Source organism: Winogradskyella sp., assembly GCF_965228925.1.
Taxonomy (GTDB): domain Bacteria; phylum Bacteroidota; class Bacteroidia; order Flavobacteriales; family Flavobacteriaceae; genus Winogradskyella.
On record NZ_OZ245845.1, the window covers coordinates 2,422,200 to 2,479,870 of the forward strand.

Below are 57,671 nucleotides of genomic sequence, written 5' to 3' on the forward strand. Positions count from 1 at the left end.
CCTGTTCTTGGACAGAAATACGTTTATCAATAAAAAGGTGCGGAAAATCTCAAATATAGACATTGATTTTTCGGATCAGGTTCAGCACTTATTAAAGCAGTTCGAAGATTTACACAAGCTGGCCGAGCAAACGGATAAATCATTTTTAGGGGCCGTAAAAGCACAGGAAGTCAAGCAACTGAAGGGCATAAAGCATCTCGAAAAACGATTGCTCAAGGCGCAAAAGCGGAAATTAAAAGATCATATAGAACGTTGTACCGACTTACAAGAACAATTGTTTCCCAATCAAAGTTTGCAAGAGCGAAATACGAATTTCTCCGAATTATATCTGCAGTATGGCGACGAACTAATCTCAGAATTAATGCATGTCTTAAATCCGCTTAATGGTCAGTTTGCCATTATAACGATTTAAAGCGTTAATATAAGTTCCTGTAAGGAGTCCTCGGTAGACAGATTTAATTTTTTACGTAAACGATACCTCGCTTTTTTAACACCTTCTATAGAAATGTTGAGAATATTGGCAATTTCCTTGCTCGATAGGTTCATTTTTAAAAGTGACATTAATCGCAAGTCGTTATTACTCACACTCGGATAACTATGAATCACTTTGTGGTTAAACCCTTTGTGGACATCTTCAAAATAGGTTTTAAATTGTTCCCAGTTATTATCGTTATTAATATCGAGATTGATGGTATTGATCACTTTCTGATAGTTTCTAGAATCGTTACCGTTCACTTTAAGCTCTTTTAATTGGGATTTTAAATCGAGTAACACTTCGTTTTTGTGTGCTAAGTGCAGCGCATGCGTGGTTAACTCTTTTTCTTTAAATGCTAGATCATTATCTAGTTTTTCACGTTCTATTTTGTTGCGCTTCATTTTTTGACGCAAACCGTAAACGATGGCAAAAGCTAATGCCAAGGCTCCAATAAGAGAGATTAACAAGAACAGTTTTTCATTTTCCGCTTTTTGTTTGCGTTCTTCCAGGAGCTTGATTTCGTTCTTCTTTATAATGAGTTCTTTTTCTTTTTTCTCGGTTTGGTATTTCACCTCAAGCTCATTCATACGCTCAATATTTTCCCTGCCAAGGATTTCATCATGGAGCTTGCGGTAGTCTACATGGTACTCATAGGCTTTTTTATAGCGCCCCAAACCCGCATAGGCCTTAGAAATTTCTAGGAGATCACCAATCATCTTTTTTCGTGTACCAGTCTCCTCGGCAATTTGCAAGGCGTCCTTCATGTAATTGAGTGCTTTTCTATATTTTCCTTTCTTATTATATAGTTCCCCAAGATGTCTGTAATTTAATCCGACTAATGAAGTCTCGCCATATACTTTACTAATTTCCAAAGATTTATTGTAGTAATCTTCTGCGAGTTCTAAACTATCTTGCTGGGCATAAATCCAACCGATGTTATCATAGGCACCCGCAAGGTCGTTGTTGTAGTTACTGGTTTCAAAATAAGAAATGGCTTCAAAGAGCAGAGCTTTTGCTTCCTCATATTGTTTTTGTCCTTTGAGATTGAGGGCCAGATTAGTGTTAATAAGTGCCAAATCGTCCTTTAGATCCAGTTTCTCATAAATGACTTTTGCTTTGTTGTAATAGTCATTTGAGATATCGTAATTTTCTATATCGCCTTGTATGTTACCGATATTCCAGTAGCTCGCTGCAATACTCTCTTCCGTATCTCCAATCTTTTCTTTAAGTTGTAAGCTTTGCATATGGACTTCCAAACATTCGTTATAGCGCCCTAAACTTCTTAAAGAATTCGCTTTGTTATTCATAGCAGCGGATACTTGTGTCATATCTCCAAGTTCGGTATACATCTCAATAACCTGATCATAGATGGGGATAGAAGCTTCGTATTGTGAGGTCATGTTGTGATAAACGCCCAGATAATTGGTAGTCCGAGCAATGTATTCTTTATTGCCTAAGCGCTTTGCCAAAACTATGGTACTATCTAAGTAAGGTTTTGAAGCCAAAGGATCGACAAAAAGATATTCCGCCCAAATTTCGGCATAGGTCATAATCTGTGTAGTGTCGCTTTGTTTTACGGCCATAGTTAATAAACTATCCACGCGTTTTTGATTTTGGCTATGACTTTTAAAGCTCCCCAAGACCAGAACCAAGACAAAAAGTGAAAGCCATTTGTCCACCTTAATAAGTTTATAAGTGGACAGATTCGAAAAAGGGACATTAAAGGATGTTCTAAAGCTATACATGGTTTTTAGTTGTTAGGTTATCTAAGATAATGCTATTTACAGATTTTATTTAAAACCTTGAATATCAAATAATTAAATATTTATATTTTGATATTGTCTACCAATATTAAATATCATCAATAATTTAAAATAGCCATTTTTTTTATGGTGGACAAAAGGTGGACATCCCCTTATTTACTGAAAATCAGTCTTTATTTTCTCTAATATTGTTTCAACAAAACTGGTTTCATGTCCAAAAAAAATATAGTACTAACCATTGCTTTACTCGTAAGCTTGTCATGTTTTTGTCAGCAACTTTATTTTGAGTTTGGGACGACGGTTTCATCTTTTGATTATGAAAATTCAGAAGGTCGTCCTCTCGATAACTTATTATCAAAATCAAAAACTTACTATGGTATGGGTTATCGGCAAAACATAAATGCTTCAAAAACTTTGTTTTTATCACTTGGCGCCTCTTACAATAATTATGGTGCCATCGGTAGTGAGGCAAGTGTCGATAATTATTTTGAATGGGACGTCAGCTATTTAGGAATAAAGGCTGGATTAGGAATTAAGTTATTTGAGTTAAGAGACCTTACATTTTTAGCAAATGCCTCAGTGGCATCAGAGTTTTTAATTAGAGGTACTCAAACGATCAATAACGATGTCTTTAATCTGGTAGGTGAAGAAGAATTCAATAACAACATACTGTTTTTTAGAGGTGGTGTAGAAATGCAATATCCTATCTCTAGAAGTACTGCCATATTTGTCGCTTACAACTTTGGACGATCCGTACTGATTAGCAGTGGTGAGAATGCCGAAAAACTCAATTTAAATACGCATCAATTTGGTTTGGGATTTATCATAAATCTTCCAAAATGTTACTGCAGTTATTAGAGAATTTAAATCATAGTGGACAAAAGGTGGACACTAAAATCATTTTTAGAAAATATAAGGAACAACCTATAAATTTTGACTTATTTGAGAATCAAATAAGTTTTGAAACAACAAAAACAACAGCTTATCAGATGAGATTTTTATACACCATAGTATTGTTTTGGCTTGCGCAAATGACCTATGCACAGAACCATTCACAGTATCGCATTATAAGTTCAAATTTAGGAAGTAGTGGCTCATCCCAAACAGTACAAACGAATAAGGGTACCTACAAAGTAAGTCAGAGTATTGGACAATCTAGTGTTATTGGCACATATCAAAACAATGGCTACTATCTAAGACAAGGGTACCAACAGCCATTAACTGAGGGGAAGATAACTCAGGATTATGACTTTGATTTACTGGCTAAGGTATTTCCCAATCCATTTGAGAATGCCATCATTATAACGTTTAGTGGCCCCATACTCAATAATGTATCGGTTCTTATTTTCGACATCAATTCTAAAATAGTCTATGCTCAAGAATTTCTACCAGCACAGCGCTTGGGTGTACAGATAAAGGACGTCGCGTCTGGAACTTATTTTCTGAGAGTATCCTCAGGCAAAAAACGATTCAATACCAAGCTCATTAAGATTTAAAAAACAAAACCTCCAATTATGAAAAAACTACTTACCCTAGCATTTTTTGTTTGTTCTCTATTTTACGGCATAGCACAGACAGATGGCATTACCTATCAAGCCGTAATTATTGGTCCGGACGACCTAGAATTACCTGGTGTAGATTCTGAAGGCAACTATTTACCCAATACGACTATAGCCATAAGGTTTACCATTTTTGACAGTGGCAATCAAATTGAATTTCAGGAAGTTCAAATTACCGAAACAGATGATTTTGGTAGGATTAACCTCTTAATCGGCGATGCCGAGCATGACTATTTTAAAGAGATTAGTTGGGATGGAACACCGAAAGACTTAAAAGTGGAGATTGATTTTGAAGCCGGAAGCAATTTCCAGGAAATGAGTCGAGAACGATTAACGTTTTTACCATATGCTTATCACCGAAATATAACAGCGACTGGAACCCTAACCGTTGATGATAGAACATTTTTAAATGGCGAATTACAGGTAGAAGGACCAACAAATTTAAATAGCTCCTTAGACGTCAATAACGGAAATGCGACTAACCTTTCAGGGACTTTAGATGTGGATGGCGAAACCAATATCAATAATGCTTTTACAGTTAACAATGCAAGTCCCTCTACCTTAACAGGAGATTTAGCCGTACACGGCAACACCAATTTAGATGGAACCCTGGACGTTATTGGATTGACAACACTTAACGATTTAGTAGTTAATGGAGAAGCTAGTTTTGGTGATTTAACGGCTGAATTTTTACAGGTAACGGACTCCACAAGTCTAGATGGAGGATTGAGCATTAGGTCCGATTCTCAGGTGAAGATTACATCAACTCTAGAAGGTTCAGAACGGGAGATAGAGAATTACCCTTTACTGGTTGAAGGTGGAAATCAAGGTATTGCTATTAAGGTTAATGCAGTTGGCGCTCAAAATGAAAATAACTTTATATCGTTTTGGGATGAAACACCGCTTAATTCGGTTCAACCTTATGAGATAGGGGGTATTAGTGGTGCTGTAGCAGATATTTTTGATATTTTGGGTGTTGATGATACCGGAATTTTTGATGCCCTTAGTAATAATATAGAATCTGGAGCCAATACGGTTTCAGGTATTGCTTTACCCAATCCCGATGGCCCGATGCTATGGGGCCGAATTGAAGGGGAAACAAATGAAGATGAATTCTCTAATAATGCAGATTATAACTTAGGTAAATTAGGGACGATCTATGATGTACTTGATGGTAGCTTGGACTTGGTATGGCTGGGTTTGGATGCCTTGTCAGAAACAGGTGACTTTACGGCTGCATTAACCAGTACTACTGTTTGTGTAGGATTTGGAACCTGTGTAACTACTCCGATATTTTCCTTCATTGTTAATGAGGGAGGTGATGCCATAATTATGACCATCAAGTTATTGGCTGGTGTGGCCAACGAATTATTTGCCGTGTATACCTTAGAAGCATTTGATAATAACAAAAGTAAGTTTAAAGGGGTTTCCTATGCCTCTGGCGCTGGGGATTATGCCGAGTACTTAGAACGACTAGATGTCAATGAAATGATGAGCTATGGTGATATCGTTGGAATTAATGGCGGTAAAATTTCTAAGAATACTTCAAACGCACAGCGCATGATGGTAATATCCTATAAACCTGCTGTTTTAGGTGCTTTGCCACAACCCAATCAGGAACAGTATTTCGAAAAAGTGGCCTTTATGGGGCAGGTGCCTGTTAAGGTATTTGGAAAGGTTAATATTGGCGATTACATCATCCCAAGTGGCAATAATGATGGACTGGGAATAGCTTTATCACCCGATAAACTCACAACAAAGGATATTAAAAATATAGTAGGCGTGGCATGGGAGTCATCAGCCAACCACTTGGGCTTTAAGTATATCAATGTTGCTGTAGGAATAAACAATAACGACAATAGTCCAATTGTTGAGAAACTGGAGAAGCAAGTATCAGAACAAAAGAATGAAATAGATGCACTTAAAAATTTATTGACAACTACAATAGAACGTCTCGATGCCATTGAATCGGGAGGTACGGTTGCAACAAACAGTACCTCTGAGGATGAAACCCTAACTGATGGTGAGCATGTGGCCCATGATGGTCGTAAATATACAGTAGAAGGTGATGTTCTTTATTTTGAAATTACAGATGAGGACCTAGAGAAGTCTTTAAAGTTGGTAGAGAAAATGATGCAAGATCCAAGTGTCAGTAAAACTGAAAAGTATATTTGGAATAAGGTTAAGGAAGATCCCGATTTTAAGCGTAAGTTATTTGATAGAGTAAAAAAACAACTAGAGCGACAGTTCCATTACCACAAGGAAATTTTAGAAGAATCCAAGCATTAATTTGAATTAATCAACCCATTAAGTATTATGAAAAACAATACGCTGATTCTTTTTTGTTTGGCTGTTTTGTTACCGTTTTTTTCCACAGCGCAGACCACCGCAATACCAGATATGATTTTTGAAGATTATCTGGAGACCCATAGTGCTGATGGGTCCGAGGTAGCACTAGGTGATGCAAACAGTATGGGTGACGGTGTGATGAATGGATTGGTTGAAACAGGCAGAATTAATGGAGTGACATTACTTGATGTTGGAAATCTTGGTATATCAAACCTTATGGGGATTCAAGATTTTACGGCTTTAGAAACCTTAATCTGTAGTGAGAACAATTTAACGGATTTAGATGTTTCCAATAATGCTGCCCTTGTTTCATTGCTTTGTGGCTCTAATAGCATATTAAATTTAGAACTTGATAGCAATCCCAATTTAGAAACACTCAACTGCTCGGATAATCAGATTCAAATTCTGGATGTAACAAATAACATAGCTTTAACAAGTCTCATAGCGTCAGGGAATCAACTCCAGAATATTAACCTGGTTAACAACACAGATTTAAATCGACTAAGTGTTTCCGATAATAGAATTACAGGTGAATTTATAGTGAGTAATAATACCAGTTTGGAAAGTTTATTCTGTGCGTCAAATCAAATTACAATTCTAGACCTTACGGTAAATACGCTATTAAAAAATCTTGATGCTTCAGATAATGCTTTGACCAGCTTAGATTTAAGCTTTATGAATTCCGTTGAGTGTCCAGAGCCACAAACAGATCCAGTAACAGCTTGTCAGGATGTGTCGTCAATTAATGTATCGAGAAATCAATTGAATTCGTTAACCGTTGCCAACGGTTTTAATGAGTTAATCGCAGTATTTGATGCTTCGGATAATCCCGATTTGTTTTGTATTCAGATAGACAACGGATTTACACCAAACGGTTGGATTAAAGACGACTGGACCTACTACAGTGATGGTGTATGTGTAGATATATTTACTTATGTGCCAGATGATAATTTTGAGCAAGCGCTTATCGATTTGGGATACGATGACAATTTAGACAACCTTGTGCTAACCGGTAACATTGATACCATTGTCAATTTAGACATTTCGAATGCATCCATATTGAGTTTAATAGGTATTGAAGATTTTACGGCTTTAGAAGTTTTGAGCTGCGGTAACAATGTAATAGAGAGTGTTGATCTTTCAAATAATACCGTATTGCAAGAAATTAACCTCTCTGATAATGACCTCGAAGCTCTGAACTTAAATGCGAATCCGGCCCTTGTAACCCTTGATTGTTCAGGGAATTCAATTTCAGCCTTAGACCTAAGTTCAAATGCAGCTCTAACTGCATTAAATTGCTCAAATAATGCCTTGACCTACATGGATGTCAGCAATAATCTGCAATTAAGTGTTTTAGACTGTTCGGCCAATCAGATAGAACGCATAGACGTAATATCGAATACTGCTTTAGTGAGTTTGTTCTGCAATGACAACAATCTATTTGCCCTTAATATCAATAATGGAAATAATAACCTCATTACCGATTTTGATGCGACTAACAATCCCAATTTATTCTGTATCGCTGTTGATGATGTGGCTTTTGCCGATGGAGCGCCGGGATGGCAAAAGGATGTCATGGCTTCCTATGCGTTAAACTGTGGTACCTATGTGCCCGATGATAATTTTGAACAAGCCTTAATTGATCAGGGCATAGATTCGGACGGTACACTCAATAATTTTGTACCTACTGGAGATATCAATACCATTACAATTTTGGATGTTTCGAGCCTAGCCATAGAAGACTTAACAGGTATAGAAGATTTTGTGGCATTACAGGATTTAAATTGCTCAAATAATAGCCTGTCGGCATTAGATTTAAGCAATAATACGGCATTGGGGATTTTAGATTGTTCTATAAATCAAATAGAAGATTTGGATCTCACTGCTAACGTAGCCTTGACGTCTTTGCTTTGTAGTAATAATGCACTTGAAACTTTGAATATAGAAAATGGGAATAATGCTGCTCTTGTAGTCTTTAATTCCATAGACAACCCTAACCTTTTCTGTATCAATGTAGATGATGCCATTGTCGCAAATATTCCTGCAAGTTGGCAAAAAGACGATTTTACGGTATATGATGGCGACTGTATTAATAACCGAATTACGCTGATTCCTGATGCACTTTTTGAGCAAGCGCTGATTGATTTGGGTTTAGATGATGTTATTAACGGACAAGTACTTACTGCTAACATTGAGCATTTACAAACTTTGGATGTTAGCGATGATGGCATTTCTAACCTTACAGGTATTCTGGACTTTAAGTCTTTAGTGGAACTGGATTGTAGTGGCAATTTTTTGGACGAATTAGATGTCAGTAACATGCTATTTTTAGAACGTTTAAATTGCAGTTCCAATTATCTTTTGACTAACGATGTCAATGCCGTTGAAGGTGTATTTAATACTACAGGAACGGTCAGTTTAGTAGAGCTGTATTGTGCAGGAAATAGCCTCGGCGATTTAGACACATCGCAAAACACAGACTTAGAGATTTTGGATTGTGCCGATAATGATTTGGATACGCTCAATATCTCTGGAAATACAGCACTGCGAGAACTCAACTGTTCTAATAATGATCTTACGGATTTAGATATTAGTAGTAATCTGATTTTAGAAGGTGTCAATTGTGACAGTAATGCGTTAAATAACTTGGTCACTTCTAATGTAAATAATACAACATTGACCAACATAAGCTGTGCAAATAACAATCTTGCCAATCTTTTAGTCAACAATTATGAAGGTTTGGTGCGTTTAAACGCTAGCTCCAATGAGCTAACTCAGATTGATATTACAAATAATATGGTTTTAGAGTTTTTGTCCATTACAGGGAATCAAGTTTCGGATCTTAATTTGGTCAATAATACAAATCTGGTAGAAGCCCTTTTGTCTCAGAATAATTTAACGGCGCTAGATGTTAGTACTAATACACTACTTGAGTTCTTGAACTGTGAGTTTAATGACATAACAGCGCTAGATCTATCTGTAAACACACTTTTAAAATCTCTAAAATGTTCCAGTAACCAGTTAACAGAACTCAACCTAGCTGACAATTCCGCTTTAATAGAAGTCGATGCAAGTTCAAATATGCTCACGACTATTAACTTAAGTAATGATTTAAGTACCTTAAAGACGTTAAATCTAAGCAATAATCAATTAGAAGATGGTTTAGATTTAACAACCCTTGCTGTCGCGGCTTGTACGTTTCAGGCCAACCAGACTGAATTTTGCCCAGAAACTATTTCTGTAAATCTATCAAATAATCTATTCAGTTTTGTCAATGTCCAAAATGGCATAAATCAAGATATCGCGAACTTTAATGCTTCAGCGAACCCCAATCTAGGTTGTATTCAAGTTGATGATGCAAATAACGTTCCTTCCAATTGGATAAAAGACGAAGCTACAACCTATAATGAGGACTGTAACTTTGGGGAAACCTTTGTGCCCGATGATAATTTTGAACAAACACTCATAGACCTAGGCTTAGATGTTGGCCCTTTAAATGATTATGTCTTAACAGCAAATATAGAAGGACTTGTTAGCTTGGATATCGGTGGCAATGCTATTGCAGACTTAACTGGAATTGAAGATTTTTTAGCATTAGAAAGTTTCAATTGTTCCGATAATGCCATATTGGAAGTTGACCTGAGTTCGAATATCAACCTACTTAGTATTAATTGTTCAAACAATCAATTAATGAATTTGGATGTTTCAAGCAATACGGCATTAATAGCCTTAAACTGTTCCGATAATTTAATAAGTAGCTTGGACTTAAGTGCAAACGGAAATCTTACAGACTTAAACATTGCCTCAAATAATTTCACAGTGTTTTCGCCCAGTGACTTGCTGTCCTTGCAGAATTTAAATTGTCAGGATAATGCCATTGTTGAACTCGATTTTCAACAGAATCAGAGTTTAACAAGCATAGATTGTCAATCAAATCTTTTAGAGTTACTAAATATTAAAAACGGACAGAATGCTTTGTTATCCACCCTAAATGCGCAGAATAATCCTGAATTGACCTGTATTGAAACAGATACAGGTACAGTTCCTGCCGGCGCCACTTGGACTATTGACGCGACTGCCCAATTTGCTATAGAGTGTTTCTTTGGAGAAACCTTTGTACCCGACGATAATTTTGAACAAGCTTTAATTGACTTGGGATATGATTCAGGGCCTTTAGACGATTATGTTTTTACGGAAAATATAGAGGCTATCGGTTTTCTTAACCTAAGCTCAAGAGACATATCAGATCTTACGGGTATTGAGGATTTTATTAGCCTCGCTAATTTGGATATTGAAGGCAATAGCATTGAGAACTTAGATTTAAGTAGTAACACTTTAATATCAAACTTAGATGCTTCAGATAATTTAATAACGACCATTGATATTTCGGTTTTACCTAACCTTACGACCTTAGATCTTTCAAATAATACGATATCCCAACTGCTGCTGAACACGAATACCGATCTCATTAACTTGAATGTCTCAAATAACTCAATTACAAGTTTAGAGGTTTCAACATTATTTAATCTCGAGGATTTCAATTGTGCATTTAATGAATTGAGCAGTTTGGATCTTACACAAAACCCAAATTTGGTTATCCTATTCTGTCAATCCAATATGTTAGTTGGTGATCAGCTCAATATTCAAAACGGAAATAATGAAAATCTTCAAATATTTAATGCTACGAACAATCCGGGGCTAGGCTGCATACTGGTAGATGACCCTATTGCTGTTATTAATAATGAGGACGGTACTTATGATAATTGGGTTAAGGACAACTCTGCCAGCTATCAGATCATCTGTGAAGACGCTGATAATGATGGTGTGCCGAATAGTGAAGATCTTTGCCCTGGAACAGAATTTGGCGCCACTGTAGATCTATTTGGTTGTGCCGTTATAGATTTACCATCGGATAATTTTATGATCACCATAACAGGTGAAACCTGTCTGAATAGTAATAATGGTAAAATTAGAATTGTGGCTGAAGAATTATATAATTATACCGTCTCACTCTTTAGTGAGGATTTTATTGAACCTACAGGTGAGGACTTTTATCAAGAATACGATTTTACAAACGATGTAGATATTTTTAACCTTTTAGCTGGCGAATACGACATGTGTATTACCATTGAGGAATGGCCCGATTATGAGAGCTGCTATACTATCGTCATAACAGAACCCAATCCCTTGGAGGTTTTTGCCAGTAGAATAGTTGCTACCAATCAAGTCTCCGTAGATATGTCTGGGAGTACCTTATACCATGTGGAGTTTAATGGTGAATTGTTCACTACCCATAATTCTTCGATTCAATTCGATTTAAAAGAAGGTGAGAATACTATAAAAGTAAGCACGGATTTAGAGTGTCAAGGCGTTTTCGAAAAACGGCTGTTTTATGGGGGTCAATTTTTGGTTTATCCTAATCCTTTTAACAATGCATTTTATGTCTATAACGGTATAGAAAATGATGATATTGTTTTAGAGCTATATTCGTCTTTTGGGCAGCTAGTTTCCACTAAAAAACTTGAAAATAGGGGCTTAAAAATGCCCGTGGATACCAGCGATTTACCAACAGGTATATACCTACTTAAAGTAAAAACGAAGACCAATGCCTCAATCCATAAAATTATAAAGCGATGAAAAAAATAGTTTACACCCTGTTTGCATTAATGCTATTGGTCGCCTGCAAGGATACGACAGATGATGGGCCAATAGTCAATGAAGATGCAGGCCAGGATCCAATTGAAGGTGTACGATTAGTATTTCCTTTTGAAGATACTTTATGCAATGAAGGGATAAATCCTACACCGACCGAAAGCACCGTCTTTTTTGAGTGGGACCCCAATAATAATGCACAGGTTTACACACTTACGATAGAAAATTTAGCCTCGGGTAATACGGTACAATACGAAACCGAAGATTTTATATTTCCAGTAACCATTGAAAGAGCAGTGGCCTTTAGATGGTTTGTGACTTATAATTTTCAAGGGGAAACCAAAGAGAGTGCGGTTTGGAATTTTTACAATGCCGGCCCTGGTATTCAAAGCTATCCGCCATTTTCAGCGGAATTGATAGCACCGAGTATGGCACAGATTATACCTACAACAACGTCTGTAGTGCTGGAGTGGGTGGGTAGTGATGTCGATGGTGATATTGTAAGTTATGATTTGCACTTTGGTACCGATAATCCACCCGAATTAGTGACTACTGATATCACTGCAACACAAATTGCAGTCACCGTAGTTCCGGGGACGATTTATTATTGGCAGATAGTTACCAAAGATGCAGAAGGAAATTCTTCAGAATCAGGTGTATTCCAATTTAGGGTTTTGGATTAATCTTAGCCCGATAATTGTTAAAAAATTATCTAAAAAAAATTATATCGTAAATCCCCTTTGTGAGTGCAATTGTTATTTTTGCACATGCAACATAACAAAGTCCTAATTTTAGATTTCGGATCGCAATATACACAGCTCATTGCGAGGCGTGTGAGAGAATTGAACATCTATTGCGAGATTCATCCATTTAATAAGATACCTTCAGATTCTGACAGTTTTAGAGCTGTTATTTTATCCGGTAGCCCTAATTCAGTAAGAGGTGATGAGGTACTTCATCCAGACCTTTCGGGGATAAGAGGAAAAAAACCAATTCTAGCCGTTTGCTATGGTGCCCAGTATTTAGCACATTTTTCGGGTGGAGAAGTAGCGGAATCCAACACACGCGAATATGGGCGTGCCCATTTAGGATCTATTAAAACCGATGAGGACTTTTTCGAAAATATCCATGAGGGTAGTCAGGTTTGGATGAGCCATAGCGATACAATTAAGAAGCTTCCAACAGGAGGGATACTTTTAGCCAGTACCGAAGACGTTGAAAATGCTGCTTATAAAATTGATGGTGAAGATACTTATGCCATTCAGTTTCATCCTGAAGTCTATCACACGACCGATGGTCATCAACTACTACATAATTTTTTAATAAAGATTAGTAAGATTGAACAGGATTGGACGCCAAATGCTTTTGTTGAAGAGACGGTACAAGAATTAAAGGAAAAGCTCGGTAATGACCGCGTCGTCTTAGGATTGTCGGGCGGAGTAGATTCTTCTGTAGCCGCTATGTTATTGCATAAAGCCATTGGAAAAAATCTCTATTGTATCTTCGTTAATAACGGACTACTCAGAAAAAATGAGTTCGAAGATGTACTACATCAATACGAAGGCATGGGTTTAAACGTTAAAGGTGTAGATGCTTCGGCACGTTTTTTGGATGCCTTAGCAGGTGAAAGCGACCCTGAAAAAAAACGAAAGACTATAGGTCGCGTGTTCATTGAGGTTTTTGATGATGAGGCCCATCGCATACAAGATGTAAAGTGGCTGGCGCAAGGTACCATATATCCAGATGTTATTGAAAGTGTATCGGCTACGGGTGGACCAAGTGCTACGATTAAGAGTCATCATAATGTTGGTGGTTTACCAGACTTTATGAAGCTCAAAGTTGTAGAGCCGCTTAAAACCTTGTTCAAAGATGAGGTAAGACGCGTTGGTGCTTCCATGAATATGGACTCACAGTTGTTAGGTCGTCATCCATTTCCAGGCCCTGGATTGGCCATTCGGATTTTAGGAGATCTAACAGCAGAGAAAGTACGTATATTACAAGAGGTAGATGCTATTTTTATCAATAACTTACGTTCTTGGAACCTATACGATAAAGTGTGGCAAGCTGGAGCCATGTTGTTGCCAGTAAATAGTGTTGGTGTAATGGGAGATGAGCGTACTTACGAAAAATGTGTGGCTTTAAGAGCCGTAGAAAGTACAGATGGCATGACGGCAGATTGGGTAAATTTACCCTACGAGTTTTTGCAAAAAACCTCTAATGAAATTATAAATAAAGTAAAAGGTGTTAATAGGGTGGTGTACGATATTAGTTCTAAACCACCAGCAACAATAGAATGGGAATAAAGAAGTGACTTATAAGCCGATTTTGTTTCCAAAACTTGGATAAGCTAAAATTAAATACATGAAGAAGCTTTTAAGCATATTACTAATCAGTCTTTCCGTAAATCTCGGTGCTCAAAATTATACAGAGCATACGGTAAAATCTGGTGAAACCATAGAAAGTATAGCCAAAAAATATTTGGTTACCCCTTTCGATATTTTGGCCTTGAATCCCGATGCTAAATCAAATTTTCAAACCAATACGGTGTTAATTATACCCAATTCAACGGTTAAGAACGAACCTATTGAGGAAGAATCAAGAGAATTAATAGGCTATAAAAGACATAAGGTCAAACGCAAAGAAACCCTTTACGGCTTATCCCAGAAATATGGTGTGTCTGAAGACGAAATAAAAAAAGCGAATCGATTTTTGTATTCCGAAAACCTAAAAAAAGGGGATAAGATCAGAATACCGAGATATAAGACCTTTATTTCTAAACAAACCTATAAGAATACCATTAAAAAGTATACCGTTCTCCCTAAGGAAGGGAAATGGCGTATTGCTTATAAATTCGGAATTACAGTAGCCGATTTGGAAGCACTTAATCCCGATATGAAGCCTGTTATTCAACCAGGTGATGAACTTAATGTGCCTAATATTGAAGGTGAAGCCGAAAAAAAGATCGACTCCCTTTACAGTTATTATGAAGTCTTACCAAAAGAAGGGTTTTACAGATTAAAAGTTAAAACAGGCTTAACCCAAGAGCAATTAGAAAACCTAAACCCGGAATTAAAAGAAGGTGGGTTAAAAGCAGGAATGGTCTTAAAAATACCAGACACTATTAGTGCTTCAATGAATCTTTCTGATGTTGAAACAACGAGGTTAACTTCTGAACTAAAGAATTTTGAAACCAAAAAGTTGGCTTTAATGATGCCTTATCGTCTAGATAGAATTGATACGGATTCTGTCCAAGAGGTTAAAGACATGATTAAAAATAATAGATTATTGTCCATTGTTTTAGATTTTCATATTGGTGTAAAAATGGCCTTGGATTCGGCCAAGCAATTGGGGATTTCAACCGATTTAAAGGTGTTGGATACACGATATCAAGCATCACGAATTCGGGAGTTGTTAGCGGAAAATGATTTTTCGGATTATGATGCGGTCATAGGTCCTATGGAAGAGAATAACTTTGATAGGGTCGCTGTGGCTTTAAGACGCGATAAAGTGCCGGTAATCGCGGCACTAAAAAAACCAAAAGAAGTGTATACCAATGTGTTTCAAGCGATTCCAGAAGACAAGCTATTGGAAAGAGCCATGATTGAGTTTGTAAAAAGGGATAGCTTAAAATCAAGAGTTGTTATTATAGCCGATCAGGCGCATCGCTCTACCAGCGATATGCTTAAGAGGGAGTTTCCTACTGCAACGCAAATCTATTCCCAGAAAGATAAAAAAACAGGTAAAGATGCTCATTTTATTTACCATACAGTGTTTGAAGAATTTTTCAAACCCGGAAAAACGATAGTGTTCCTAGAGACTGACAGTAATCCATTTGCGTCTAGTGTCATAAGTATGATTAATGGGCATATCATGGAGGATATTGAAATTGTCTTAGTGACATTAGATAAAAACAGGGCTTTTGAAGGTAAGGATATCGATAATAATAATTTGTCGAACTTGAAGTTTCATTACCCTTCGGTGAATAAAGATTTTGATGAAATCAAAAATAGTAGTTTTGTCAAAGACTATAGACGGGTATATGGCGTGTCTCCTAGTAAGTATGTCGCTCGTGGATTTGACATTACTTTGGATCTTTTATTGCGATTAGCTACGGCCGACAATTTATACGAAGCCTCAAGCGATAGTATTGAGACTGAATATATTGAGAATAAGTTTAGATATAACAAATCGCTGTTTGGTGGCTATAAGAACGAAGCGGTGTACATCGTTAAATATGATAATTTGCGAATCGTAAAAGCCCATTAGAATGACTTCAAAAGTGACATATCTCGGAAATCTTAGAACAGAAAGTGTCCACTTAAAATCAGGAAATGCGTTTATAACAGATGCGCCGACGGACAATAATGGCAAAGGTGAAGCGTTCTCTCCTACGGATACTGTTGCAACAGGACTGGCAAGTTGTATGCTAACGGTTATGGGGATTAAAGCTAGAGATATGGAGGTTGATATGTCTGGTACAACCGCTGAGGTCACAAAGACCATGGCGAGTGACCCTAGACGAATATCAAAGATTAAAGTGATACTTAATTTTCCGTTTGAAGCTGACCATAAGACCAAAACCATTTTAGAACGCACCGCAAATACCTGCCCTGTGCATTACAGTTTACATCCAGATATTGAGAAGGATATTACCTTTAACTGGCTATAAATGCAATTAAAACATATCATACTTTGTATTGTGTTTCTATATGTTGGGACCTTACCCAACGAAGAGACCATGACATGGGATGAAACACGTAAACTCACCTGGGCAGACTTTAAAGGGGATCCTAATCCTAATTCCGATGCCGTAGCACTCACCGCTTCGGGTTTGACCTTTGGCTATTCCGTAAAAACATCGGGTCGCAGAATTATTGGATTTACGACCTCGGTCGAAGCCCATTTTTATCCAAATAAGTCATGGTACTTAAAGCATAAGGCGAATGACTATATTTTGGGCCATGAGCAGTTACACTTTGATATTACAGAGCTTTATGCACGTAAATTTAGAGCGCATTTAGATCGTTTGGTGGTTAACCAAAATATTAAAACACAGATGGATCAGATTCATGAAGCAATTAATGAGGCACTCCATAAAACCCAAAAAACCTATGACGATCAGACACAGCATTCCATCAATGTTGACGCTCAGAAGTATTGGGAAACCTATATTAAGGATGAGCTTCAAAAGCTCGAAAAATATAAGTCATGATAGTATTGATTTGTCACACTGAGCGTGTCACGCTGAGCCTGTCGAAGCGCCGCGCCTTCCAAAGTCTTGTACAGCGGACTGGCAGTCGAAGCATCGAAGTGCAGACAGGAATCTAATCAAACTTCACAGATACTTTATGGAATTAGACAAAAACGCTCTAATAGAATTAGCACACTACAAAATGCCTTTTGGTAAATACAAAGGCGAATATCTCGTCGATATCCCAGAGTATTACTACACTTGGTTCAAACAGAAAGGCTTTCCTGAAGGGAAACTGGGCAGAATGATGTTGCAGATGTACGATATTAAGATTAATGGGTTGGAGGATATGATTCAAACCATTAAAAGGGATTTTAGGAAGTAGAATTGGTAAATCGATAGGGCTAAGGGTATTATCAGAAAATTTCCACACAGCTAATCGCTCAAATTAGCAATACACTGCTCCCTGATGTCCCATATGTCTTCAAAACTAAAAGGGATATCATTATCTATGATCCAGTTTTTTAGATAAGCTTTATGAAAATCAACTTTATACTTAACAACTTGTTCAGGTTGAATAGTTTTTTCTAATAGAATATCATCTTTGAAGTTACCAAAGTCTGAATTGGCAGATGTCACATCTATTCGCTGGCCATTACTATTCAAATAGCAGTGTGCTTCTGGAATATAATCGAGATGGTACTTAGCTAAAACAGTGCCAATTTTTGGAGTATTGATGACATTCATTTTATACATCCCGAGAATAAGATCAATATTCGGTATGCCATTCAAATCTGCCATATACTTTAAAAAGGCATGTTTGGAGCTACAGGTTCCTTTTTGCTCTTTCCAGACGAGACTAAAATCCTTACGGTTGGTATTTCTTCCATAGGGCAAGGCTTTCGTATGATTCACTAAATCTAGCCAATCCTTAATATTGTTCGCTTTTACAAGACGCGTAAGAACATCATTAGATGACAAATTGTATTCCGGTTTCATGCTATAAAAATAACATATCAACAAACCTTAAACAATTCTGAAATTACTCGTTTAATTTTGTAAATTTGCCTGCGTTTAATGCTTCGACAAAGCTCAGCAACCAAAACGCAAGATGACCACAAATCCCAAATATATTTTTGTAACCGGCGGTGTGTCTTCCTCTCTGGGGAAGGGCATTATAGCCGCATCACTCGCTAAACTTCTACAGGCGCAAGGTTATAGAACTACCATTCAAAAACTAGACCCGTATATCAATATAGATCCAGGAACCCTAAATCCTTATGAGCATGGCGAATGCTATGTTACCGATGATGGGGCTGAAACGGATTTGGATTTAGGACATTACGAACGCTTTTTAAACGTGCCAACCTCTCAGGCCAATAATGTTACTACGGGTAGAATCTACCAAAGTGTCATTGATAAAGAACGACGTGGCGAATTTTTGGGAAAAACAGTCCAAGTCATTCCACATATTACGGACGAGATAAAACATCGCATTCAGATTCTTGGTAATTCGGGTGAATACGATATTATTATCACAGAGATTGGGGGAACGGTAGGTGATATTGAATCCTTACCGTATATAGAAGCAGTGCGTCAATTGCAGTGGGAGTTGGGGGATAATAATGCGCTGGTCATACATTTAACCTTGATTCCTTACTTATCCGCTGCTGGAGAGTTAAAGACCAAACCGACACAGCATAGTGTAAAAACCTTGATGGAAAGTGGAGTACATGCCGATGTATTGGTCTGTAGAACCGAACACGAACTGAGCATTGGACTGAAAGAAAAACTAGCACGCTTTTGTAATGTGAAAAAAGAAGCCGTTATTCAATCTATAGATGCGTCTACCATTTATGATGTCCCTAATTTAATGCTAGATGAAGGATTGGATAAAGTAGTTTTAGAAAAACTCGATCTGAAAAGTGGCCAACCCGATTTAGAACGCTGGAACGAATTCTTAAAGCGTCACAAAAACCCTAAAAGTGATGTTACCATAGGTTTAATTGGTAAATACGTAGAACTTCAAGATTCTTATAAATCCATTTTAGAAGCCTTTATCCATGCCGGTGCAGAAAATGAGGTCAAGGTTAAGGTCGAAGCTATCCATTCTGAATATCTGAACGAAGATAATATCGATTTTAAATTGGGCCATTTAGATGGTATTTTGGTAGCTCCAGGTTTTGGCGAACGCGGTGTAGAAGGGAAAATTGATGCGGTGAGATTTGTCAGGGAAAACAACATTCCATTTTTGGGAATTTGCTTGGGGATGCAAATGGCCGTAATCGAATACGCCAGAAATGTCTTAAACCTCAGTGATGCCAATTCTGTCGAAATGGATGAGCAGACGCAACATCCCGTCATTGATTTAATGGAATCCCAAAAAAATGTAGTAAATAAAGGAGGCACTATGCGTTTAGGGGCTTGGGCTTGTGATATTGTTGAGGATAGTATAGCGTATAAAGTGTATGGCCAAAGCAGTATCCAAGAACGTCATAGACACCGTTTTGAGTTTAATGATGATTACAAAACACAGATTGAAGCTGCCGGGATGAAAGCTACAGGTTTAAACCCAGACACGGGATTGGTAGAAATCATCGAAATTCCTAGTCATAATTGGTTTGTAGGGGTGCAATACCATCCCGAATACAAAAGTACCGTGGCAAATCCTCACCCCTTATTTGTCGCGTTTGTGGGAGCAGCTTTAAAATACAAGAAAAAGAAATGATATGCCACTTTGGCGCTAAATGCACTTTGGACAACTTTTTGAATGGTCTAAATCATTAATTATATATCCGTATTTTCGGAACATATTATGGAAGAAAAAAAATTCGATATCAATTCAATCATAGGGTTCATTTTAATATTTGGAATCTTGGTGTACATGATGTATCAAAACACACCAACTCCGGAAGAGATTGAAGCACAGAAGAAAGCGGAGCAAGAACAAGTAGAAGCCGAGCAAAAAACAAGTAAACAAAACGAAGCTATAGTCACTACTAAAGAGGATTATGGCAACACAAAAACGCTGGATTCTACCCAACGTGTAGCACTCCAAAATAAAGTAGGCGCCTTTGCCTATGCCTTAGAATTACCAGGAGACGATCAAATTACAGTAGAAACAGATGTCTTTGAACTGAAGTTCAATAGAAAAGGAGGGCAGCTGGCCCAAGTGCAATTAAAGAAGTTTGTGGATTATGATTCTCTACCCATTTATATGGTAAAGGATAAGAATAGTAATTTCAATATCACCTTTGGTACATCCGATAATAGAACCTTAAATACTCAAGATTTTCCTTTTCAACCTTCGGTGAGTAAAAGTGGCGATAACACAGTCGTCTCCATGAAACTTAAAGTGTCGGAGTCTGATTTCCTTGAGTACCGATACGAATTGAAGCCCGATGACTACATGATTGATTTTTCAATTAGGTCGCAGGGTTTAAGCAATGTATTTAATACATCTCAACCCATTCATTTAGATTGGCACCAAAAAGGCATGCGACATGCCAAGAGTATTAGCTACGAGAATCGCTATACGCGATTGACGTATCTGCACGACAAGGATCGTGTAGAGAAACTATCCCAAATGGGAGATGATGAAGAGACGGTTGAAGATGTAGAGTGGTTATCCTATAGACAGCATTTCTTTAGTTCTATTTTAGTAGCCAATGATGCGCCTTTTAGTAAGGTCGATATGACGTCCAAAAATTTAGTGGAAGATGAGGAAGTCGATTCATTATTCACTAAACTCTATACTTCAAAAATACCATTAGCCTATAATGGCGGAGAGATTAATAAAAGTTTAGGATTATATTACGGACCAACCGATTCAAAAACCCTTAAGGCCTATGATAAAGGTTTAGAGGAAAGTATTCCATTTGGTTGGGGAATTTTCGGATGGATCAATAAGGCCTTGTTTATTCCTTTATTTGGATTTTTAAGTGGTTTCTTACCTTACGGAATTGCAATTATAGTCATGACAGTATTGGTTAAGATTATGTTGTCTTTTGTGCAGTATAAGCAGTTCTTATCACAGGCTAAAATGAAAATCCTAAAGCCCGAGCTCGATGCCATTAGAACCAAGTACAAGGATAATAAGCTAAAAGCACAACAAGAAACCATGGCATTACAGAGCAAAGCTGGTGCTAGTCCATTAAGTGGGTGTTTACCGGGATTGATGCAAATTCCTGTGTTCTATGCCTTATTTATGTTTTTTCCAACAGCCTTTGACTTAAGACAGAAAAGTTTTCTATGGGCAGACGATTTAAGTTCTTACGATTCTATTGCGGAATTGCCGTTTAATATCCCATTTTACGGTGATCATGTGGCCTTATTCCCCATATTAGCTGCCATTGCCATTTTCTTTTACATGAAAATGACCACTGGACAACAAACGGCTATGCAAGGCCCACCACAAGAAGGAATGCCCGATATGAGTAAAATGATGAAGTATATGATCTACTTCTCACCCTTATTGATGTTAGTGTTCTTTAATAACTATGCTTCAGGATTAAGTTTGTACTACTTTATTTCCAACCTTATTAGTATAGGGATTATGTTGGTGATTAAGAACTATATTATCGACGAGGAAAAAGTGTTAGCTAAGATTGAAGTGAGCAAAAGCAAGCCCAAAAAGCAAAATAGATTTCAGAAGAAAATGGCTGAGATGATGGAACAAGCTGAGCAACAGAAGCAAATACAGCAAAAACGCAAGAAGAAATAAATTATTTTAGATATTAAAGATTAAAGATGAAGAGCTCTGGTATTACTAGGGCTTTTTCTTTATTTAGTGCTTAGTGCATCTGACTTATGAAGCCTATGGGCATTACTGCTTTATAATTACTTTAAAGATTCTGTGTTGCTAGGCTACTTGTACGATGATTAAGAGAAATTAAGTTAAAGAACCAAGACATATATCAAAGTTTGTATCTCGTATGATTTACATGGAGCCTATAGTAGAAAACCTGATGTATAAAAAAACCCGGATGAGCATCCGGGTTTTTTACTAACTAAATCAATCAATATAAAAATGAGGTAATCAGCCTCCACTTTTCTCGTTTAATTCAAGGGGAATAAAATCACTCTATCAATAACGTGTACAACACCATTAATCCCTTGAATATCTACCAAACCTAATGTTGCTAGAATATTACTTTCTCGTCCGTTGGCATCGGTAATGACAGTCCCGTCTAAGTCTAAGTCTCCACCGATTGTAGGAATAACACCATTTAAAGCACCTAGTCCGCTTGACTGTACATTAGTACCATTCACAACATGATATGTAAGTACTGTGTCTGTTGTAGCGGCATTTAATTCGCCAGTACCTTCTCCAAAACCTGATAAATTCAATTCTGTCAATACATTACCAAAAGCATCATTTGTCGGGGCGAATACGGTAAAAGGACCTGCCTCGGCGTTTGAAACGGTATCAATCCATGGTACAGTAGGTGTACCTGTATCAGCGTTTTGCAATGCAGCCACTAACGTAGATAACGCGCTATTTGTAGTAGCGAATGTGGCTATAGTTGGTAAATCAATCACTGTATTTACTACATGTATAACACCGTTTGTTGCGGTTAAATCTGGATTGGATACTGTAGATTGTCCGTTGAGGACTACGCCACTGGTCGTAGTAAAATACAAACTTAAATTAGCGCCATTTGGTCCTGTGGCTCCAGTATTGGTATATCCAGAACCAAGGTTAACCAAATCAGTAGACGAAATGTTCTGTCCTATAATAACATGATTCAATAAAATATTTCTTACTAAGGCTTCTTCTGCTGTAGACAAATTGTCTAAATCTAATCCAGCGTTGGTTAATAAAGTTGTAAACGCAGCATTATCTGGAGCAAATACAGTAAATGGTCCAGTGCCTTGTAAAGTTGAAGTTAAGCCCGTAGCTTCTAAAGCTGCTGCCAAAGAAGTTAGTCCATTTGCAGCTGCGACATCAATGATAGTTGTCGTCTGTACACCAGGTCCGTTGTTGTCATCGTCGTCACTACATCCAGTTACACCTAAAACCAATAGAAAAACTGTCAATAGTTTAAATGTTTTTGAAATAATTTTCATTTTTTTGAGTTTTTAAAATTGTTCAACATTGCCAACAAACAATTAAGTTTGTTTAACCAAAAGTACGAAATGATTAAACAAAAAGTTTACCTCACTTTTATTTTTACAATAATTTTAACACTTGGCTATGCCCAAAAATCGGTTAATCAGTTCGATAAAGACGGTAAACGTCACGGTTTATGGACAAAAAACTATTATCAGACTGATCAAAAGCGTTATGAAGGCACATTTAAGCATGGTAAGGAGATCGATACCTTTAACTATTATACCTTATCTAAAGGTAAAAGTGTTTTAAGTGCGACTAAGGTATTTAATGGCAAGGATAGTATTGCCGAGGTCACCTTTTATACTTCCAAAAAGAAAATCATTAGTAAAGGTAAAATGAATGGTAAACGCTATGTTGGTGAATGGATATATTATCATAAGGGCTCACCTGAGAAGATGATTGTAGAGTATTATAATAAGGAGGGGCAACTAGAAGGAGAGCGCACTGTATTTTACAAAAATGGAAATCTTGCCGAAAAGGCACAATACAAGAGCGGGGAACTCGACGGTACTTCGCAATGGTATGCTGAAGATAAGGTCTTGTTGCGTGAATCCATATATAAAGAAGGAAAATTAAATGGTAAGACCATTAATTACGACTCTAATGGTAATGTGACCTCAGAAGGTCCTTATGAGGCCAATAAAAAAGTGGGTATTTGGAAGTATTATAAAAACGGTAAAATCAGCAAAGAGATAGATCATACCAATCAAAAGGTGATTAAAAAACACGAATAGCCTTAGGCTATTATATAGATAGTTTTTACATATGGCAATCATGATGGGATTGCCTTTTTTATTTTGTAATTTTGCCGAAGTTTTTCAGACAAAAGAACTTATGAAACGTGTTATAGTCGGACTTTCGGGCGGAGTAGATTCGAGCGTCGCAGCCTATCTTCTAAAAGAACAAGGCTACGAGGTTATAGGCTTGTTTATGAAAAACTGGCACGATGATTCCGTTACCATTTCAGATGAATGCCCTTGGTTAGAGGATAGTAACGATGCGATGTTGGTGGCAGAAAAGTTGGGTATCCCATTTCAGACTGTAGATTTAAGCGTGCAGTACAAGGAACGTATTGTGGATTATATGTTCAATGAATACGAAAAAGGGCGTACACCCAATCCAGATGTCTTATGCAATCGCGAGATTAAGTTTGATGTCTTTATGGATATTGCCATGGAATTAGGTGCAGATTATGTAGCCACCGGTCATTATTGTCGTACTTCGACTACGCTCAGCAACCGAAATGGAAAACGAGTCAAAATACACCATTTGTTGGCAGGAGTGGACACTAATAAGGACCAATCTTATTTTTTGTGTCAATTGTCACAAGCACAATTGGCGAAGGCTTTATTTCCTATCGGTGAACTCACCAAACCCGAGGTTCGGGACATTGCAAAAGCACAGGATTTGATCACGGCAGAAAAGAAGGACTCTCAAGGCCTTTGTTTTATAGGTAAGGTACGTCTACCAGAATTTTTACAGCAGCAACTCAAGCCAAAAGAAGGTGTTATTGTAGAAGTTGAGGATTCTTTGGAAATGTATAATCAAAGTCAACCCGAGTTTAGCACAAAAGAACGTGAGTTAGCCTATTTAGCAAAAAAACCAGAATACTCCATTTCTGATGGGAAAGTGGTCGGTCAGCATCAAGGGGCACATTATTTTACTAAAGGACAGCGTAAAGGTCTGGCCGTTGGTGGTACCAAAGAGCCACTTTTTGTGATTGAAACCGATGTGGAAGAGAATGTCATTTATACAGGGCAAGGCAAAAATCATCCAGGTCTATTGCGTAATGTACTATTTGTCTCTAACGACGAATTGCATTGGGTACGGGAAGATTTAGCTTTAAAAGCGGATGAGACAATGGAAGTACGAGCGCGAATCCGATACAGACAGCCTTTGGAAAAAGCAACACTCCACAAGGTCAGTTCAGGACTTTATGTTGAATTTGAAAATAAGCAATCTGCCATCACCGAAGGTCAATTTGTGGCTTGGTATACAGGTGAAGAGTTATTAGGTTCAGGAGTTATTTCTTAAATTGCAATAAAAGAAAAGCCATGATTAGAACATTAACCATGCTTTTATTGCTTCTTATCACAATAAATAGCTATGCTCAAGAAGACGCTTGGGTTTATTTGACAGATAAGCCAAATACATCCACGGCATTAAGCAATCCTATCTCTATATTAACACAAAAGGCTTTAGATAGAAAGTCACGCCATGGCATTGCCATAGATGATCGGGATGTACCTGTGCATGAACCTTATATAGCAGATTTAAAAACGCAGACAGGAATTACGGTTATGGCGAAGTCAAAGTGGTTTAATGCGGTGCATGTGAGAGGAACGGAGACCGATATTTCGGCCTTGAGTACTTTGGCTTATATAGATGGTATTGATTTTGCGAATACGAGCTTAGCAGATTTGGGTTTTCGTACAGAAACCGTTCGGGATTTTATAGACATTGAGGACGAAAGTATTGTTTTTACCTACGGAGATACTCAAAATCAGGTAGAAATGATCAATGCCGACGATTTACACATAGATGATTTCACAGGCGATGGTATCACGATTGCCGTCATGGATTCTGGTTTTCCTAACGTCAATACCATGGGCGCTTTTCAAAGGTTAAGAGATAACGGAGACTTGTTAGACGGCTATGATTTTGTGAATCGCAATGCGGATGTCTATGCCAATACAGCGAGTTCACATGGGACACGAGTTTTGAGCACTATGGCTGCTTATATACAAGATCAGTACGTAGGTACGGCACCTGACGCCTCTTATTATTTATTTCTTACCGAAGATGTCGGCAGTGAAAACCCCGTTGAAGAAAGTTACTGGGTGGAAGCCGCTGAGCGTGCCGATAGCTTGGGTGTAGATATGATTAACACCTCATTGGGCTACACAGAGTATGACAATGCCAATTACAATTATACACCAGCAGAAATGAATGGCCAAACAGCCTTTATAACCAAAGGCGCATCTATCGCAGCCGAAAAAGGCATTTTAGTCGTAGTCAGCGCGGGGAATTCCGGAGCTGTAGCTTGGCAAACCGTTGGAGCACCGGCAGACTCTCCAGATGTATTATCTATTGGTGGGGTCGATGCCAATGGTGACCATGTGTCATTTAGTTCTCAAGGCGGGGCAGCACAAGTAGGCTATCAGAAACCAGATGTGGTGGCAAGAGCAGGCTTGGCTTATGTTGTTGACGAGAATAACACGATTACCCAAAATAATGGAACCTCATTCAGTGCCCCAATTCTATGCGGTGGTATGGCAGCTTTATGGCAATCCATTCCTGACGCATCACCTACGGCGCTTATGGACTTGGTGAGGCAATCTGCTTCACAATATACCACGCCGGACGATCTTCTGGGATACGGTATACCCGATTTAGCCTTGGCAAGGACCTTAGGCATAGATAATGGCGCTGTGGAGAATTTCGGTATTTATCCTAATCCAGTAAAAGAGCGCTTGTATTTTAATTTGGCCTCGGATAACGCATTTAAAGTGACACTATTCAACCATCTAGGTCAAGAAGTGCTCCATACTAAGGTAGACAGCACATCAAATGTCCTAAATTTTGAAGATCTGTCTTCTGGTGTTTATCTTATGAAGGTATCCTCAGCATCACATTCGCAGACCCTAAAGATTATTAAGCAATAAATGCTATGAGCGTTTGAGTTTGGCAGACAGGCAGGCATCCCCAATGTATTCAATATGCTTAGTAGAGCTGTTGATAAATTTGGTTAGTTACAAAGGTTCTCGATACATCCTGACGGCAAGCGTCAGGACACTCGAACTGACAAAAGAGAATTTCTATGGTTTTATTTCGCTAAAGTCACTCGAATTGACGAATTTTATCACAAGCAAAATAAAGTCATGGCCAACAGAATCACTTCACTTTTTAATATTAAATATCCAATCGTACAAGCTGGTATGATCTGGAATAGCGGCTGGCGTTTAGCGTCGGCTGCCAGCAACTCAGGTATTTTAGGATTAATAGGGGCAGGTTCTATGTATCCAGAGGTTCTGCGTGAGCATATCCAAAACTGTAAAGCCACCACCGATAAACCTTTTGGTGTTAATGTGCCGATGCTCTATCCCAATATTGAAGAGATTATGGATATCATTGTGGAGGAAGGCGTAAAAATTGTCTTCACCTCTGCAGGAAACCCAAAAACCTGGACCTCATGGCTACAAGACAAAGGGATAACCGTAGTGCATGTGGTAAGTTCTGTCAAATTTGCTTTAAAAGCACAGGCCGCAGGCGTCGATGCTGTAGTCGCCGAGGGTTTTGAAGCAGGTGGGCATAATGGACGAGATGAAACGACAACCTTGACCCTAATCCCTATGGTGAAGGAACAATTAGAGATTCCGCTAATCGCGGCAGGAGGCATTGCCACAGGTAAGGCCATGTTGGCCTGTATGGTATTGGGTGCCGATGGTGTACAAGTGGGTAGCCGTTTTGTAGCCAGTGAAGAGTCTTCAGCCCATCGCGATTTTAAACAAGTGGTAGTAGATGCCAAAGAAGGGGATACCCAATTGACCTTAAAAGAACTGGCGCCCGTACGTCTGATTAAAAACAAGTTTTATAACGAAGTCCAGGCGCTTTATAAAACAGGCCCAACGATAGAAGAATTGAAAACATTATTAGGTCGCGCCAGAGCCAAGCGCGGGATGTTTGAAGGTGATTTAGAGGATGGTGAATTAGAGATAGGCCAAATCTCGGGATTAATCCATGATATTAAACCGGTGGCTAAGATTGTAGCGGATATGGTGGCTGAGTTTGAGGAGGCTAAGGATAATGCGGCTTCACTCTAACTAAAAATACGTAGTTCTACGTATTGACTTCATGAGGTTTATAAAGAAAATACTTCTGACTTAAAAAAAAAATAGTGAAAAAGAAAGAATATAGAAGGGAACTCAAAATAGCACTTATTATTTTGGCTATATCTCTATTTGCTAATGTAGTAGGATGGTATTTTGGTAGACAACTTTATTTAAGTGATTCAAAAACTGAGCAGAAAAAAGTATTGTTAGAACTAGCAATTTCTGATTATCAGCAATATCAATATTATTCTCAATTTCGCGCAACGTTAGATGTTTTACAGTTAGATTACGAAATTAAAGTCTACAAAAATTCAAAAGAAATTAATGATGAAAATGATGGTATAAGTTCACTTTATGAAAGAATGTCCATTCAAGATACATTATCAAAAAAATACCCAATTGTTTATAATAAATCTTTAGAATCTGATAAAATTGGAAGTAAGACACTATCTACCTTACAAATGATTTGTCTAGTTTATGAAAATGAAGAGATTCATCAAAAAATAGATGAATTAATTGCTATCATTCCTGCATCCAAAATACTTGTAAAGTTTCTAGAGGATAAATTAAAAGATAAACCCAAGATTCTATCTTCAACATTATTAGATGATTTTCTGATTAATCATCATGAAATGTTACTTCTACAATTTAATGAATTATTTACCTTAATGCTAGAAGAAATAGAAAACGAATAACACCGCCACAAAGTACATAGATCATTGTATTGGAATTCACTACTGGTGAGTCCCTTGCAATTTGATATCTTTTGGTATTACAGAAAATCAGTTATGATTTTCCGCAACGAGAAATACCCTAAAATAATAATTATCATTACCATATCACCTTCAAATTAATTCGCTCAACTAAAACCTAAGCCCTACTTTTACGGCATGGTTTTAAGCAACTATACCAAAGAATTTCAATACAACCTTAAATTAGCCACACCTGTCATGTTAGGCATGCTAGGCCATACCTTTGTCAGCTTTGTGGATAATGTGATGGTGGGGCAATTAGGTTCTGCAGAATTAGCGGCGGTGTCTTTGGGGAATAGCTTTATTTTTATAGCCATGTCTTTGGGTATTGGGTTTTCAACTGCTATTACCCCTTTAGTGGCAGAGGCGGATTCTGAACAGAATTTTACCAAAGGCAAGTCCGTCTTTAAACATGGCTTTTTTCTATGCACGGTATTAGGGCTACTGCTGTTTTTGATGGAGTTGGTGGCTCAACCTTTAATGTATGTCATGGACCAACCCGAAGAAGTGGTCGTTTTGGCCGTTCCGTATTTAGAATTGGTCGCTTTTTCATTGGTCCCGCTCATTATGTTTCAAGCCTTTAAACAGTTTAGTGATGGCTTATCACTTACCAAGTATCCTATGTTTGCCACTATTGTTGCCAATATTTTGAATGTCGCGATTAACTATGTGCTCATCTTTGGGAAGTTCGGTTTTCCACAAATGGGTATTGTTGGTGCTGCAGTTGGTACCTTGGTATCGCGGTTTGTGATGTTGTTTTTCTTATGGTGGTTATTAGCAAAACGAAACAAATCCAAAGCCTATGTTACCAATATTAAGTTCTTTAAGCTCAATAAACAATCACTCCATAAAATAATCAACCTAGGCTTGCCTAGTTCCATGCAGATGTTTTTTGAGGTGGCTATTTTTACAGCGGCCATTTGGCTCAGTGGACTTTTGGGTAAAAATGCCCAGGCCGCCAATCAGATTGCTTTAAACCTATCCTCAATGACCTTTATGGTGGCGATGGGATTGAGTGTGGCAGCTATGGTACGTGTGGGCAATCAGAAAGGGCTCAGGGATTACAAAAACTTAAAGCGCATTGCAGAATCCATATTTTTAGTGGGTTTTATATTCGCCGTAGTGTTTGCCCTGATCTTTGTGGTTTTTCATAAAGCCTTACCCGATTTGTATGTGGATTTGGATGACCCTACCAATGCGATGGATACGGCTGAGGTGGTTAAGATTGCTGCGACCTTATTATTAGCAGCAGCGGTATTCCAGATTAGTGATAGTTTGCAAGTGATTGCACTTGGAGCGCTGCGTGGATTGCAGGATGTAAAAATTCCAACCCTCATCACCTTCATTTCCTATTGGGTGGTGGGTTTTCCAGTCAGTTATTTTTTAGGAAAAGAAGAGGCTTACGGCAGTTTAGGCATATGGGTAGGACTTTTAGCTGGATTGACAACCGCTGCCATTTTATTGTTTATTCGGTTTAATTATTTGACGAAGCGGCTGATAGCTAAAAGTACTTAGAGTTATGAGTGCCTAAAGTGCCTAGAGTAGGAGTGCCTGAAGTTAGAAGTGCCTGAAGTAATTTATGTTAAAATGTATGAAAATTAAATGAGTAACTTTAGACACTTTGAGTACTTGAAACTTTAAAATCTGATGAAATGACTAATAAAGAATTTGCGAAACAGCTAGAGAAACGTACGCTAAAATTTGCTATTGATATAATTAATCTGTCATCAAGCCTTCCAAATTCTACTGAATCGTTAGTGATTAGAAATCAATTAACCAAGTCAGGAACAAGTGTAGGTGCTAATTACAGAGAAGCTAATCGTTCTAGAAGTCCAAAGGATTTCAAAAACAAGATCAAAATTAGTTTAGCCGAAGCTAGTGAGACAGATTATTGGTTAGAAATCATTGAGGAGCTTAACTGGCTTGAGCTTCCAAGGCTTAAAAATCTGAGAACAGAAGCTAAAGAGTTGTTGGCGATTTTCACATCTATTGCAAACAAACTTTAGGCACCCCGAGTACTTATGACTTTTTAACTATTTTTGTCGGTATAAGAAAACTTTAAGTACTTATAACTTTAGACACTCACAACTAATGACACTACCCAAATTCATATTAGGCGATAACACGGATTATCCAGATGCCATTTATATCATCCATACCGAGTTTCCGAGGTTTATCATCAACCTTGAAAATGACGAGGTAGAATGGTTTGAAGAATTTGATCAACACGACCAAAAGGAACTGGAAACCGAAACCGAAAATTATATCAGACAAGCTACGGAGTTCTACGATAGGGAAGTAGCACGTTACGACGACTAATGCTCGATAAGCTTTTAGACTTAGATACCGAACTTTTTGTTTATCTCAATGGCCTTGGTTCGCCATCTTGGGATTGGCTCTGGTTGGCAATAACCAACAAACTGACCTTCGTACCATTATATGCCTTATTGTTATTTCTTATTTACAAGAAACTAGGTTGGAAAGCATTGCTTATGATTATGCTAAGCATTACGCTGATGATTTTATTCACAGACCAAACGACGAATTTGGTAAAGCGCTCCGTATTGCGATTTAGACCTTGTGCTTGTGATGAGATTAAAGATATGATTCGTTTTATTGCAGAGCGCTGTAGCTCTAACCGTAGCTTTTTCTCTGGTCATGCGTCCAATTCCATGGCAGCGGCTGTATTTGGAGGATTGGTATTGCGTTCTTATTTTAAAAACCTGATTTTTATACTACTATTTTGGGCGTTTTTGGTCGCCTATAGTCGTATCTATGTCGGCGTTCATTTTCCCATAGATATTTTATGCGGAATGACTTTCGGTGCACTTTCTGGCTTTGGCTTTTATAAACTAAATATATACTTGCAGAAGCGTTTTATTAGGGCGGAATAGTAAGAACCCCTGAGCAAAATTAACCGACAAATTGCGACTATTGCCCTTTTGTTATTAGCCATTTATTTTAATCGATTACTGGATTTCTCTCATTATTTCCAAATTTGCAGGGCCAGCTGCCACTATCCAAAAAACCAAGAGTAGTATCCAAAATATATAGCTCTTTATTCAGGGAAAAAATCAGTTGTCCTTCATCAAACAATAATATTCTTCTTGAAGTAGTTGGTTCTTTCTCAAATGCTTTACGTAATAAATTATGTTTTTTCGATTTGGAATCAATTACTGTTAGTTCATTATTTCTCCAAAAAATCATATTTCCATAATGGTCCAAAACAGGGTCGATGATATAATAGCCTTCTATTTTAGAGCCCCTAATAACCTCTCCATTCCCCATTAATTTGGAGTGATAAAGTTCTGAAGCAGAGGAATTATCCATCTCTATAAGTCCTATTTCCTTATGTTTTGAAACTACAGTTTTTCCAACGGACTTCCATTTATCAATTAACTCTCCCTCACTACTTATTAACTCGGTATCGAACGCTCCATAGCCTTGGTGACCCAATAAAAACATGCCTTTACCAATACAACTGATCGACTCAAAAGGTGCTGGTTTGGAATCCCATTTTATCTTTCCCGTTTTAGAGTCAAGAATATAAGATTTTCCAATACCGCTTCTTGGCATTTCAAAGTAGCTCACCAAAATGCTATCATCCGAAATTATAATTTCATTATTGTATAAACAGAGCCAATTTTCTGGAGACCAATCTTTTTTTCGTTCCGCCTTCCAGTTGTTATCAGCCCTCATTTCCATAACGCCCTCATACGATATACCATTCACAGGGATTGGGGTTTCCCATATGATTTGTCCTTTTAAATCGACTTTTAAAACTTTGGAGTTGGGTCGCTTCTTGCCATGAATACAAATAATAAAAGCATCGTCTAAAATGGCAAAGCTTCCTATCTCTTGATCGGAATCAATAGCAATTGTAATAAACGTCTCTGATGTCCCATTCTTGTCTATTTTATGAATTTCGTTCGAAAAACCGATAAAGCAATGGCCGTCTTTAGAAATTCTAAGCTCGCTATGATATCCTATTTTCAATGCCGAATGCCATAATATCTTGCCATCAACTGAAATCCCAATAAGTTCTTGGTAATATCTATTTTGATCTCCCTCTTTTGCGATAATAGCATATAGTATACCTTCTTGGGTTATTCCATATTTCACCATGTAACCTGAAAGATCTACCTTTTTAATGCTTTTTACTTTGAACTTATTTTTATTCTTCCACAACATGACTTAACGCTTTCAGATCCAGTCTAAAAATTATTCTTTTCTAGATAATCTGTATAATTGATTGACTAGGCGCGATCGATGCGCTCGTGTACCTTTTTTGGCTGTATTGAGGTCGTAAGTCGCCATGAATACGATATGGTACACTTTGGATAATTCTGGAATATCCTCGGGACTTTTTTCACCTGAGAGTAAATTAAATTCTTTTTCGGATGGTAATACCAAGCCCTCAGGAGTATTTAATTTCGGAATTTTGTCGCCATAATGATAAATAGCTTCAGGTGACACATCGCCCAAACTATATAAGGGCATATAGGTGTTGGTTAATTCTGAGACGGGTTTGTAGTCTTTCTGCACGCCACTTTTCGCTAAAGGCAAACCTAAACAACCAATACTTACTAAAAACAGTATAATAAGATAAAACACAGTTTTTATGTCCTTCCTTTTTAAATATCGAATGATGAATACTCCAATACTGATTAATGCGATGGACGTGATGATGTATCTTAGAGCAAATTCGCTAAAAATGAAGGACCCCATAAAAAACTCTGATAGCCAAAACAAAATACCTATAATACCAATTAAACCAAACTGGAAATAAACAGGAATCGTTTCGCGCTTGTCTTTCAGATTTTTGAATTCACGGACTAAATAGTCGATGTAAAATCCAATATTAATGGCCAGAGGAATTAAAACAGGCATCAGGTAACGAGATTTCTTTTCAGGGATCACGGATAAAAGCACAACAGCTATAATCGTCCAGAAAAAGCTAAATCTGTAGGCCTTTAAGTTTGAAACACGAGATTTCATGTAAGGGTAAAGTAGGCTTATAAATGCGGGAATGGTCCAAAGGCCACTCTGCACAAAGAAGCTCCAGTAATAATAAAAAGGCCGTACATTATAGCTACTCCAATTAGAGGTTTCTTTTGAGGCAATAGCGGTAAACGTTTCTGGATCAGCAATACGTACATGAAAATACCACCAACCACCTAGAACGATTCCAAAAACCAAGAGACTTGTCAGCTTTAAAAAATGTAGAAGGTGACCTTTTAGTTTAAAAGCAATGGCATACGAAATCACAAAGGACAAGAACAGTACATAAAGTGATACGGGACCTTTTGACAGAACTGAGCCTGCTAAAAATAACAGAAATAGTAGGCTTTGAATAATGCTTGTTTTTTTATGTTGAAGCATTATAAAGAGTTGATAAAGTGCCATGAGCATAAAACCATGCGTATAAATATCCCAAGGGGCTTCTACGATAATGCCAATGACATAAAACGAGCTTAGTACTATAAACCCATTGATTAGACTGTGTGATTTATCGAGTTCTAGTTTCTTGGATAACAAATAGGTCGAAACACCAATACTTGCTAAAAACAGTAGTGCTGGCCAGCGCAGTGCTAGAACTGATTTTATCCCAAAGAGCATCCCAAAAAATGCCGTTATCCATGTGGGTAAAGGCGGTTTTTGGTAACGTGCTTCACCATTCATGGTAGTCAAAATCCAGTTGTTATCGGTCAGCATTTCCCTTGCCGATATAAAATTACGCGCTTCCATAATGGTGACAGGAATGGCGTCTATGGTAAAGCCCAGCATGATTAAGACAAAAAGGATAAGGCTTAGAATAGGATATTTTTCGATGCGCTTAATCATTAGTGTTGTCGTATTAAATAGGCATTTCGCGCATAGATGATCATTCCGAATAAATGACCGACAAATAACACAGGATCTTCTCTAATAATGGCATAGGTCAATATTAAGGCAGCCCCGATTAAGCTCAATACCCAAAAGCCCATAGGTAAAGACGATGCCTTATGGCGTTCAGCATGAATCCATTGATAGACAAAGCGCAAGGTGAATATAACTTGGGCAACGATTCCAAGGATTAACAACCAAGTGGGGATGGCTTCATTCTTAAATAAAAGCTCCATGTCAATTTTGTTGTTGTTGTAGTAGAAAACAACAATTAAGATAGGGACTATAAAAAGAAAATAGCGCATCACTATAGGGTACTTCTGCCATTGTCCCTGAAGCTGCAAATTCCTAATGTATATAAAATAGGTTAAACTTTGTCCGAGCATAATGGCAAAGTCTAAACGTAAATAACCGTAAATAAACAAGAGAAAAGAAGCGAATAGGCTCAGGGTCCAAAACGTCGTTGGCGTAATAACTTTTCGCTGTTTTTCAGAGGTTATCCACTGTATAATAAGTCTAGACGAGAATAAAATCTGTGCTAGAAAACCAATGCTATATATAATCCAGTCCTTCAATTTATAGTTTATTGAATATCCAAATTGTCACACTGAGCTTGTCGAAGTGCATTGACGTATTCATTTCATAAAAGTTTTTAATTACGCTCAAACGGATAATTATTTACTGGTTTTAGCCACATCGTAATTGATGTATTTTTTCTTCATCCATAAATAGGCAAAGCAATCCATTAAAGGACCTAACAGTCGATTCCATAGACCAAATTTTGCCGTGCCTGCTATTCTAGGAAAATGTCGCACCGGAATTTGAGTAACTCTACCGTTTTGAAGCATGATCATAGCAGGTAAAAAACGATGTAAGCCTCTAAACATAGGTATGCGCTTGGCATAATCGGTCTTGATGATTTTTAATGGGCAACCCGTATCATCCATACCATCTTTCGTGAAAGCACGTCGAATCCCATTAGCTATTCGAGATGACATATTTTTAACAAATGAATCTTTACGGTCTGCACGAACGCCAGTCACTAATTCGTACGAATCAATGTGTTCTAAAAGTATATTGAAATCTTCTGGTGCTGTCTGAAGATCAGAATCTATATAACCAACCAACTCGGTGTCCGCATAATCAAAGCCTGCTTTAATGGCAGCACTCAACCCTCTATTTTCTTTAAAAAGCACATATTCGAAAGCGTCGTTTCGTTCGCAAATACTTTCAATTAAAGCTTGACTGTTGTCCTTTGAACCATCGTTAATAAATAAAACCGAAGCCGGTACCTTTGCAATTTTTAAATAATTGGATAATTCGGTTTCAACGCGTTCAAGATTATCCGCTTCATTATATACAGGAACAATGATGGTTAATTTATACGACATAGATGTGATTGCTTAGTCACTGCAAAAGTATTGTTTTTTATATTATAGCGAAAGCAAATACTCTGCTGCTGCAAAAGGCGTCGTTTTTCCAGCTTCAACCAATTCGATTTGAGTTTTTAGTTCGGCCTTGATGTTTTCGGATTTGAAGAAATCAGACTTTAAACGCTCTTCAATGGTTTGTAACAGCCAAAACTTATTCTGGTTATTTCTATTCTGCTCAAAATAATTATTTGAAGTCGTGGTCTTTAAGTAGTTTTGGATCAACTCCCAAACCTCAGAAATACCTTCGTGTTTTAAGGCGCTACATAGGGAAACTTTAGGGGACCAACCCGAGTCTTTTTCTGGATAGAGGTGTAAAGCTCTATTGAATTCAACTTTCGCGGATTTGGCGGCTTTTAGATTATCACCATCAGCTTTGTTAATGACTATAGCGTCTGCCATTTCAATAATACCGCGCTTTATGCCTTGCAATTCATCACCCGCACCAGCAAGTTTAAGTAGCAAAAAGAAATCAACCATGCTATGCACGGCAGTTTCACTTTGTCCAACTCCTACGGTTTCAATAATAATCGTGTCGAACCCTGCGGCTTCACATAAGATGATCGTCTCTCTTGTTTTACGGGCCACGCCACCAAGAGAATCTCCCGAAGGTGATGGACGTATGAACGCATTTTTATCTTTGACCAAATCTTCCATTCGGGTTTTATCACCAAGAATACTGCCTTTACTCAGTGTACTGCTGGGATCTACGGCTAAGACCGCAACTTTTTTACCAATGCTTGTAAGGTAGCTTCCAAAGGCTTCGATAAATGTGCTCTTGCCAACACCAGGGACACCGGTAATACCAATTCTAACGGAATTATTGGCATGTGGTAAACAGGCCGTGATAATATCGTGGGCTTTCGCTGTATGGGTGGGATTGGTGCTTTCAACTAGCGTAATTGCTCTACTTAGATCTGTAATATGACCAGAGGTTATACCATTTACTAAATCATTAACGGAAGGTTGCTTTTTGCGCTTGGCTTTTATGGATTTTGCAGAATGGGCACTTAGTGTTTTTGGAGGATCAATACCCTCTTGTTCTTGCAAAGCAGATTTATATGTTTTGTCGGTTTTTGCCACTTTGCACTAAAGGTTTAAGGTTTATACGGATAGGTCTGCATAGGAATTTCGATTAAGGTTTGGTCCCAGGCCATAGTTAATTTTAGATTTCCGGTTTTATTGTCAAATGCAATAGTAAACTTTTCTACCGTTTCGTCTAGGCTCTGTTTTAAGACCTCTATTTCAATGGCGTCATAGTTGGGGTCCCACATGGGTTCCATTTTTTCATTGACTCCCCATTCGTACTGTTTGGTATTAAACATCACTTTCCATGCGTCTTCCATAGGAACGGTCCAAAGGGTATATTTTCCTTTTTTTAACAGCATACCATCGATCATTAAGTCCTTATTGGTTTGGAAGGTAGTGGCCTCATTGGCTCCAGTTCTCCATACCTTGTGATACGGAACTAGTGCACCAAAAATATCACGATCCCGTTTGGAAGGTCTATTGTATTCTACTTGTAGTTTTAAATCATTTAAAGTGACCTTAGCGGTATCCTTCGGACTTAATCTCGGGGAAAATATATTTTCTACAAATACACAATAGACAAGTAATCCTATGGCAATAATAGATAATAGAATGAGTAAGCGCTTTAGCATAATTCTTAATCTTAAGCAGTTTTAATGAGCGAATTTAGTTTAAATTTTAAAGATAACTCAATTCGTTAAATTTATAGAACAGAACGTTTAATTTTAAATAAATCTTATAAAATTTGAATTTTTTGCCACACTCAGTTTTTTGCATCGTCTTTAGAGTGAAATGAATTCGAGATAAGCAAAATTAATGTAAGGCGAGCCATTGCAGATTAAGAAAACATTTCGAACAAATTAAATCTCGATTATCGAGTAAAACCAATCAAAAAAACCAATTAATCATCAGCACGTTTCAAATTCATATTGTTGAAAAATGCAAAAAGAACGATCGGCAAGCACAAATGCAATTGTACAATCAGTATTGTGATGGCATGCTCATAGTAGCCCTTCGTTTTGTGAAGGATACGATGGAAGCTGAGGACATCGTTCAGGAGGCGTTTATAAAGGCATTTTCAAAATTGGATCAGTATAGAGCAGAAGTCAGTTTTGGAGCATGGTTGAAACGCATTGTAGTGAATCGGTGTATAGATGTTTTAAAGTCGAAACGTCAACGCTTGATAGATTTGGAAGAGCATCATCTCAATGTCGTGGATAGCGATTATGAAAATGAATGGCTTGTTGATGATGAAATTACCATAGATGAGGTAAAAAGTGCAATTGAAGAATTGCCCGATAAGTATAAATATGTTGTAAAGCTCTATTTGGTTGAAGGATATGACCACCAAGAGATTTCTGAAATTTTGAATATCTCTGAAGTCGCCTCGAGAACACAACTGTCTAGAGGGAAACAAAAATTACAAGCAGCATTAAAAACAAGGAAAAATGGCACAAGATCTTAGAAATTTATTCGAAAAGGACACAAAAGTACAGCGTGCAAAGATGTCTGAAGGTCATGAAGCACGGTTTTTAGAGAAACTAGAAAAGGAGTTGCCCATTGAGAAAAAGTCAAGTGGTTTTAGCTTCTTGAATATAGCGGCAAGCGTTGTCGTATTATTAGGTTTGAGCTTTGGCGCTTATCAGTTTTTTGGAGGATCAGGCGGGGAAGTTGTTCCTGTAGACAATCCAGTTGTTGAAAATACTATCAAATCCATGGGAGAGTTTTCACCTGAACTGAAAAAAGTAGAAGACTACTATCTGGCGAGCATTAATCTGGAATTGTCCAAAGTAGAACTAACACCAGAGAATAAAGATTTGGTCGATGGCTACATCCAAAGACTTAAGGAGTTAAATGACGAGTACAATAAACTTACTATTGAACTCAATGACAATGGACCGAATTCTATCACTTTGGATGCACTGATCAGCAATTTAAAGTTGCGATTAAACTTGGTCACGCGTCTTAAGGAGAAGCTAGAGGAGTTTAATGACGATTCCTTTGGGGAAGAGAGTGCTTAATCAATTAATAAATTATAAATCAATCCGCCTGTGCCCAAGGCTATGGCGAACAAAGTCAAAAAACGAACAGTTAAATTAAAACAATCATGAACACAGTTAGAATTTTAGTGTTGTGCCTCCTAACCACCTTTGGTTTTGCACAACAAAAGTTAAGTAAAACATCACAATCTATTAAGGTTAGTAAGGATGTGGTAGTCGACTTAAATACCAGTTATGCAGAAATAGAAATCAGTACCTGGAACAAGGATATTGTTGAAGTAGAAGCCTACTTGGAGAGTGACAAATTATCTGCGGAAGAGTTAGAACGTGCTTTAGAAGCTTGGAACCTTAAAGTGGAAGGGTCTGACGATAAAGTCATCATTTCATCGCGAGGAGGAAGAGCGATAAGTCTATATGCTGAGGCCGATTATGCAGATGTGTTAAGGGACTTAGAGTTTGAATTGGCAAATATGCCAGAACTACCAGAAATGCCAGAGGTCATCGCTCTACCAAATATCCCTCATATGGATGCATTTCCAGAGATGCCAGAGATGCCAGAGATGCCTGAATTTCCAGAGTTACCTGAGTTACCAGATGGTATAAGAACCATAAACTTTGATTATGATAGATATCAAAAAGAAGGTGAAAAGTATCTTACGGAGTGGAGCAAACGCTATGAGAAAGAGGGAGGTAAGGAATTACAGAAAAGTATGGAAGAATGGGCTAGAAAGTTTGCAGAATCTGGTTATCAGGAAAAGATGGAGAAATGGGGTGAAGAGTATGGCAAGCGTTTTGAAGGCAAATGGGCAAAAGAAATGGAAGCTTGGGGCGAAAAATTTGGTGAAGAATATGCCAAGGATATGGAAAAATGGGGTGAGGAATTTGGTGAAAAATTTGGTAAGGAATGGGCTGAAAAGATGGAAGCTTGGGGAGAGCGTTTTGGAAAGCAAATGGAGAGACAAGCTGCACTTATTGAAAGACAGGCCGAGCGTTCTGCAAGAATGGCTGAGCGTGAAGCTAAAATAGCAGAGCGCCATGCTGAACGCGCCAACGCATTGGCCGATCGCAGAGCAGATATGGAAGTCAGAAGAAAGGAGATGAGAGAGAAGAGAGAAGCTGTTTTGGCAAGACAATTAGAGTCTTTACGTAGCGACAAGGTTAAAAAGGTGATAAAAATTAAGATCCCTAAAAAAGCGAAGTTAAAGACCAATATAAGACATGGTGAATTAAAATTATCTTCAGTGATCTATAACTTAAGCGGAGATATATCACATGCCTTTCTAGTAGCAGATAACATTGATGGAAGTGACACTTCCATCAATGTCTCTTATTCACCTGTGGTGATTAATACCTGGAATTTAGGAACACTTAATCTCAACTACGTCGATAAGGCACAGATTAAAAATGCTAACAATTTGGTGTTAAACGCGAAGTCGTCTAATATTAATATCGAGAAGTTGGTGGATACGGGAATCATAGATGGCAGTTTTGGTGATCTTACAATTTCTAATCTTGCAGCGTCCTTTAAGAATCTAAATTTGATTCTTGAAAATAGTGATGCTTTAATAAGCTTACCACAGAACGTCAATTACAATATGTATTTTAAAGGAGAACGTTCTAAGTTTAATAATAAGTCTACCTCACAAAAGACCATCAGAAATTATCCCGAAGGCCAGAGTTCTGACAAAACCATTATTGTCAATGCTAAATATAGCGACGTTGTTATGAATTAATCCCTTTAAATAAGGTCATTATTTAGAGGGTACATTCTTTTTCTTTCCGTTTTCCATCAAAATAGATTCTTATTTTTGTGGAAATTTTATTTTTTATGCCACTTTCTTCTTTTGAAGATTTACTCCAATCACTTCATTCACATCCTTTAGTCGACCCTAACATTGCTTTTGATGCCTATGTGCCTTTAGATTTGTCGGTCGATAACCCCGAACTAAGAGGTGTTGATGTATCCAACTCTAAGGACTTGGAGATTTTTATTTGGAATCATATCTCCAAACACCATGCACAGGTGGCCTTTGGGGGCTATTTAGAGCGACGTGCTATTTACAATCGCAGTACTTATTTTAATCAAGAAGATCCCAAAGAGGCACGTCACATTCACCTTGGCTTAGATATATGGATTGAGGCGGACACGCCAATTTACGCACCTTTGGATGGTGAGATTCACAGTTTTAAAAACAACACCAATTTTGGAGATTATGGGCCAACCATTATTTTAAAACACTACATACAAGACTTTGAATTTTACACGCTTTATGGGCATTTGAGTTTAGAATCTTTAAATAAGATGAAAGTTGGAGTAGAAGTGAAGGAAGGCGAACAAATAGCAACATTAGGGACAGCAGACGTTAATGGCGATTATCCACCGCATTTGCATTTTCAAGTCATTAAAGATATTCAGGATTATAAAGGCGATTATTCTGGGGTTTGTAATCAGCTTGATTTAGAATTTTATAAAGCGAATTGTCCAGATCCTAATTTACTTTTGAATTTAGTTTAAGAACTTATCAAAATCATCAATAGCAAAAGCCTTGTTGTAGTCATCTTCACCAATAGTACCACCTTCGGAAGAGTCATAATCCATGGTTATTTTCCATTTGCCATCGCGTTTTTTGAAGAGGACATGGAATTGTCCGTAATAAGCTTGCTCTTCATCGGTGCCCTTATTTCGCACTAGTTTATAGACACCGCGTTCACTTGCCGTACTGTCATTACATAAGCGTTCAAAAAAGCGTAATGAGATGTTACTGGTTTGTCCTGCAGCTTTGTCGCGCTCAAAGCCAGCTTTGTAATTATTAATATAGCTATCGTAGTCTATAATACGCCTTCCACCAGATACACGCACCAAATCTTTAGCATGAATCTCGGCCATTAACGTATAATCCAAGGTTTCAAAAGCTTTATAGAATTTGGCCCAAGTGGTGTTAATGTCTTGAAGATCTGCCTTTTTCTGCGCGTAACTAAGGCTTATTAAAAAACAAGCGATACATGTGATAAGATGAACTTTTTTCATGATTGATGATTAAGGTATGAGGCTTTAAGGTAATAAAAAAATCCTAACAGGTTTCGTTAGGATTTAACGTAAAGGTCTTTTTGGGATTATTGTTTTATAAGTTTCATGACGATTTTTTGATTTGATGTATTGATACTCACAAAATAAATTCCAGTCTTTAAATCTCCAACATAATAAGTGTCTTGTTTAGGAAGTCTTAACAATTTTTTTCCAGCTAAATCGTATAATTCAATGTTATCAAAATTCAGATTTTCAATAGCCTTGAGCGTAAAATATGCTCTTGTTGGATTTGGAATTAACAGCGTTTCGTCGGTTAAACTAAATTCTTCAGTACTGAGGTTTTCTGCCACTGTAGTGGTCTCATTGTTCGTAATTATGGGGAAATTGAAATCAAAATATATTTCTGCCTCATTGCTAAAACTATCACCTAACGTTAAGGTCGGCAATGTCTTTATTTTAAAAAGTACATAACCATCGTTATTGGCATCATCGAAGGGCAGCTGAATGTTTTCAAATATAAATTCAACTTCATTATCATTTGATATTCTTGTAACAAAATTATGGCTAGCTCTCAATGGTACTAAAGAGGATATATCATACTTAGATAAATCGATATTATCCTTAATCACTACATTAATGGCGTTGGCAGTTCCGGTATTTTCAAACCTTATGAGATAATGCACATAGGCGCCAACTTCCTCAGGTGTAATAGTTGCTCCTTCTAAACAGGTCTTATCATTAGGATCAAAGGAATTAACAACGTCTTGGTTGAGCGTTATGGTATTGTCTTCTGGTGTTTCGTCATTTGTAGTCGGAAATATAGTTGCATTATATACCAACATATCTCCACTGTTTAATGGAAAATCTGGGTCTGTGGGAGGGTTTAAGTTGAGTTCAAAATCTATTTCTCGGCTCTCAAAAGGGTTGAGGTCGGTAAAATTCCAAGATAAGCTACCGGAAGATTCAGTATTAGGGTTTGGTGAAGCAAATATATAACTGGTATAGTCATCATTGTATGTAAAATCGATGCTACCAGAAATTGTGGTGTTGCCTTTGTTCTTATAAATTAATTTATACGGAATATCAAAACCTGGTCGCGCATCTTGCATGGGTACTATGATAATATCCAAATCGTTATGTACGCCATTTGCCGTAAGACAAAAATCTTGTGTAACTGGATCTGGGTCATTAGGAAAATCTACATTGATGCTACTCGGTGTAATGTTGTAATACGTGCTGTTTTCCAGTTGTGGAGTAATTGTATAATTACCAGCTTGTATTGGCATAGTATAAATACCAGTAGAATCACTGTAAAATGAATCTTCTAAAGTGCCATTGGTAATATTTAGTTTTACATTAGGTATGGCAGTATCACTAATATCGCAACCATTGTTGTCAGCATCAAAAGTTGTACTGCCTTCCACGGTGTAAAATGAGCCACCAGGTGTAAATGAACAGTATTCTGTAAATACAATAGGCTGATTGTTTTGTTGTTGTATCCAACCTGCAAAATTACTGTTAATATCATCTACGCAAACCGCTTCAAGATTATCTAGATTATCGTAAGCATCAATTACACTGATGAATAAATAACTACTATTATTACCGTTTTTAATATTAATGTAAGTAAGATTGGTGTTATCGTTTAGTACGATACGGTCTAGGTTTTCGTAATCATCACTCAAATCTATTGTTATAAATTGGTTGTTCTTTAATTCAACTCTTTGTACTGTATCATTAGCAATAAAGTCTGTTAATAGATTATCATTGAGATATAGCCAGATTATGGATGAGTTATTGGATAAATCTACAGTTTCCAATAGATTATTGTCTGCTCTTAGAAATGTAACTGAACTTGTACTGTTTATTATGGTATTAAGATCCGTAATTTGATTCCCGCTTATGTAAAGTCTATCTAAAATTGTATTAGTTGCAATATTTATGCCTGTAAGCTGATTGTTTTGGATAAAAAAGTCTTGTAAAGCGGGAAGCGACGTAATATCAATGGTCTGAAGTAAATTATCGTTAAGGGTTACATCTGTGAGCTGGGCAGAATTACCAAAAGTTACCGAAGACAATTGGTTATTGCTGCTCGTTACATTTCTTAGATTGATATTGGTGCTAAGGTCTAGGGATGTTAACAAATTACTTCCGAGACTCAAATACTCCAATGCTGTAACACCGTTTAAATTTATTGAGGTCAATTCATTATTATATGCAGAGAGATCAAACAGATTTTGACTATTACTCACGTCTAAACTCATTAACTCATTATTGTGAATGCTTAACTCTTCGAGATTAATAGCAGAAGATAAATCGATGGAAGTCAGTAGATTATCATTGCAATGCAATTCTTCTAGATTGAGATTACTGCCTAGGTTAAGGCTTGTAATCGCGTTGTTAGAGCAATCCAAGTCAATGATGCTGGTATTATTGCTGAGGTCCAAGCTAACAATATCATTGTTTCTAACTTGTAAAGTGATGACATTGGTAAAAGCCTCTATACCTGTTAAATCTACTATGTTATCAAACTCCACATTTATGAGAGTCATTGCCTCTGCCTCTGAAACCTGTATTTCGCCATCGTCATTAGTGTCGATATTTGGAAAATGGTTGATTAGTGCAGCTTTAAAATTTGGATCTGGTATACTTACAATTTGTGAAAAAGCAAAATTTGTGACAGTTAAAATTATTGCTAAGATGATTACTATTTTGTTTTTCATTTAATCGTCATTTTTTGAATGATTATTTATTTTTTCCCACGCCTCTTTTGTGAGAGCAACTAAAGACTCCTTTTTCAAATCGAAAATTGAAACAAACTTTTCACTTACTACAATATGCTGAGTCCATTCAACATAATCTCTATAAAGCAATAAGGTACAAATATCAGTAGAGGAAATAAAGTCTGAATTTACATGTGAATGTACAGTGGATACAGTCTGGTTTTGCTGGTCTTTTGACTTGTACTGAAATTGCAAAAGTGTACTATGTATTTTGAATTTGTCCCGAAAATTATTTTCATTGTCATAGTTTAATTGATAGTCATTACCAATTAATACAACTCCGCTAATTTTAGGACCAGTTAGCACTAATACCTTGCGCTCCTCCTTGTTAACTAATGGAATAAAATTCAGGGCAGTATTATTATAGAATGAAAAAAACGCATTTTTATTCTCTTGTGCTTTAATTTTGGCGTCATCTAAAATAGTCCTTAAATCATTTTCCAAGTCCAAGACTTTAGTATTAATAGTATCCATTGAAATAGGCAATACCTTAGGGATACTGTCAAACTTATATCGAATCAAGACTTTATCGGGATCATACCTATTGAAAAAAACGGTCGTTATATTAGAATTTTCATCTTCATACGAAAGGTACCCACCAATAGAATCTCTTTTATCCTTAAATTTTTCAAATAAATGGTCAGTACCATACCAAGACCCTTTTTCCAAGCGATATAAAAGTTGCCCTTCTTTTAGAATTTTATCGGTCTCTTTTTTTTGAGAAAAAAGGCAATAGTTAAGCAAAAAACATAAAATCAACGCTAGGTTTCTCATATATGGATTTGGCAAATTGGCTTCAGATTTATTGATAGGGGCTTTAAGGTAATAAAAAAATCCTGATGAGTCTTAGTTTCATCAGGATTTGGATTGATTAATAGCCGTAGGTTATTTAGGTATGGTATAAAGCACATTGATTTGAAATGCATTTTGTCTTAGGTTTCCCGCATCGACATCAACGTCATTGATTTTTGATATGTCGGCCGTAAATCGCAATCCTGCTGCCAAGCCAGGGATAATTGCATCTAGATGGTACAAGGCACCAATAGCGAAGCCAATAGTACCAGATTTGTAGAATTCGCTAATGTCTTCAAATCCATCATTACTACCATCAATTTTTTGTTCTATGGACAAAAGAAAATTGTATTGTAAGCCCCCTTCAACAACAAGATGGTCAATGACATCGTATTGCAACAACACAGGAACGCTAATTGAACTTGTTTTGATTTCCCCAGTTGTTGTACCGTTGTTAAAGTCCCATTCATTACCGCCAGTACTAAAATAAATCTCGGGTTGAACGGCAAACTTATCGCTGAACTTGTAATTGGCAAAACCCCCAATGTGAAAGCCTATACGTGAGGAGGTAGAATAACTGTCACTTTCAAAGCTAACACCAGTAATATTGAGACCTGCTTTCGCTCCGAAGTTAAGGTCTTGTCCATTCGTAGTAAAAGCTATACATAAGATAAAAGTTAAGCTTAATGTGATTCTTTTCATGATTATAAGTATTGGTTATGCCTTATAATCGAAAAGCATCTAAAATGTCATCAAAAAAGCGGAATTCTTAGTCAATAACGGGCACAATGTAGTTACCGTCATAGCTTCCAGAAATGACTTGACCATCGTTTCTCGTAAAGCTAAACGTAAGTTTAATATTAAATTCCGTAAAATTGAGAATGGTTACCGAACCTGATTGGGCATACACGTCGGATGCTACGTTACTATCAGATAATAAGACCGTACCGGGATTAAATTCACTATTCGTGACTGAGCCATTGATAGAAACGTCATAGTCATCAATTTGATTATAGGTCGTATTTTGAATGGTCACATCATCAAAATCGAAATACACAAAGTTAACATTAGTCAAATCACTATTACCGGCAATTTCTGAAGCTGTTTTGTTAAAAAAGCTAATACCAATTTCACTGACATCACTCGTTGAGGTGTTTTCATCGTTAACGACAGCGGTCACTAAATTATAAGTCACCCCATTAAAAGTGAATTGATTGGTCTCTTCAGTTGGGACAGAACTTGTATCATCAGAAGTACAGGCCATTAAGGTTATGGCGAACAAGAGTCCTAGAACTCGGGACAGTTTAGGTTTCATAATAAATTAAATATAAGTAGGTTACGCTGTAAATATAGTAATTTTTTTGTCTTGAGTGGATTCTTATGATACAACGGTCTCTAAATTACAATTCTAGTAAGAAAAATAGCACAAATAAATGATTTTCAAGTGTTTAAATGGCAGGTGGAATTGAAATTCTCATTAAAATTAAGTACCTTATAGAGGTTAAATCAATCTTTTAAGTATTATGGGTTATATCAAATCACTAAATAAGTGGGCCAATGCGCACACTTATTATCCGCTCGATATGTTACGTATTGCTCTTGGTATTTTTTTGTTTTACAAGGGTGTGTATTTTATGTCTAACCTCAATCTGCTAATCGATCTCATTGAACCTGTTAAATCTGTGGCAGGTGATGTTTTGTTAGTGCATTATATTGCTCCTGCACACTTTGTAGGAGGCTTTTTAATTGTTTTTGGTTTATTAACGCGTTGGGCCATCATAGCACAATTACCTATTTTGATTGGTGCGGTGATTATCAATTTTGTTGGTGAGATGAACACAGGGAACCTTATCCTATCCTTATCGGTTTTAGCAATTTGTATTTTCTTTTTGTTCTATGGCTCTGGGAAGCACTCGGTCGATAAGTATTTAAAGATGCAGCAGTAACTATTAATCTTTCGCCTTAAGTTTTTTAAAAGCTGCTGTACGTTTTAATTGCTCCTCAAGATTCCATTCAAAATTAAAACGTGCCTTTAGGAATATGGCAATAGAATCTAATCCTATAGCCGTGCGTCTTTTGTCAATGTTTTTGGGATCGTATACTGGCCAGAGGTTGAAACTTTTTGTGTCTGGATAATATTTCATCTGCCCACCATAGATTTGTAATTCACCTTTGTCTGTTGCAATTCTATCTTGTGCCCGCACCAAAAATCGCGGTTCTAATTTCTTATCGAGTACAGCTTGTTTCATCATTGGGAGGTAATGCTCGCGCGTTTTTAAGTTATCGTGCTGCAACACATTGCAAATCGTCCAATTACCATTGTCACCTATTAAGGTTGAGTCTGGCCAACCATAGGTGTCTAGAATTCGTTTTACTTTCACCATATTGATGCTATGATTCTTACGGTATTCTTGTTGATAGACTTCAGCTTTCTCAGATTCTGCGCCATATAAAGCGATTATAGAATCGCGCAATCTAATAGGAGTTTGTTCGCTTTGCCATATCGTATCTAAAATGGCGATTAAGTTTTCAGGTTCCTTATGCGTACTAGGTGAATTAGTCTTATCCTTACAAGATAACAAAGTAATAAAAAGACATAGGGTTGTAAATCGCAGCATATTGAAGTTAAAGTTGATAGATTTAAAAGTAGTAAAAGAAACTCAAAGTAAAGAATCTACTCGCATTCCCCTTGAGTTGCTTTATGCTTCCATTGTATCCAATATTCTTGCAAGCCTTCTTTGGTCGTTTTAAGGTCGCTGATATTAAGTTGATGCCCTTTCATTAAAGCCCCTTGGAGTTGTTTTTTTCGTTCTGAGAGGGCAGGTGGGTGATTCCAGCCACCTACATGATCAAAAGCTGTATAGGCTTCACATTTTTCACTCACCTTTCTAAATGGAATTTTTAAATAATAGGTTACTGTGCCAGAACCCATACCTTTGGTGGTCATTTCTATCTGAGTGAAATCTACTTGGCTGTATTTCTCAGTTTTATAAAGCACTTTAAGTTGGTCGCCCACTTTGGCTGACATGGTATTAGAAAACTGATGAGCAATATCACTACCATTGACGAATTCTGGGCCTTGGTAAGTCCCTTGGCAGTTGTTGTCTGTGCAAGTGATGTTATTGTTTTGGATTTGATTAACAGCCACATCCTTTTTTGCGTTAGAACATGAGATTATAAATAAGCTCATAGTAAATAATAAGTGATGTGGTCTCATTGAGTAGCCTGAAAATTCTTAGGATTACTAATTGCTCTCATTTATAGGCGAAATCATAATATGTGCCTTATGTGTTCCGGGGTTCATGATCCAAGGATGGTTAGCGGCCATGGGCACTTCTGGTAAACCTGTAGATTCTGCTGTTGCCCAAGGCATGTACACAACGTAGCGGAGTATAGCATCTGCAACTTCAGAAGTTTCAGGGTCGTAGATGGTTTTGTCGCCATAGTAAATATGCAAAGTGGTTCCAGTGGGGATTTGAAGTTCACCAGACTTCATCTCGGCTTCTCTAATGGCAAAAACGTCCCTTGCCGACTTTCCTTCTGCTCGCAGTGCTCTCCCTCTAGCCATAAAAGGGTCTAAGTCTTTATGGTAACAGGCTGCGTTAAACCCATCTTTTTTAGGGTCATCCGCAAGTACAATAAACTGATTGTCACCTTCACGGAGGGTTACAAAATCACCAGCCATATTATAACCGATAACTTTACAATTGGCTCTGCTTTCTTTGGGTGCAGCCATCAAGGCTGTTGCAATTAAGGCCTCATCTGAGTCGATGTCTTTATAAGAATCATAGTTTTTTTCAGTTGCAGTTTCTACTGAAGTGTCGTTTGGAGATGCTGCGTCTTCAATTTTTGAGTCGCCTGTTGAATTACAGGATACTAAAATCCCTGCGAGAAGACATATTTTGATAATTCGTTTCATATTTTGAGGTTTATGATCTTTCGATACGCGTTCTTTTAAAAATACAAAAAAACCTGATGCATAACATCAGGTTTTTTGTGTTTATATTTTTAATGAGATCCTGAAACGACACTTCGACTGCGCTCAGTGTGACAGTTCAGGATGACAAACCTAAGAGGTTTATCAATCATTCACCAAGACCCATTCGCCTTTGTCTATTAATGGAATGGCTTGCTTGTACTTAACCTCTTTGCTTTCGCCACTCATTACATGCTTTATCTTTACACGTTCGTTACGACCTATCTTCGGTTGCTCCCTTACAATCGTTTCTACTACCTGTGGTTTACGAGAGGCACTTTCTCCTGCTGCTCGGCTTTGGGCAGCACGCTCGTCCATATTAGGAATGTCCTCCTTTTGAGTTTCGAGCTTTTCTTGCTTACGCTTTTTGGCTTCTTGTATCGTACTGGCGGTTTCCTGAGGAATCTCCCCCTTAAACAAGAAGGAAATCACATCCTTATTCACCTGATCGATCATGCTCTTAAAGAGTTCAAAAGACTCAAATTTATAGATCAATAGTGGGTCTTTTTGCTCATGCACCGCTAACTGTACCGACTGCTTTAATTCGTCCATTTTACGCAAGTGCGTTTTCCAAGCATCATCGACAATGGCTAAGGTGATATTCTTTTCAAAATCGTTAATCAGTTGTGTACCTTTGGTTTCGTAAGCCTTTTCCAAGTCGGTTACTACCTGTAAGTTTTTCACGCCATCCGTAAATGGTACAACGATACGCTTAAAACGGTCGCGTTGGGTATTATACACATTTTCAATGACAGGGTAGGCCAAATCCGCCGCGCGTTGCATCTTTTCACGATAGTGCTTAAAAGCTTCCTTGTAAATCAATCCGGCAATCTCTTGTTCGCCCATTTTGGCAAACTCGGCTTCAGAAATTGGTGAGGCCATAGAGAAGTAACGAATTAATTCGAACTCAAAGTTTTTATAATCATTAGCCGCTTTATTGTTTATTGCGATACCTTCAGAGGTATCGAAAATCATATTCGCCAAATCCACACGCAGACGCTCACCATGTAAGGCATTACGGCGACGTTTGTAGACCACTTCACGTTGTGCGTTCATGACATCATCATATTCCAATAAACGCTTACGGACTCCAAAGTTATTTTCCTCTACTTTTTTCTGAGCACGTTCAATGGACTTAGAAATCATAGAATGTTGAATGACTTCGCCTTCTTTAAGTCCCATGCGGTCCATCATCTTGGCGATGCGCTCAGAGCCGAATAAACGCATCAGGTTATCTTCTAAAGACACATAGAACTGCGAACTTCCTGGATCTCCCTGACGACCAGCTCGACCACGTAACTGCCGGTCTACACGACGCGAATCGTGACGCTCCGTACCAACGATAGCAAGACCGCCCGCCTCTTTGACTTCGTCACTCAATTTAATATCGGTACCACGGCCTGCCATATTTGTTGCAATGGTCACCTGACCAGCATTACCAGCTTGCGCGACAATATCAGCTTCTTTTTTATGTTGCTTTGCGTTTAGGACATTGTGAGGAATCTTACGAATGCTCAACATTTTACCCAATAACTCAGAAATCTCAACATTGGTGGTACCTATCAAGACAGGTCGTCCTGCATTGGATAAGTCAACCACTTCGTCAATCACTGCATTATATTTTTCGCGTTTGGTCTTGTATACCAAATCTTCTCTATCATCTCTGGCAATAGGTCGGTTGGTAGGAATCTCCACCACATCCAGTTTATAGATTTCCCAGAATTCGCCGGCTTCAGTGACAGCCGTACCTGTCATACCAGACAACTTACGGTACATTCTGAAGTAATTCTGAAGGGTTACTGTGGCAAAGGTCTGCGTGGCTGCTTCAATCTTTACATTTTCTTTGGCTTCGATGGCTTGGTGCAATCCATCGGAATAACGACGACCGTCCATAATACGACCGGTTTGCTCATCTACAATCATCACCTTGTTATCCATCACCACATATTGCACATCCTTTTCAAAAAGCGCATAAGCTTTTAGCAATTGGTTAAGGGTATGAATACGTTCGGACTTAACACCGAAGTCTCTAAATAAGTCTTCCTTAAGAACAGCTTCTTCTTCTGGTGCTAAACCTTTTTCCTCAATTTTAGCGATTTCGGTGCCCATCTCTGGCATCACAAAGAAATTAGGGTTGTCCTTACCAGATAAGTAGTCCACACCTTTATCTGTCAATTCTACCTGATTGTTCTTTTCATCGATAACATAATAGAGTTCCGCGTCAACTTTAGGCATCTCTCTATTGTTATCTTGCATGTAGAAGTTTTCGGTTTTTTGAAGGAGTTGTTTTACGCCCTCTTCACTCAAGAATTTTATTAAGGCTTTATTCTTTGGAATACCTCTGTAAACACGCAATAATTGGAAACCGCCTTCTTTGGTATCACCAGCGGCGATTAACTTTTTAGCTTCGGCTAAAACACCTATGAGATATTTACGCTGTACCGCTTCTATTTGTTCTACCTTAGGTTTTAAAGCATCGAATTCGTGCTCATCTCCTTTTGGAATAGGACCTGAGATAATCAATGGCGTACGTGCATCATCAATCAATACCGAATCGACCTCATCCACAATTGCAAAGTGATGGGGACGCTGTACTAAATCTTCTGGGGCATGTGCCATATTATCACGCAAGTAATCGAAACCAAATTCGTTATTGGTACCGTAGGTGATATCGGCGTTATAGGCTTTGCGACGGGCATCGGAATTGGGCGTGTGATGATCGATACAATCTACACTTAAGCCGTGAAACTCGAATATAGGTGCCATCCAAGCGCTATCACGTTTGGCCAAATAGTCGTTTACTGTTACTAAGTGTACACCTTTACCTGCCAAGGCGTTTAAATACACGGGTAAGGTGGCTACCAAAGTTTTACCTTCACCCGTTTGCATCTCAGCGATTTTTCCTTGGTGCATGGCAATACCACCGATTAATTGCACATCATAGTGAATCATATCCCAAGTAATTGGCTTACCTGCGGCATCCCATGAGTTGGACCAAGTGGCTTGGTCACCCTCTAAAGTGACATAATCCTTTGCGCCCGACACTTCTCTGTCAAAAGCGTTGGCGACTACTGAGATTTCCGTATGGTTTACAAAGCGTTTTGCTGTTTCTTTTACAACAGCAAAGGCTTCTGGTAAAATATCGTTGAGCACGTCTTCTGTTAATTCATAAATATCGTCCTCAATCTTATCGGCTTGTACGTAGATCTCTTCGCGTTCGTCAATATCTTCAGTGACTTCGGCTTTCGCTAATAATTCATTTTGCTTTTCGAGCAAGGGTTTTCTGGCTTCAGCAATCTTAGCCTTAAATTCAGCCGTCTTGGCTCTAAGCTCATCGTGTGACAAAGCTTCTAAGGCCTGCTCAAAGGTTTTTATTTGGTTGACAATTGGTTGTATGGCACTAACGTCTTGTTTGGATTTATCTCCAACAAAAACTTTTAGTACTTTATCTAATATACCCATGTTATATGTTTTGAAACAGATTGATTGGTGTTCAAACTGTTTGTTATGTTATCAATTTGTTAGAAAACACTCCTAAAATCCCTTCGAGGGGACATCTAAGGTCGTGTTGTTTTTCGAATTTTCGAAAATAAAAAAAGTCTCTCAGTTAAGATAACGCAAGAGACTTTTTTGTAATCATATTATATGTTAATATTCGTCCTCATTCCAGAGGTAATCTTCATCAGTTGGATAGTCTGGCCAAATTTCCTCAATTGAGTCATAAGAATCTCCTTCATCTTCTATCGCTTGTAAATTTTCTACAACTTCTAAAGGCGCTCCAGTTCTAATCGCATAATCTATGAGCTCATCTTTTGTTGCTGGCCAAGGTGCATCACTTAAATACGATGCCAATTCTAATGTCCAATACATTTGCGTGTGGTTTTAATTTTTTGCAAAAATAATTTTTTAGCTGAATAATTCAAGAAAAAATTAAATTAATTAGTTCGTAAACTAAATATATTAATTTATCGGTCTCACTGAACATTTATATTTATGTGTTTTGAATAATTCAAAGTGCACTCATAAATGTTTAATCATTAATAAAAAGAACGTGTACTATTCAACTTTTTAAAGTCAAAATATTGCATTATTAGGCAATATAGCTGAGTTGATAAAAACTACGATTCTTTTTGTGGAATCCACTTTATTTCTTCAGCTTGTAAATCATGTGACAACTTCCGTGCCAACACAAAAAGGTAGTCCGAAAGACGATTGATATACATTAAGGTTTCAGGCTGAAAAGGCTCTAATTCATTGAGGTGAGACGCTAAGCGTTCTGCTCTACGGCATACGGTACGTGCTATGTGACAGAATGACACAGTCTGATGGCCACCGGGTAATACAAAATGGGTCATGGGTGGTAAACTGGCCTCCATATTATCCATTTCTTTCTCCAGACGTTCAATATCGTCTTTGGAAATCTTTGGAATGTTCAATCTGGCCTTTCCACTTTTTAGCATTGCTTTTGCAGGGTCTGTGGCTAGAATCGCTCCAACGGTAAATAACCGGTCCTGAATATGCATCAATGTATTTTTATACAATGGATCGATATCCTGATCGCGTATGAGTCCTATATGAGAGTTAAGCTCGTCTATAGTGCCGTAACTCTCTATGCGAATATGGTGTTTTGGGACACGTGTACCCCCAAATAGAGCCGTCGTGCCTTTATCTCCTGTTTTTGTGTATACTTTCATACAACAAAGTTAAAAGTTATAAGTCAGACCAACAAAGTGACGCGTATGGGTTATTGAGAAAATCTAGAGGTCTGGATTTTTTTAGCCATTAATTTCACTACGCTATACCTTCTACATTTCGTCTCTGAAAAAAATAGCATTCATTAATAACTTATGCGTACCATACCAAAATCCTCTAAAATTGGTGTTATCCGTAAAAGCTATAATATTTCCACGACCAAGACCACCAATTTTTAAGGGTATGGATAAGCTAAGACTATCCAAATTTTCTTCAGAGATATAACCACTCAGTAAAGGGTTTTTGGTATACTGAATAGGATTGTCGTAACTGTTTTTATTGGGTTTAATGAATAGGGTTGTATTTCTAAACACAGGTAATTTATCATTTTTGTATCCAAAATTGATGGGATGGGAGCGATCGAGTTGCGTTTCGAAAATAGCGCCACCAATAACCTGGGCTCCTCTGAAATTTCTGCGTTGTTCGTAGCTAATGGTTTTGGCTTGTATATTGTTTCTTTTTTTAAGACCAACCTTCATTAACTCTTTTGAGTTTAACCAACGCAGCGCATTTCTATACGCTATTAATGTGCCACCATCTTGAATCCAGGTTTTTAGTTTTTCAGTATTACCGTCATTCAAGCCAGAATTGGAGTTGACCATAATTATGGTATTGTATCTGCTTAAATCTGTGCGTCCCAAACTCCGCGTGTCAAGCTTAGTAGCGACAATGTCATAACGCGTGTCTAGCAAATGCCAAATTTCACCTGCGTCATAAGAGCTCATGCCATCTCCTACTAAAAGCGCAATTTTTGGCAGTTTTAAGGGTCTAAAATTATTGCTTCCTAAATCAATGCCTTCGTTTAAACCTGTTTCGACCGCATCAATGGTGATATGACTTTCAATGGCGAGCTTATTTAAATAGGTATAAATTTCTGATGTGGATAGGCCTTGATTCTTAGCAGGAATCATAATGGTGCCATAATCATAAGATTTGCCACCGGATTTAAAGTTTTTCAGGCTCACTTTAGCTCTAAGGCCTTTTTTAAGAATACGATTCAAAAGTTGAGGTGCATAATACGCGTTCCATTCATATAAATAGGCATACTCACTTTTTGAAGTCACCCCGCCTTTCTGAAGTACTAGGGTATCAATTTCGTCTCCAGCTTTGCCAGTAGTAGTTTCAGAATAATCTAAGTTGAAAGCCAGTGGGAATGTCCATGCAGAAACGTCATAAAACAAACTGTCTTGGAATGTGGTGCGTTTTTCGAACATTGCATTGATTAACCGTAGGTTTTTTTGATTTTTTGGAACGATATAACCATAGCCTTTTTTATAGGTTTTTCCATCTAAGGAAAAGCTGGACTTCACATCGTGAAACTTTATTTGATGTCGTTTTAATATTTCCGCTAAATGATAAGCCTTTGCCGCGTCTTTCTCATCACCGAAAACAATTGCCTTATTGCCTTCTTTAGAGGCTTCATTACGCGCATTTTTAAAGAAATTGTGCTGATATTCCAATATGTCTTTTCGCATGCTATTGGCCGCTTCGAGTGTAGATAATATTGCCGTGAATTGATTTCTAATGGTGAATGGAAAGGTCAATAAACCATTAGCGCTTTCCTGAACATGACCGCGAGAGCTCCCCTGTTCAAAGAGAATACCGATGCCGCCATTAATATCTGGAAATGTAGAGCCTTTTCCATAATAGAAATCATCGAAACTCTCTTCCGTATAGTATAAAGACCCTATTTTATCAAAGGCTTTGGCATGATACTCAGCAATGCCTTTGGTCAATTCCTGATTCATTTTAGGTGTCAAAGGATGCGTACGTGAAGGGATTCCTGGTTGGAAAAAGAAGCTAGAATTGGTACCCATCTCATGGTGGTCGGTTAAGATATTTGGCAACCAGCTATGAAACGTTTCAACACGTGCTCTAGATTCTGGTAGCTGCGCTGGTAACCAATCCCTATTTAAATCGAACCAGTAATGGTTAGTTCGTCCACCTGGCCATACTTCGCGATATTCTCTGTCATTTGGATCGGGGTTGAGATTCATATTCCTATTGGTATTAGCCCAATAAGCAAAGCGTTGCAAACCGTCTGGGTTCATACAAGGATCAAATAAAATGATGGTGTTATTTAGCCAATTATCAATGGTGTTATTTTCAGCAGCAGCAAGATAATAGGCAGCGACGAGCGCAGCATTTGAGCCACTTGGTTCGTTTCCATGTATGGAAAACCCTTGATAAACCACAATAGGTCTGTTCTCCAAATTACTTTCATTAGTTTCAGTAGCGGCTACATGTGCTTTTTTAATCGCATTGATATTTTTATGATTCTGAGGTGAGGTTATGGTTAACAATAACAATGGTCTATCCTCAAAAGTGTTGCCTCGGTCTTCAATCGTAATTCTGTCTGATGCTTCGGCTAGTGCGTACATGTATTGTACAAGCTTATCATGTGTAACGTGCCATTGGCCAACCTCATGGCCTATCACGCTTTTAGGTGTTGGTATGTTTGGGTTATACGTTACCCCTTTAGGCAAGTAATACGATAAGCTAGTTTGAGATTGCGAGAAAAGGGTAGTGCTGGCTAGAACTAAAAATAAGGCAATGCGATGCATATATTTTGGAGTTGGTTAAACCCTAAAAATAAAAAAACCGCTACTATCGGTAACGGTTTTTATTATAATTTAACAGAACTAAGCTCTAGATATCATCGAAGCTAATATCGGTAAAATTGTCAGTACTCTGTCTGTCTTCTGATGTTTTTGCTTCTTGGGCTACAAAGTCATCTTCGCGCTTAAAATCCTTTTGATGGCGCTCGCTAATAACTTCCTCACCTTTTTCACTAATGATGTAGTCCGTCATTTCAGCTAAAATTTCTCTAAACTCAGAAAAGTCTTCTTTATAAAGGTAAATCTTATGCTTTTTGTAATGGAAAGACCCATCGTCGTTGGTGAATTTTTTACTTTCGGTAATGGTTAGGTAGTAATCTCCCGCTTTTGTCGCTCTAACATCAAAGAAATAGGTTCGTCTTCCTGCGCGCAGTACTTTTGAATATATTTCTTCTTTATCCATCATATCAAAATCGCTCATAAATCAGTCTTATTTAAATTTCAACTCAAAAATCTAAAAAAAAAGTTAACTGACAAATAAATTATAGCATTTCTTTTTCGGAGAGCTGTTTTGTATAAAGATCCTTGTAATAACCTTCAACATTTATAAGACTTTCATGGTTTCCTCTCTGAATTATTCTACCATCTTCTAAGACAATAATATGGTTGGCATTTTTAGCAGAGGACACCCGATGACTCACAATGATGGTTGTTTTGTCTTTGGTAAGTTTAACCAGATTTTTAAGGAT

50 protein-coding genes (2 of these 50 cut by a window edge) are annotated in these 57,671 nt (G+C 37.6%); 27 read left to right on the forward strand and 23 right to left on the reverse strand.

The features are described 5' to 3' along the window. Nucleotides 1-412, forward strand: the 3' portion of a protein-coding gene (gene bshC, locus ACO052_RS09815; RefSeq protein ID WP_422107833.1) for a bacillithiol biosynthesis cysteine-adding enzyme BshC. Its footprint begins 1,190 nt before the window's first position; 412 of the gene's 1,602 nt are visible here — the last part of the coding sequence; its start codon lies beyond the left edge, outside the window; its stop codon occupies nt 410-412. Here bshC and ACO052_RS09820 read toward each other — a convergent pair. Next, nucleotides 409-2,220, reverse strand: a complete 1,812-nt coding sequence (locus tag ACO052_RS09820) for a tetratricopeptide repeat protein (protein ID WP_422107834.1) — start codon at nt 2,218-2,220, stop codon at nt 409-411. The genes bshC and ACO052_RS09820 overlap by 4 nt on opposite strands. A 228-nt stretch (nt 2,221-2,448) precedes the next feature. Between ACO052_RS09820 and ACO052_RS09825 the strand changes: the two genes are divergently transcribed. The 10 genes from ACO052_RS09825 to ACO052_RS09870 all read left to right on the forward strand — a co-directional run bounded on the left by ACO052_RS09825 (nt 2,449) and on the right by ACO052_RS09870 (nt 17,374). Further along, entirely contained in the window at nt 2,449-3,096 is a 648-nt protein-coding gene (locus tag ACO052_RS09825) for a hypothetical protein (protein WP_422107835.1), read from the forward strand. Further along, nucleotides 3,078-3,734, forward strand: a complete 657-nt coding sequence (locus tag ACO052_RS09830; protein WP_422107836.1) for a T9SS type A sorting domain-containing protein — start codon at nt 3,078-3,080, stop codon at nt 3,732-3,734. The genes ACO052_RS09825 and ACO052_RS09830 overlap by 19 nt, the downstream gene beginning before the upstream one ends. Nucleotides 3,735-3,752: 18 nt before the next feature. Continuing rightward, nucleotides 3,753-6,086 carry a hypothetical protein gene (locus ACO052_RS09835; RefSeq protein WP_422107837.1) on the forward strand — a complete coding sequence of 778 codons (2,334 nt, stop codon included), beginning with the start codon at nt 3,753-3,755 and terminating at the stop codon, nt 6,084-6,086. A 27-nt stretch (nt 6,087-6,113) separates the two neighbouring features. Then, nucleotides 6,114-11,783, forward strand: coding sequence for a T9SS type A sorting domain-containing protein (locus ACO052_RS09840; RefSeq protein WP_422107838.1), 5,670 nt, complete (start codon nt 6,114-6,116; stop codon nt 11,781-11,783). Further along, complete coding sequence (locus ACO052_RS09845; protein ID WP_422107839.1) at nt 11,780-12,481, forward strand: hypothetical protein; 702 nt, start codon at nt 11,780-11,782, stop codon at nt 12,479-12,481. Before ACO052_RS09840 ends, ACO052_RS09845 begins: the two co-directional genes overlap by 4 nt. Nucleotides 12,482-12,565: 84 nt before the next feature. After that, nucleotides 12,566-14,101 (forward strand): glutamine-hydrolyzing GMP synthase, encoded by a 1,536-nt coding sequence (gene guaA / locus ACO052_RS09850; protein WP_422107840.1) that lies wholly within the window; start codon nt 12,566-12,568, stop codon nt 14,099-14,101. Nucleotides 14,102-14,159: 58 nt separating this feature from the next. After that, nucleotides 14,160-16,064, forward strand: a complete 1,905-nt coding sequence (locus ACO052_RS09855; protein ID WP_422107841.1) for a LysM peptidoglycan-binding domain-containing protein — start codon at nt 14,160-14,162, stop codon at nt 16,062-16,064. Between the two features lies 1 nt (nt 16,065). Then, a complete protein-coding gene (locus tag ACO052_RS09860; RefSeq protein WP_422107842.1) occupies nt 16,066-16,467 on the forward strand; it encodes an OsmC family protein in 402 nt (133 codons plus the stop codon). After that, nucleotides 16,468-17,010: a DUF922 domain-containing protein gene (locus ACO052_RS09865; RefSeq protein WP_422107843.1), complete on the forward strand. Its 543-nt coding sequence runs from the start codon at nt 16,468-16,470 to the stop codon at nt 17,008-17,010. Between the two features lie 136 nt (nt 17,011-17,146). Continuing rightward, nucleotides 17,147-17,374 (forward strand): DUF3820 family protein, encoded by a 228-nt coding sequence (locus ACO052_RS09870; protein ID WP_422107844.1) that lies wholly within the window; start codon nt 17,147-17,149, stop codon nt 17,372-17,374. A 50-nt stretch (nt 17,375-17,424) separates the two neighbouring features. Here the strand turns inward: ACO052_RS09870 and ACO052_RS09875 are convergent, their stop codons facing one another. Next, nucleotides 17,425-17,988: a hypothetical protein gene (locus tag ACO052_RS09875; protein WP_422107845.1), complete on the reverse strand. Its 564-nt coding sequence runs from the start codon at nt 17,986-17,988 to the stop codon at nt 17,425-17,427. Between the two features lie 112 nt (nt 17,989-18,100). Here ACO052_RS09875 and ACO052_RS09880 point away from each other — a divergent pair, with 112 nt between their 5' ends. Together ACO052_RS09880 and yidC are read left to right on the forward strand one after the other, a co-directional pair. Further along, nucleotides 18,101-19,717, forward strand: coding sequence for a CTP synthase (locus tag ACO052_RS09880; RefSeq protein ID WP_422107846.1), 1,617 nt, complete (start codon nt 18,101-18,103; stop codon nt 19,715-19,717). 87 nt (nt 19,718-19,804) lie between these two features. Beyond that, complete coding sequence (yidC, locus tag ACO052_RS09885) at nt 19,805-21,712, forward strand: membrane protein insertase YidC (RefSeq protein WP_422107847.1); 1,908 nt, start codon at nt 19,805-19,807, stop codon at nt 21,710-21,712. Nucleotides 21,713-22,047: 335 nt separating this feature from the next. Here the strand turns inward: yidC and ACO052_RS09890 are convergent, their stop codons facing one another. After that, entirely contained in the window at nt 22,048-23,058 is a 1,011-nt protein-coding gene (locus ACO052_RS09890) for a fasciclin domain-containing protein (protein ID WP_422107848.1), read from the reverse strand. Nucleotides 23,059-23,127: 69 nt separating this feature from the next. Here ACO052_RS09890 and ACO052_RS09895 point away from each other — a divergent pair, with 69 nt between their 5' ends. From ACO052_RS09895 to ACO052_RS09935, 9 genes are all read left to right on the forward strand, one after another. Further along, a complete protein-coding gene (locus tag ACO052_RS09895; RefSeq protein WP_422107849.1) occupies nt 23,128-23,838 on the forward strand; it encodes a toxin-antitoxin system YwqK family antitoxin in 711 nt (236 codons plus the stop codon). A 100-nt stretch (nt 23,839-23,938) separates the two neighbouring features. After that, a complete protein-coding gene (gene mnmA, locus ACO052_RS09900; RefSeq protein ID WP_422107850.1) occupies nt 23,939-25,138 on the forward strand; it encodes a tRNA 2-thiouridine(34) synthase MnmA in 1,200 nt (399 codons plus the stop codon). Between the two features lie 20 nt (nt 25,139-25,158). Continuing rightward, nucleotides 25,159-26,769, forward strand: coding sequence for a S8 family serine peptidase (locus ACO052_RS09905; protein WP_422107851.1), 1,611 nt, complete (start codon nt 25,159-25,161; stop codon nt 26,767-26,769). Between the two features lie 216 nt (nt 26,770-26,985). Further along, nucleotides 26,986-27,927, forward strand: a complete 942-nt coding sequence (locus ACO052_RS09910; protein WP_422107852.1) for an NAD(P)H-dependent flavin oxidoreductase — start codon at nt 26,986-26,988, stop codon at nt 27,925-27,927. A 74-nt stretch (nt 27,928-28,001) separates the two neighbouring features. Further along, nucleotides 28,002-28,631: a hypothetical protein gene (locus ACO052_RS09915; protein ID WP_422107853.1), complete on the forward strand. Its 630-nt coding sequence runs from the start codon at nt 28,002-28,004 to the stop codon at nt 28,629-28,631. A gap of 195 nt (nt 28,632-28,826) precedes the next feature. Further along, a complete protein-coding gene (locus tag ACO052_RS09920) occupies nt 28,827-30,203 on the forward strand; it encodes an MATE family efflux transporter (RefSeq protein WP_422107854.1) in 1,377 nt (458 codons plus the stop codon). Between the two features lie 137 nt (nt 30,204-30,340). After that, the gene (locus ACO052_RS09925) at nt 30,341-30,694 is read left to right on the forward strand and encodes a four helix bundle protein (RefSeq protein ID WP_422107855.1); all 354 of its coding nucleotides are present in this window, start codon (nt 30,341-30,343) and stop codon (nt 30,692-30,694) included. An 85-nt stretch (nt 30,695-30,779) separates the two neighbouring features. Further along, nucleotides 30,780-31,007, forward strand: a complete 228-nt coding sequence (locus tag ACO052_RS09930) for a hypothetical protein (protein ID WP_422107856.1) — start codon at nt 30,780-30,782, stop codon at nt 31,005-31,007. Then, entirely contained in the window at nt 31,007-31,582 is a 576-nt protein-coding gene (locus ACO052_RS09935; protein WP_422107857.1) for a phosphatase PAP2 family protein, read from the forward strand. Before ACO052_RS09930 ends, ACO052_RS09935 begins: the two co-directional genes overlap by 1 nt. Nucleotides 31,583-31,649: 67 nt before the next feature. Here ACO052_RS09935 and ACO052_RS09940 read toward each other — a convergent pair whose 3' ends face one another. From ACO052_RS09940 to ACO052_RS09965, 6 genes are all read right to left on the reverse strand, one after another. Next, nucleotides 31,650-32,879 (reverse strand): hypothetical protein, encoded by a 1,230-nt coding sequence (locus ACO052_RS09940; RefSeq protein ID WP_422107858.1) that lies wholly within the window; start codon nt 32,877-32,879, stop codon nt 31,650-31,652. Between the two features lie 30 nt (nt 32,880-32,909). Further along, the gene (locus tag ACO052_RS09945) at nt 32,910-34,532 is read right to left on the reverse strand and encodes an ArnT family glycosyltransferase (RefSeq protein WP_422107859.1); all 1,623 of its coding nucleotides are present in this window, start codon (nt 34,530-34,532) and stop codon (nt 32,910-32,912) included. Beyond that, entirely contained in the window at nt 34,532-35,149 is a 618-nt protein-coding gene (locus tag ACO052_RS09950) for a lipid-A-disaccharide synthase N-terminal domain-containing protein (protein WP_422107860.1), read from the reverse strand. Before ACO052_RS09950 ends, ACO052_RS09945 begins: the two co-directional genes overlap by 1 nt. A 99-nt stretch (nt 35,150-35,248) precedes the next feature. Next, complete coding sequence (locus ACO052_RS09955) at nt 35,249-35,965, reverse strand: glycosyltransferase (protein WP_422107861.1); 717 nt, start codon at nt 35,963-35,965, stop codon at nt 35,249-35,251. Between the two features lie 42 nt (nt 35,966-36,007). Beyond that, nucleotides 36,008-37,087, reverse strand: a complete 1,080-nt coding sequence (meaB, locus tag ACO052_RS09960; protein WP_422107862.1) for a methylmalonyl Co-A mutase-associated GTPase MeaB — start codon at nt 37,085-37,087, stop codon at nt 36,008-36,010. A 14-nt stretch (nt 37,088-37,101) separates the two neighbouring features. After that, nucleotides 37,102-37,665: a DUF2911 domain-containing protein gene (locus tag ACO052_RS09965; protein ID WP_422107863.1), complete on the reverse strand. Its 564-nt coding sequence runs from the start codon at nt 37,663-37,665 to the stop codon at nt 37,102-37,104. A gap of 335 nt (nt 37,666-38,000) precedes the next feature. Here ACO052_RS09965 and ACO052_RS09970 point away from each other — a divergent pair, with 335 nt between their 5' ends. From ACO052_RS09970 to ACO052_RS09985, 4 genes are all read left to right on the forward strand, one after another. Continuing rightward, the gene (locus ACO052_RS09970; RefSeq protein ID WP_422107864.1) at nt 38,001-38,498 is read left to right on the forward strand and encodes an RNA polymerase sigma factor; all 498 of its coding nucleotides are present in this window, start codon (nt 38,001-38,003) and stop codon (nt 38,496-38,498) included. Further along, a complete protein-coding gene (locus tag ACO052_RS09975; protein ID WP_422107865.1) occupies nt 38,482-39,054 on the forward strand; it encodes a hypothetical protein in 573 nt (190 codons plus the stop codon). Before ACO052_RS09970 ends, ACO052_RS09975 begins: the two co-directional genes overlap by 17 nt. A gap of 86 nt (nt 39,055-39,140) precedes the next feature. Beyond that, nucleotides 39,141-40,766, forward strand: a complete 1,626-nt coding sequence (locus ACO052_RS09980; protein WP_422107866.1) for a hypothetical protein — start codon at nt 39,141-39,143, stop codon at nt 40,764-40,766. Nucleotides 40,767-40,861: 95 nt separating this feature from the next. Beyond that, entirely contained in the window at nt 40,862-41,548 is a 687-nt protein-coding gene (locus ACO052_RS09985; RefSeq protein WP_422107867.1) for a peptidoglycan DD-metalloendopeptidase family protein, read from the forward strand. Here the strand turns inward: ACO052_RS09985 and ACO052_RS09990 are convergent. The 5 genes from ACO052_RS09990 to ACO052_RS10010 all read right to left on the reverse strand — a co-directional run bounded on the left by ACO052_RS09990 (nt 41,540) and on the right by ACO052_RS10010 (nt 46,951). Continuing rightward, nucleotides 41,540-42,061 carry a YybH family protein gene (locus ACO052_RS09990; protein WP_422107868.1) on the reverse strand — a complete coding sequence of 174 codons (522 nt, stop codon included), beginning with the start codon at nt 42,059-42,061 and terminating at the stop codon, nt 41,540-41,542. The two genes, ACO052_RS09985 and ACO052_RS09990, sit on opposite strands and share 9 nt — an antisense overlap. An 86-nt stretch (nt 42,062-42,147) precedes the next feature. Beyond that, a complete protein-coding gene (locus tag ACO052_RS09995) occupies nt 42,148-44,784 on the reverse strand; it encodes a DUF7619 domain-containing protein (protein WP_422107869.1) in 2,637 nt (878 codons plus the stop codon). Continuing rightward, nucleotides 44,785-45,618, reverse strand: coding sequence for a hypothetical protein (locus ACO052_RS10000; protein ID WP_422107870.1), 834 nt, complete (start codon nt 45,616-45,618; stop codon nt 44,785-44,787). A 111-nt stretch (nt 45,619-45,729) separates the two neighbouring features. After that, nucleotides 45,730-46,338 carry a porin family protein gene (locus tag ACO052_RS10005; RefSeq protein ID WP_422107871.1) on the reverse strand — a complete coding sequence of 203 codons (609 nt, stop codon included), beginning with the start codon at nt 46,336-46,338 and terminating at the stop codon, nt 45,730-45,732. Between the two features lie 67 nt (nt 46,339-46,405). After that, the gene (locus ACO052_RS10010; protein ID WP_422107872.1) at nt 46,406-46,951 is read right to left on the reverse strand and encodes a hypothetical protein; all 546 of its coding nucleotides are present in this window, start codon (nt 46,949-46,951) and stop codon (nt 46,406-46,408) included. Between the two features lie 208 nt (nt 46,952-47,159). On the opposite strand from ACO052_RS10010, the gene ACO052_RS10015 reads away from it, so the two are divergent. Then, nucleotides 47,160-47,582: a DoxX family protein gene (locus ACO052_RS10015; RefSeq protein ID WP_422107873.1), complete on the forward strand. Its 423-nt coding sequence runs from the start codon at nt 47,160-47,162 to the stop codon at nt 47,580-47,582. A gap of 3 nt (nt 47,583-47,585) precedes the next feature. On the opposite strand, the gene ACO052_RS10020 is transcribed toward ACO052_RS10015, so the two are convergent. The 9 genes from ACO052_RS10020 to ACO052_RS10060 all read right to left on the reverse strand — a co-directional run. Beyond that, entirely contained in the window at nt 47,586-48,254 is a 669-nt protein-coding gene (locus ACO052_RS10020) for a DUF6624 domain-containing protein (protein ID WP_422107874.1), read from the reverse strand. Nucleotides 48,255-48,310: 56 nt separating this feature from the next. Continuing rightward, nucleotides 48,311-48,826: a hypothetical protein gene (locus tag ACO052_RS10025; RefSeq protein WP_422107875.1), complete on the reverse strand. Its 516-nt coding sequence runs from the start codon at nt 48,824-48,826 to the stop codon at nt 48,311-48,313. A gap of 54 nt (nt 48,827-48,880) precedes the next feature. Next, nucleotides 48,881-49,555 carry a hypothetical protein gene (locus ACO052_RS10030; protein ID WP_422107876.1) on the reverse strand — a complete coding sequence of 225 codons (675 nt, stop codon included), beginning with the start codon at nt 49,553-49,555 and terminating at the stop codon, nt 48,881-48,883. 162 nt (nt 49,556-49,717) lie between these two features. Next, nucleotides 49,718-53,074 carry a preprotein translocase subunit SecA gene (gene secA / locus ACO052_RS10035; RefSeq protein ID WP_422107877.1) on the reverse strand — a complete coding sequence of 1,119 codons (3,357 nt, stop codon included), beginning with the start codon at nt 53,072-53,074 and terminating at the stop codon, nt 49,718-49,720. A gap of 186 nt (nt 53,075-53,260) precedes the next feature. Then, on the reverse strand, nt 53,261-53,482 hold the full coding sequence (locus ACO052_RS10040) for a DUF2795 domain-containing protein (protein ID WP_008272287.1): 222 nt from the start codon (nt 53,480-53,482) through the stop codon (nt 53,261-53,263). Between the two features lie 248 nt (nt 53,483-53,730). Next, nucleotides 53,731-54,306 carry a cob(I)yrinic acid a,c-diamide adenosyltransferase gene (locus ACO052_RS10045; protein WP_422107878.1) on the reverse strand — a complete coding sequence of 192 codons (576 nt, stop codon included), beginning with the start codon at nt 54,304-54,306 and terminating at the stop codon, nt 53,731-53,733. Nucleotides 54,307-54,417: 111 nt separating this feature from the next. Further along, the gene (locus tag ACO052_RS10050; RefSeq protein ID WP_422107879.1) at nt 54,418-56,928 is read right to left on the reverse strand and encodes a M14 family zinc carboxypeptidase; all 2,511 of its coding nucleotides are present in this window, start codon (nt 56,926-56,928) and stop codon (nt 54,418-54,420) included. Nucleotides 56,929-57,013: 85 nt separating this feature from the next. After that, complete coding sequence (locus ACO052_RS10055) at nt 57,014-57,403, reverse strand: PUR family DNA/RNA-binding protein (RefSeq protein WP_422107880.1); 390 nt, start codon at nt 57,401-57,403, stop codon at nt 57,014-57,016. A 61-nt stretch (nt 57,404-57,464) separates the two neighbouring features. Continuing rightward, a protein-coding gene (locus ACO052_RS10060) for an ABC transporter ATP-binding protein (RefSeq protein WP_422107881.1) crosses the window boundary here: on the reverse strand, nt 57,465-57,671 show its final stretch. The gene runs 1,551 nt beyond the window's last position; the window shows 207 of its 1,758 coding nt (coding positions 1,552-1,758); its start codon lies off the right edge, out of view; it ends in the stop codon at nt 57,465-57,467.

What these genes read in the sequence shown, in the direction of transcription:
- ACO052_RS09830 (WP_422107836.1), top strand. Translation starts at nt 3,078, where the DNA reads ATGTTACTGCAGTTATTAGAGAATTTAAATCATAGTGGACAAAAGGTG.
- ACO052_RS09920 (WP_422107854.1), top strand. Translation starts at nt 28,827, where the DNA reads ATGGTTTTAAGCAACTATACCAAAGAATTTCAATACAACCTTAAATTA.
- ACO052_RS10000 (WP_422107870.1), bottom strand. Translation starts at nt 45,618, where the DNA reads ATGAGAAACCTAGCGTTGATTTTATGTTTTTTGCTTAACTATTGCCTT.
- ACO052_RS09940 (WP_422107858.1), bottom strand. Translation starts at nt 32,879, where the DNA reads ATGTTGTGGAAGAATAAAAATAAGTTCAAAGTAAAAAGCATTAAAAAG.
- ACO052_RS09965 (WP_422107863.1), bottom strand. Translation starts at nt 37,665, where the DNA reads ATGCTAAAGCGCTTACTCATTCTATTATCTATTATTGCCATAGGATTA.
- ACO052_RS09845 (WP_422107839.1), top strand. Translation starts at nt 11,780, where the DNA reads ATGAAAAAAATAGTTTACACCCTGTTTGCATTAATGCTATTGGTCGCC.
- ACO052_RS09975 (WP_422107865.1), top strand. Translation starts at nt 38,482, where the DNA reads ATGGCACAAGATCTTAGAAATTTATTCGAAAAGGACACAAAAGTACAG.
- ACO052_RS09835 (WP_422107837.1), top strand. Translation starts at nt 3,753, where the DNA reads ATGAAAAAACTACTTACCCTAGCATTTTTTGTTTGTTCTCTATTTTAC.
- ACO052_RS09825 (WP_422107835.1), top strand. Translation starts at nt 2,449, where the DNA reads ATGTCCAAAAAAAATATAGTACTAACCATTGCTTTACTCGTAAGCTTG.
- secA (WP_422107877.1), bottom strand. Translation starts at nt 53,074, where the DNA reads ATGGGTATATTAGATAAAGTACTAAAAGTTTTTGTTGGAGATAAATCC.
- ACO052_RS10015 (WP_422107873.1), top strand. Translation starts at nt 47,160, where the DNA reads ATGGGTTATATCAAATCACTAAATAAGTGGGCCAATGCGCACACTTAT.
- ACO052_RS09840 (WP_422107838.1), top strand. Translation starts at nt 6,114, where the DNA reads ATGAAAAACAATACGCTGATTCTTTTTTGTTTGGCTGTTTTGTTACCG.
- guaA (WP_422107840.1), top strand. Translation starts at nt 12,566, where the DNA reads ATGCAACATAACAAAGTCCTAATTTTAGATTTCGGATCGCAATATACA.
- ACO052_RS09970 (WP_422107864.1), top strand. Translation starts at nt 38,001, where the DNA reads ATGCAATTGTACAATCAGTATTGTGATGGCATGCTCATAGTAGCCCTT.
- ACO052_RS09870 (WP_422107844.1), top strand. Translation starts at nt 17,147, where the DNA reads ATGGAATTAGACAAAAACGCTCTAATAGAATTAGCACACTACAAAATG.
- ACO052_RS09990 (WP_422107868.1), bottom strand. Translation starts at nt 42,061, where the DNA reads ATGAAAAAAGTTCATCTTATCACATGTATCGCTTGTTTTTTAATAAGC.
- ACO052_RS10030 (WP_422107876.1), bottom strand. Translation starts at nt 49,555, where the DNA reads ATGAAACGAATTATCAAAATATGTCTTCTCGCAGGGATTTTAGTATCC.
- ACO052_RS10025 (WP_422107875.1), bottom strand. Translation starts at nt 48,826, where the DNA reads ATGAGCTTATTTATAATCTCATGTTCTAACGCAAAAAAGGATGTGGCT.
- ACO052_RS09865 (WP_422107843.1), top strand. Translation starts at nt 16,468, where the DNA reads ATGCAATTAAAACATATCATACTTTGTATTGTGTTTCTATATGTTGGG.
- ACO052_RS09890 (WP_422107848.1), bottom strand. Translation starts at nt 23,058, where the DNA reads ATGAAAATTATTTCAAAAACATTTAAACTATTGACAGTTTTTCTATTG.
- ACO052_RS09945 (WP_422107859.1), bottom strand. Translation starts at nt 34,532, where the DNA reads ATGATTAAGCGCATCGAAAAATATCCTATTCTAAGCCTTATCCTTTTT.
- ACO052_RS09875 (WP_422107845.1), bottom strand. Translation starts at nt 17,988, where the DNA reads ATGAAACCGGAATACAATTTGTCATCTAATGATGTTCTTACGCGTCTT.
- ACO052_RS09930 (WP_422107856.1), top strand. Translation starts at nt 30,780, where the DNA reads ATGACACTACCCAAATTCATATTAGGCGATAACACGGATTATCCAGAT.
- ACO052_RS09985 (WP_422107867.1), top strand. Translation starts at nt 40,862, where the DNA reads ATGCCACTTTCTTCTTTTGAAGATTTACTCCAATCACTTCATTCACAT.
- ACO052_RS09955 (WP_422107861.1), bottom strand. Translation starts at nt 35,965, where the DNA reads ATGTCGTATAAATTAACCATCATTGTTCCTGTATATAATGAAGCGGAT.
- ACO052_RS09860 (WP_422107842.1), top strand. Translation starts at nt 16,066, where the DNA reads ATGACTTCAAAAGTGACATATCTCGGAAATCTTAGAACAGAAAGTGTC.
- ACO052_RS09895 (WP_422107849.1), top strand. Translation starts at nt 23,128, where the DNA reads ATGATTAAACAAAAAGTTTACCTCACTTTTATTTTTACAATAATTTTA.
- ACO052_RS10055 (WP_422107880.1), bottom strand. Translation starts at nt 57,403, where the DNA reads ATGAGCGATTTTGATATGATGGATAAAGAAGAAATATATTCAAAAGTA.
- ACO052_RS10045 (WP_422107878.1), bottom strand. Translation starts at nt 54,306, where the DNA reads ATGAAAGTATACACAAAAACAGGAGATAAAGGCACGACGGCTCTATTT.
- ACO052_RS09820 (WP_422107834.1), bottom strand. Translation starts at nt 2,220, where the DNA reads ATGTATAGCTTTAGAACATCCTTTAATGTCCCTTTTTCGAATCTGTCC.
- yidC (WP_422107847.1), top strand. Translation starts at nt 19,805, where the DNA reads ATGGAAGAAAAAAAATTCGATATCAATTCAATCATAGGGTTCATTTTA.
- ACO052_RS10020 (WP_422107874.1), bottom strand. Translation starts at nt 48,254, where the DNA reads ATGCTGCGATTTACAACCCTATGTCTTTTTATTACTTTGTTATCTTGT.
- ACO052_RS10005 (WP_422107871.1), bottom strand. Translation starts at nt 46,338, where the DNA reads ATGAAAAGAATCACATTAAGCTTAACTTTTATCTTATGTATAGCTTTT.
- ACO052_RS09935 (WP_422107857.1), top strand. Translation starts at nt 31,007, where the DNA reads ATGCTCGATAAGCTTTTAGACTTAGATACCGAACTTTTTGTTTATCTC.
- ACO052_RS09880 (WP_422107846.1), top strand. Translation starts at nt 18,101, where the DNA reads ATGACCACAAATCCCAAATATATTTTTGTAACCGGCGGTGTGTCTTCC.
- ACO052_RS09980 (WP_422107866.1), top strand. Translation starts at nt 39,141, where the DNA reads ATGAACACAGTTAGAATTTTAGTGTTGTGCCTCCTAACCACCTTTGGT.
- ACO052_RS10050 (WP_422107879.1), bottom strand. Translation starts at nt 56,928, where the DNA reads ATGCATCGCATTGCCTTATTTTTAGTTCTAGCCAGCACTACCCTTTTC.
- ACO052_RS10010 (WP_422107872.1), bottom strand. Translation starts at nt 46,951, where the DNA reads ATGAAACCTAAACTGTCCCGAGTTCTAGGACTCTTGTTCGCCATAACC.
- ACO052_RS09910 (WP_422107852.1), top strand. Translation starts at nt 26,986, where the DNA reads ATGGCCAACAGAATCACTTCACTTTTTAATATTAAATATCCAATCGTA.
- ACO052_RS09905 (WP_422107851.1), top strand. Translation starts at nt 25,159, where the DNA reads ATGATTAGAACATTAACCATGCTTTTATTGCTTCTTATCACAATAAAT.
- ACO052_RS09995 (WP_422107869.1), bottom strand. Translation starts at nt 44,784, where the DNA reads ATGAAAAACAAAATAGTAATCATCTTAGCAATAATTTTAACTGTCACA.
- ACO052_RS09855 (WP_422107841.1), top strand. Translation starts at nt 14,160, where the DNA reads ATGAAGAAGCTTTTAAGCATATTACTAATCAGTCTTTCCGTAAATCTC.
- ACO052_RS10040 (WP_008272287.1), bottom strand. Translation starts at nt 53,482, where the DNA reads ATGTATTGGACATTAGAATTGGCATCGTATTTAAGTGATGCACCTTGG.
- mnmA (WP_422107850.1), top strand. Translation starts at nt 23,939, where the DNA reads ATGAAACGTGTTATAGTCGGACTTTCGGGCGGAGTAGATTCGAGCGTC.
- ACO052_RS09925 (WP_422107855.1), top strand. Translation starts at nt 30,341, where the DNA reads ATGACTAATAAAGAATTTGCGAAACAGCTAGAGAAACGTACGCTAAAA.